The 44,202-nt window shown below is 63.7% G+C and carries 44 protein-coding genes and 1 riboswitch; of the genes, 12 read left to right on the forward strand and 32 right to left on the reverse strand.

Translation table 11 applies throughout. From position 1 onward, the window contains the following. Positions 1-112: 112 nt before the first annotated feature. The 3 genes from L981_RS14665 (at position 113) to L981_RS14675 (ending at position 2,072) form a co-directional block, all read left to right on the forward strand. A complete protein-coding gene (locus tag L981_RS14665; RefSeq protein ID WP_043617314.1) occupies positions 113-523 on the forward strand; it encodes an SRPBCC family protein in 411 nt (136 codons plus the stop codon). Between the two features lies 1 nt (position 524). After that, entirely contained in the window at positions 525-878 is a 354-nt protein-coding gene (locus L981_RS14670; RefSeq protein ID WP_043617317.1) for a VOC family protein, read from the forward strand. A 297-nt stretch (positions 879-1,175) separates the two neighbouring features. Continuing rightward, a complete protein-coding gene (locus tag L981_RS14675) occupies positions 1,176-2,072 on the forward strand; it encodes a hypothetical protein (protein WP_043617320.1) in 897 nt (298 codons plus the stop codon). 27 nt (positions 2,073-2,099) lie between these two features. Here L981_RS14675 and L981_RS14680 read toward each other — a convergent pair whose 3' ends face one another. Then, positions 2,100-2,912: a helix-turn-helix transcriptional regulator gene (locus L981_RS14680; RefSeq protein ID WP_043617322.1), complete on the reverse strand. Its 813-nt coding sequence runs from the start codon at positions 2,910-2,912 to the stop codon at positions 2,100-2,102. Between the two features lie 110 nt (positions 2,913-3,022). Between L981_RS14680 and L981_RS14685 the strand changes: the two genes are divergently transcribed. Beyond that, positions 3,023-4,585 carry an MFS transporter gene (locus L981_RS14685; RefSeq protein WP_043617323.1) on the forward strand — a complete coding sequence of 521 codons (1,563 nt, stop codon included), beginning with the start codon at positions 3,023-3,025 and terminating at the stop codon, positions 4,583-4,585. A gap of 373 nt (positions 4,586-4,958) precedes the next feature. Here L981_RS14685 and ccoP read toward each other — a convergent pair whose 3' ends face one another. From ccoP to ccoN, 4 genes are read right to left on the reverse strand one after another with little or no spacing between them, the layout of a single operon-like run. Next, complete coding sequence (gene ccoP / locus L981_RS14690) at positions 4,959-5,822, reverse strand: cytochrome-c oxidase, cbb3-type subunit III (RefSeq protein WP_043617325.1); 864 nt, start codon at positions 5,820-5,822, stop codon at positions 4,959-4,961. Between the two features lie 4 nt (positions 5,823-5,826). Further along, entirely contained in the window at positions 5,827-5,979 is a 153-nt protein-coding gene (locus L981_RS14695) for a CcoQ/FixQ family Cbb3-type cytochrome c oxidase assembly chaperone (protein WP_034788377.1), read from the reverse strand. Positions 5,980-5,991: 12 nt separating this feature from the next. Beyond that, on the reverse strand, positions 5,992-6,723 hold the full coding sequence (gene ccoO, locus L981_RS14700) for a cytochrome-c oxidase, cbb3-type subunit II (RefSeq protein WP_034788367.1): 732 nt from the start codon (positions 6,721-6,723) through the stop codon (positions 5,992-5,994). A 13-nt stretch (positions 6,724-6,736) separates the two neighbouring features. Next, positions 6,737-8,365, reverse strand: a complete 1,629-nt coding sequence (gene ccoN / locus L981_RS14705) for a cytochrome-c oxidase, cbb3-type subunit I (RefSeq protein ID WP_043617330.1) — start codon at positions 8,363-8,365, stop codon at positions 6,737-6,739. Positions 8,366-8,618: 253 nt separating this feature from the next. On the opposite strand from ccoN, the gene L981_RS14710 reads away from it, so the two are divergent. Continuing rightward, entirely contained in the window at positions 8,619-9,053 is a 435-nt protein-coding gene (locus L981_RS14710) for a hemerythrin domain-containing protein (RefSeq protein ID WP_371258871.1), read from the forward strand. Between the two features lie 105 nt (positions 9,054-9,158). Here the strand turns inward: L981_RS14710 and L981_RS14715 are convergent, their stop codons facing one another. From L981_RS14715 to hemN, 8 genes are all read right to left on the reverse strand, one after another. Beyond that, positions 9,159-9,869 (reverse strand): PAS domain-containing protein, encoded by a 711-nt coding sequence (locus L981_RS14715; RefSeq protein ID WP_043617333.1) that lies wholly within the window; start codon positions 9,867-9,869, stop codon positions 9,159-9,161. A gap of 371 nt (positions 9,870-10,240) precedes the next feature. Further along, positions 10,241-11,170, reverse strand: coding sequence for a lipid A biosynthesis lauroyl acyltransferase (locus L981_RS14720; protein WP_043617336.1), 930 nt, complete (start codon positions 11,168-11,170; stop codon positions 10,241-10,243). A gap of 12 nt (positions 11,171-11,182) precedes the next feature. Further along, the gene (locus L981_RS14725; RefSeq protein WP_043617339.1) at positions 11,183-12,211 is read right to left on the reverse strand and encodes a zinc-binding dehydrogenase; all 1,029 of its coding nucleotides are present in this window, start codon (positions 12,209-12,211) and stop codon (positions 11,183-11,185) included. Between the two features lie 278 nt (positions 12,212-12,489). Then, entirely contained in the window at positions 12,490-13,773 is a 1,284-nt protein-coding gene (locus tag L981_RS14730) for a beta-ketoacyl-ACP synthase (RefSeq protein ID WP_043617343.1), read from the reverse strand. A 12-nt stretch (positions 13,774-13,785) separates the two neighbouring features. Beyond that, positions 13,786-14,988, reverse strand: coding sequence for a beta-ketoacyl-ACP synthase (locus L981_RS14735; protein WP_043617345.1), 1,203 nt, complete (start codon positions 14,986-14,988; stop codon positions 13,786-13,788). Between the two features lies 1 nt (position 14,989). Then, positions 14,990-15,475: a 3-hydroxyacyl-ACP dehydratase FabZ family protein gene (locus L981_RS14740; protein WP_034788315.1), complete on the reverse strand. Its 486-nt coding sequence runs from the start codon at positions 15,473-15,475 to the stop codon at positions 14,990-14,992. A 115-nt stretch (positions 15,476-15,590) separates the two neighbouring features. Next, positions 15,591-15,875, reverse strand: a complete 285-nt coding sequence (locus L981_RS14745) for an acyl carrier protein (RefSeq protein WP_089044188.1) — start codon at positions 15,873-15,875, stop codon at positions 15,591-15,593. Positions 15,876-15,993: 118 nt separating this feature from the next. Next, positions 15,994-17,343 carry an oxygen-independent coproporphyrinogen III oxidase gene (gene hemN, locus L981_RS14750; RefSeq protein ID WP_043617348.1) on the reverse strand — a complete coding sequence of 450 codons (1,350 nt, stop codon included), beginning with the start codon at positions 17,341-17,343 and terminating at the stop codon, positions 15,994-15,996. A gap of 216 nt (positions 17,344-17,559) precedes the next feature. Between hemN and L981_RS14755 the strand changes: the two genes are divergently transcribed. Further along, complete coding sequence (locus L981_RS14755) at positions 17,560-18,297, forward strand: Crp/Fnr family transcriptional regulator (RefSeq protein WP_052201805.1); 738 nt, start codon at positions 17,560-17,562, stop codon at positions 18,295-18,297. A 278-nt stretch (positions 18,298-18,575) separates the two neighbouring features. Here L981_RS14755 and L981_RS14760 read toward each other — a convergent pair whose 3' ends face one another. The 7 genes from L981_RS14760 to L981_RS14785 all read right to left on the reverse strand — a co-directional run bounded on the left by L981_RS14760 (position 18,576) and on the right by L981_RS14785 (position 23,840). Continuing rightward, positions 18,576-19,004, reverse strand: a complete 429-nt coding sequence (locus tag L981_RS14760) for a L,D-transpeptidase (protein WP_043617351.1) — start codon at positions 19,002-19,004, stop codon at positions 18,576-18,578. A gap of 129 nt (positions 19,005-19,133) precedes the next feature. Beyond that, positions 19,134-20,105: an adenosylcobinamide-phosphate synthase CbiB gene (gene cbiB, locus L981_RS14765; RefSeq protein ID WP_043617355.1), complete on the reverse strand. Its 972-nt coding sequence runs from the start codon at positions 20,103-20,105 to the stop codon at positions 19,134-19,136. 1 nt (position 20,106) lies between these two features. Continuing rightward, a complete protein-coding gene (gene cobD, locus L981_RS14770; protein ID WP_043617358.1) occupies positions 20,107-21,108 on the reverse strand; it encodes a threonine-phosphate decarboxylase CobD in 1,002 nt (333 codons plus the stop codon). Continuing rightward, entirely contained in the window at positions 21,105-22,409 is a 1,305-nt protein-coding gene (locus L981_RS14775; RefSeq protein WP_043617361.1) for a cobyrinate a,c-diamide synthase, read from the reverse strand. Before L981_RS14775 ends, cobD begins: the two co-directional genes overlap by 4 nt. Next, positions 22,406-23,245: a uroporphyrinogen-III C-methyltransferase gene (gene cobA, locus L981_RS14780; protein ID WP_371258872.1), complete on the reverse strand. Its 840-nt coding sequence runs from the start codon at positions 23,243-23,245 to the stop codon at positions 22,406-22,408. The genes L981_RS14775 and cobA overlap by 4 nt, the downstream gene beginning before the upstream one ends. Next, entirely contained in the window at positions 23,245-23,376 is a 132-nt protein-coding gene (locus L981_RS35805; RefSeq protein ID WP_256364283.1) for a hypothetical protein, read from the reverse strand. The genes cobA and L981_RS35805 overlap by 1 nt, the downstream gene beginning before the upstream one ends. Further along, complete coding sequence (locus tag L981_RS14785; protein WP_043617367.1) at positions 23,376-23,840, reverse strand: cobalamin biosynthesis protein; 465 nt, start codon at positions 23,838-23,840, stop codon at positions 23,376-23,378. The genes L981_RS35805 and L981_RS14785 overlap by 1 nt, the downstream gene beginning before the upstream one ends. Before the next feature lie 85 nt (positions 23,841-23,925). Between L981_RS14785 and L981_RS34515 the strand changes: the two genes are divergently transcribed. Continuing rightward, the gene (locus L981_RS34515; RefSeq protein WP_156134091.1) at positions 23,926-24,252 is read left to right on the forward strand and encodes a hypothetical protein; all 327 of its coding nucleotides are present in this window, start codon (positions 23,926-23,928) and stop codon (positions 24,250-24,252) included. A 48-nt stretch (positions 24,253-24,300) separates the two neighbouring features. Next, on the forward strand, positions 24,301-25,086 hold the full coding sequence (locus L981_RS14790; RefSeq protein ID WP_043617370.1) for a TSUP family transporter: 786 nt from the start codon (positions 24,301-24,303) through the stop codon (positions 25,084-25,086). A gap of 179 nt (positions 25,087-25,265) precedes the next feature. On the opposite strand, the gene L981_RS14795 is transcribed toward L981_RS14790, so the two are convergent. Further along, positions 25,266-25,766, reverse strand: coding sequence for an HD domain-containing protein (locus L981_RS14795; RefSeq protein WP_156134092.1), 501 nt, complete (start codon positions 25,764-25,766; stop codon positions 25,266-25,268). A 138-nt stretch (positions 25,767-25,904) separates the two neighbouring features. After that, positions 25,905-26,237, reverse strand: a complete 333-nt coding sequence (locus tag L981_RS34520; protein WP_156134093.1) for a hypothetical protein — start codon at positions 26,235-26,237, stop codon at positions 25,905-25,907. Positions 26,238-26,549: 312 nt separating this feature from the next. On the opposite strand from L981_RS34520, the gene L981_RS14805 reads away from it, so the two are divergent. Next, positions 26,550-27,143: an isoprenylcysteine carboxylmethyltransferase family protein gene (locus L981_RS14805; protein WP_043617379.1), complete on the forward strand. Its 594-nt coding sequence runs from the start codon at positions 26,550-26,552 to the stop codon at positions 27,141-27,143. 18 nt (positions 27,144-27,161) lie between these two features. Here the strand turns inward: L981_RS14805 and L981_RS14810 are convergent, their stop codons facing one another. The 8 genes from L981_RS14810 to L981_RS14850 all read right to left on the reverse strand — a co-directional run bounded on the left by L981_RS14810 (position 27,162) and on the right by L981_RS14850 (position 39,090). Then, a complete protein-coding gene (locus L981_RS14810) occupies positions 27,162-28,637 on the reverse strand; it encodes a hypothetical protein (protein ID WP_043617382.1) in 1,476 nt (491 codons plus the stop codon). A 162-nt stretch (positions 28,638-28,799) separates the two neighbouring features. Next, on the reverse strand, positions 28,800-30,065 hold the full coding sequence (locus L981_RS14815) for a hypothetical protein (protein ID WP_043617385.1): 1,266 nt from the start codon (positions 30,063-30,065) through the stop codon (positions 28,800-28,802). A gap of 271 nt (positions 30,066-30,336) precedes the next feature. Further along, positions 30,337-30,762 (reverse strand): EamA family transporter, encoded by a 426-nt coding sequence (locus L981_RS14820; RefSeq protein WP_043617388.1) that lies wholly within the window; start codon positions 30,760-30,762, stop codon positions 30,337-30,339. Beyond that, positions 30,762-31,406, reverse strand: coding sequence for a cob(I)yrinic acid a,c-diamide adenosyltransferase (cobO, locus tag L981_RS14825; RefSeq protein ID WP_043617391.1), 645 nt, complete (start codon positions 31,404-31,406; stop codon positions 30,762-30,764). Before cobO ends, L981_RS14820 begins: the two co-directional genes overlap by 1 nt. Positions 31,407-31,552: 146 nt before the next feature. Beyond that, entirely contained in the window at positions 31,553-35,338 is a 3,786-nt protein-coding gene (gene cobN / locus L981_RS14830) for a cobaltochelatase subunit CobN (protein WP_043617394.1), read from the reverse strand. Positions 35,339-35,441: 103 nt separating this feature from the next. Further along, positions 35,442-36,506 carry a cobalamin biosynthesis protein CobW gene (cobW, locus tag L981_RS14835; protein WP_043617397.1) on the reverse strand — a complete coding sequence of 355 codons (1,065 nt, stop codon included), beginning with the start codon at positions 36,504-36,506 and terminating at the stop codon, positions 35,442-35,444. A 3-nt stretch (positions 36,507-36,509) separates the two neighbouring features. Next, positions 36,510-37,034 (reverse strand): bifunctional adenosylcobinamide kinase/adenosylcobinamide-phosphate guanylyltransferase, encoded by a 525-nt coding sequence (cobU, locus tag L981_RS14840; RefSeq protein WP_043617400.1) that lies wholly within the window; start codon positions 37,032-37,034, stop codon positions 36,510-36,512. A gap of 134 nt (positions 37,035-37,168) precedes the next feature. Beyond that, positions 37,169-37,625, reverse strand: a riboswitch (cobalamin riboswitch). A 292-nt stretch (positions 37,626-37,917) separates the two neighbouring features. Continuing rightward, on the reverse strand, positions 37,918-39,090 hold the full coding sequence (locus L981_RS14850; RefSeq protein ID WP_043617407.1) for an MFS transporter: 1,173 nt from the start codon (positions 39,088-39,090) through the stop codon (positions 37,918-37,920). Positions 39,091-39,206: 116 nt separating this feature from the next. On the opposite strand from L981_RS14850, the gene L981_RS14855 reads away from it, so the two are divergent. Beyond that, positions 39,207-39,722 carry a CGNR zinc finger domain-containing protein gene (locus L981_RS14855; protein ID WP_197067138.1) on the forward strand — a complete coding sequence of 172 codons (516 nt, stop codon included), beginning with the start codon at positions 39,207-39,209 and terminating at the stop codon, positions 39,720-39,722. Positions 39,723-39,747: 25 nt separating this feature from the next. Here L981_RS14855 and L981_RS14860 read toward each other — a convergent pair whose 3' ends face one another. Together L981_RS14860 and L981_RS14865 are read right to left on the reverse strand one after the other, a co-directional pair. Then, positions 39,748-40,368: a trans-aconitate 2-methyltransferase gene (locus tag L981_RS14860; protein ID WP_043617412.1), complete on the reverse strand. Its 621-nt coding sequence runs from the start codon at positions 40,366-40,368 to the stop codon at positions 39,748-39,750. Between the two features lie 157 nt (positions 40,369-40,525). Continuing rightward, on the reverse strand, positions 40,526-41,983 hold the full coding sequence (locus tag L981_RS14865; protein WP_043617426.1) for a cobyric acid synthase: 1,458 nt from the start codon (positions 41,981-41,983) through the stop codon (positions 40,526-40,528). Positions 41,984-42,233: 250 nt separating this feature from the next. Between L981_RS14865 and L981_RS34525 the strand changes: the two genes are divergently transcribed. Together L981_RS34525 and L981_RS14870 are read left to right on the forward strand one after the other, a co-directional pair. After that, positions 42,234-42,377, forward strand: coding sequence for a hypothetical protein (locus L981_RS34525; protein ID WP_156134095.1), 144 nt, complete (start codon positions 42,234-42,236; stop codon positions 42,375-42,377). Between the two features lie 786 nt (positions 42,378-43,163). Beyond that, complete coding sequence (locus L981_RS14870) at positions 43,164-44,162, forward strand: ABC transporter substrate-binding protein (protein WP_043617415.1); 999 nt, start codon at positions 43,164-43,166, stop codon at positions 44,160-44,162. Positions 44,163-44,202 lie beyond the last annotated feature (40 nt).

Consider the following 44,202-nt stretch of genomic DNA (forward strand, 5'->3'; position numbering starts at 1 on the left):
CCCGCCGAAATCCGCCGCCAGCTCGCAGCTGACCGGCAGGCGGCCTGACTGGCCGTTTCGTTCAAGACCGGTCGGGCGACCCGTGCTACTCCGTCATGCAGGAGAACAAAGCATGGCAACACTGGAAGCAAAGATCGTTCACACCACCATCGACCGCGACTGGCGCGCGGTCTATGCCTTCATGGCTAAGCCCGAAAGCATGCCGCGCTGGGCGTCCGGCCTCTCGTCAGGCCTAATCCGCGACGGCGACCATTGGCTTGCGCCGGGCCCTCTCGGCAATGCCCGCGTGCGCTTTGCGCCGGACAACGCCTTCGGCATCACTGATCATCTCGTCACGCTGGAAGACGGCACGGAGGTCCACAATGCGCTGCGCGTCGTCCCGAACGGCGACGGCGCGGAGGTGATGTTCACGCTGCTGCGCCAGCCGGGCATGAGCGCGGAACAATTTGCCGGCGACGCCGGCTGGGTGGCGAAGGATCTCGCCACCTTGAAATCAATCATGGAATCCGGAGAAGACAGATAAAATGGGTAACAAGGGCAACGACAGCCGCATCGACTATGTCGAGTTCAACGTCTCCGACATCGCCGCCGCCAAGGCCTTCTACGGCAGCGCCTTCGGCTGGACCTTCACCGATTACGGTCCGGAATATTGCGAATTCCAGGACGGCCGACTGACCGGCGGCTTCACCACCACCGGCCCTGTCGGCAGCGGCGGGCCGCTGATCATCCTCTATGCCGACACGCTCGAGGACATGCTCGCCCGCGTCGAAAAGGCCGGCGGCAGGATCGTCAAGCCGATCTTTTCCTTCCCCGGCGGAAGACGCTTCCATTTCGCCGACCCGGATGGTTACGAACTGGCGGTCTGGTCGGCGCAGTAAGGCTGAGATACTCAGGGAGGTAGAGCGGGGACGATGGCAGCAGCGTCGCCACACGGGCGCAGTGGCCGCCTCCTCTCCACCCTCATCTCTGTGCTTGTCACAGAAATGATGGAGGTTGAAGAGACGGCAGCGCGTGCCATTCGCGCTGCGTGCCTCGCTGCGTGACCGGCAGTCGACCGATACGTCCGGGACTGCGTCGCCGCCCACCGCAACCTGTGGACAGGCCATCCCGCTTTACGCCGGTTTAATCTCTACACGTCAGAATTGCGCGCGACGAACACGAGGGCGCGCACGAGCATGGCCGACACGCATGATTTTCTGAAGAACTCCGTCATCATCGGCGCCCATCCCGATGACGAGTTGCTGTGGTTCACCTCGATCCTCAACAAGGTCGATGAGGTGATCATCCTTTATCGCGACATCTGGTCTGAGCCGCAGATGGGCGACGCGCGCACCGCTGCGATCAAGGCCTATCCGCGCGGCAACGTGCGCTTCCTCGAAATGGAGGAAACCGGCTCGTTTGACTGCGCCGATTGGACGAACCCGAAGCCCGGCCCTTTCGGCATGGAGTTCGGCACCGAAGGCACGCGCCGCGAAGCCAAGCGCATCGTCAAGAAATCGCTGTCGCAGATCATGCCCGGCAGCTTCCGCCACTCGACCCGGCCGATCGCCCAGGCTTACCGGGACAATTACGAAACGCTCTATCGCACGCTGCTGCCGCTGCTGAAGCCCGACATGAATGTCTTCACCCACAATCCCTGGGGCGAGTATGGCCACGAGGATCACGTGCAGGTCTTCCGGGTACTCGACCGCCTGCGCGACGAGATCGGCTTCAAGCTTTGGATGTCCAACTATTGCACCGAGCGCTCCATGCCGCTCGCCATGCAGTATTTCAGCCGCCGGCCGCAAAACTACATCCGCCTGCCGGCTGACAAGGGTTTTGCCGAGCAGGTGGCCAACATCTATCGCCAGCACGGGTGCTGGACCTGGCGCGACGATTGGGTCTGGTTCGACGACGAGTGTTTCATGGAAGCGCCGTCAAGCAAGCCGGAGAGCGGCGGTTTTCACCTCCTGCCGATGAACCTCTTCAACTTCGGCACGGTCGTGAAGAGGCCGGTCAACACGTCGCTGCTTCTCGGCACGGCGCTGTCGAGCGTCGTCGTCGGCGCCACCATCGCCGCGGCTCTCGAATAGGACGAGCCAAAGTGCCGGCAGCTTCGGTTATCGCTCTCGGGCGAGCGCCGGTTCGGCGAAATAGACCACCATGCGCAGATGCCGGTGTTCGTCCGCCACCAGCGTCTCGTGGCGGAAACGCAGGCTCACGGCTGCAGCATCGATCAGGGATCCGATCCCGCGCCGGGCCTCGTCGCCGCCGGGGGCTGCCCACCAGCGCCTGAAATCGGCCGAAAGGTCCTTGAGGCTTTCGACCAGGGCCAGCATCGACGGATCATCCGGGGCCACGGCGAAATCGTATCGGAACTGGGCGAGCAGCTTCGGCGCGTCTTCGCGCCAGGCGGGCATACGCCGCCGCATCTCGGGATCGGCAAACACCATCTGCAAAATATTGCCAAGCTCCGGCCGCCGGGCACTGAAGCCGAACAGCGCGTCCGCCGCCGCGTTCCAGGCAACGACATCCCAGCGCAGGTTGACCACATAGGCCGGCCGCGCAGTCAACTCATCCAGCAACTGCTGGACCAAAGGCGAAACGGTGACGCGATGATGCGCCTCCGGCGGCGGCGGCCGCTTGTGGGCCAGCAGGAACAGATGGCTGCATTCGGCGTCATCGAGCTTCAGCGCCCGCGCCACATTCAACAGGAACGCCTCCGACACCTTGATGTCGCGCCCCTGCTCGAACCAGGTGTACCAGGTGAGCCCGACGCCGGCGAGCGCTGCCACCTCCTCGCGCCTGAGGCCGGGGGTGCGCCGCCGCCCGTTGAACGCGAGCCCAGCATCGGCCGGCGTCAGCTTCGCCCGGTGCCGCGTCAGAAACTCCGACAGCTCGTTCTTGCTTCGCTCAAGGCTTCGTTCGTTCACGCTATTGCTCTTAGTAATAGGATAAATACTTAAATTGTAACAGGACCAGTGTGCCTTGAAGATGTGGTTTCCGCAACCAGCCCAAGCGAAGACGGAGATCACTTTTGACAATGCTCAGCGACCGACCATCCCACCTCACCGAGGGACACCCCATCCATGCGGACCCCGCAGAACCGCGCGCAGGCCTGCGGGAATGGGCCGGCCTTGCCCTCCTCGCACTCCCCACCATCCTGCTCGGGCTCGATCTGACGCTGCTTCATCTGGCCTTGCCGGCGCTGGCGGCAGACCTGAAGCCCACAAGCACGCAGGCGCTCTGGATCGTCGATGCCTACGGCTTCATGATCGCCGGCTTTCTGATCACCATGGGAACGCTCGGCGATCGCATCGGTCGGCGCAAGCTGCTGATGCTGGGCGCGGCCGCCTTCGGCGCGGCCTCGATCCTTTCGGCCTATTCCACCAGCGCCACCATGCTGATCGCCGCACGCGCGGCCCTCGGCGTTGCCGGCGCAACGCTGATGCCGCCGACGCTGGCACTGATCAGCAACATGTTTTTAAACCCGCACCAGAGGGCACTTGCGATCGGCGTCTGGGCAACCATGTTCGCGCTCGGCATGGCGGCGGGGCCTATCGTCGGCGGCATCCTGCTCGAACGCTACTGGTGGGGTGCGGCCTTCCTCGTGGCGCTGCCGATCGTTGGGCTGCTCCTCATCGTCGCGCCGATCCTGCTGCCGGAATACCGTGCCCCGCAAGCGGAGCGGCTGGACATGACGAGCGTGGCGCTGTCGCTGGCGGGGCTGCTTCCCATCGTCTACGGTATCAAGCAGATCGCCAAGGATGGCTTCGGACTCGCTGCCGTGCTCGGTCTGACCTTCGGCCTCATCGCCACACTCCTCTTTATCCGGCGGCAGCGCCGGTTGAAAAGCCCGCTGATCGACCTAGAGCTCTTCTCCGATCGCGCTTTCCGCACCGCGCTGTTGATCCTCCTGGTCGGCCTGACGGCCGTCGGCGGCACGATGCTGCTCGTCACCCAGTATCTGCAGCTCGTCGTCGGGCTTTCTCCCCTGTCGGCAGGCCTGAGAATGGGACCCTCGGCGCTCGCCATGCTTTTGGCCGGCATCACCGCACCGCTCATCGCCCGGCGCTTCGGCCCCGGCCCCGTGATCGCAACGGCGCTGGCGCTCTCCGTGGTCGGCTACCTCCTGCTCGCCCTACTCGATTCCTCCCCAGGCGGTGTCGGGCTGGTGACGGCCGCATTCGCGCTCGTCTATCTCGGTCTCGGCACCATTGCCGCCCTTGGCACCGATCTCGTCGTCAGTGCAGCGCCTGCCGAAAAGGCCGGATCGGCCTCAGCCCTCTCCGAAGTGGTGCAGGAACTCGGCCTTGCGGTCGGTATCGCCACGCTCGGCAGCCTGACCACCGCCGTCTACCGCGCCGAAATGGCCGGCCAGACGCTTGTCGCCGGCGACATCGGCCACCGGCTGTCGGACAGCCTCGCCGGCGCAGCATCCGTCGCAGCCCAGCTGCCGGCGGGCACGCTGGAGCAAGCCGAGGCCGCCTTCATGACCGGCTTCAACGCAGCCGCCGCCGCCTGCGCGATCGCGATTGCTCTTATGGCGACGCTTGCGGTCGTGGCGTTGCGAAAGCCCGGCGCCAGCAAGGCTGCGAAATCGTGATGGAGCGCCGGCGGTCCCTCGACGGAACTCCCCACTTTAGGGTCGCTGGCAAGCGGTACGCGTTCCGCCAACGACAAAGGCCGCATCCTGCGACGCGGCCTTCTTGATTGTCTGGATCAGTTGCCCCTCACTGTCCTGCCGGACATCTCTCCCCGCCAGGCGGGGAGAGAGACGCTGGGCGCACCCTCTGGTCCCAAACCAGAGGTTCCAACCTGCCGCCATGTCAAAGCATGGTGAAACGTCGAGATACGCAAGGCCGGTGCGGCTTGTCCCTTCTCCCCGTCATGACGGGGAGAAGGTGGCGGCAGCCGGATGAGGGGCAAACCCCTCACCGCGCGGATGAGGGGCGAGCAGCCGTTTGACTGCTAGTCGCTTACTCGCCGCCACCCAGCGAATGCACGAAGATGGCAAGCTGCTTGACGGTGGTGTCGCCGAGGCGCGGCAGCCAGGCGGGCATGACGCCGTGCTTGGGCGCCTTCATCTGGGCGACGATCGCCTGCTCGCTCGAGCCGTTCAGCCACAGCGCATCGGCAAGGTTGGGCGCGCCGAACTCGCGGTTGCCCTTGGCGTCGGCACCGTGGCACGAGGCGCAGTTGGTCTCGAACAACGCCTTGCCCGGCTCCACCATGGATGCATCCGACGGCGTGCCGGTGAGGCTGACGACATAGGCTGCCGTCTGCTTGATCTCCTCGGGCTTGAGGATTTCCGCGAAGGACGGCATCTCCGAGACGCGGGTCTCGTCGTCGCCGTTGTAGCGGATGCCGTGGGCGATCGTCTGGTAGATCTCTTCGGGCTTGCCGCCCCAGAGCCAGTCGTCGTCGTTGAGGTTCGGGAAGCCGGCAGAACCGGCCGCACCCGAGCCGTGGCACTGGGCACAGTTGACCTTGAAGGCCGAGGCGCCGCCGGACACGGCAAAGTGCTGCAGCTGCGGATCGGCCATGATGTCGGCAAGCGAGCTCGAGGCGATCTTCTCGAGGTTGCCGGCCTGCGCCGCCTTGGCGCTCGCAAGCTCCGCACTCACTTCGGCGCGGCTCGAATAGCCGAGCACACCCTTGGTGGCGTCGGTCAGGAGCGGCACGGCCGGATAGACGATCATGTAGCCGACAGCCCAGACGATGGTCGCGTAGAAGGTATAGACCCACCAGCGCGGCATCGGGTTGTTGAGCTCGCGGATACCGTCCCATTCGTGGCCGGTGGTCTCGACGCCGCTGATTTCGTCGACGTGTTTGTCCGCCATTCTATTAATCCTCCTTCAGGGGGATGGCTGCGGCATCATCGGCGGCCTTCTTGGCGCCGGGCCGGAAGATGAAGGCAACGACGCCGAGGAAGAAGAGCGTCATCGCAAGGAGCGCCCAGCTATCGGCGAACTGGCGCATGGCCGTGTAGGTTTCCATGTGCTGATCTCCTTAGCGATAACCGGTGGTGTCGTCGTAGGTGGAGAAGTCGACCAGCGTGCCGAGCATCTGCAGATAGGCGATGAGCGCGTCCATCTCCGTCAGCTTCTGCGGATCGCCGTCGAAGTCGCCGAGCTTGGCCTTCGGATAGCGCCCCTCGACGCCCGACGTGTCGGCGTTCGGATCGGCCTGCGCCTTGATGTCGGCAAGCGCGTTGTCGATCATCTCGTCCGTGTAGGGAACGCCGACCGCCTTGTTCGCCTTGAGGTTGGCGGCGATGTTGTTCACGTCGAGCGGCGTCGCCTTGAGGAAGGCGTAGCTCGGCATGACAGATTCCGGCACCACCGAGCGCGGCTCGATCATGTGCTGCACGTGCCACTCGTTGGAGTAGCGGTCGCCGACGCGCGCCAGGTCCGGCCCGGTGCGCTTGGAGCCCCACTGGAACGGATGGTCGTACATGGATTCCGCCGCCAGCGAGTAGTGACCGTAGCGCTCCACTTCGTCGCGGAACGGGCGGATCATCTGGCTGTGACAGACATAGCAGCCTTCACGCACATAGATGTCGCGGCCGGCGAGCTCCAGCGGCGAATAGGGACGCATGCCCTCCACCTTCTCGATGGTGTTTTCGAGATAGAACAGTGGCGCGATTTCCACGATGCCGCCGACGGAGACGACGAGCAGCGAGCCGACGAGCAGCAGGGTCGCGTTGCGTTCGAGCGTCGCGTGTTTGTCGAGAATGGACATTCTCTATGCCCTCCTATTCCGCAGCCTTGAGCGCGGGCGTCGCACCGAAGATCGGAGCTTCATCGCGCACGCGGCCAAGGATGGTCATGGTTACGTTGAAGGCCATGAGCAGAGCTCCGGCGAGGAAGAGTGCGCCGCCAAGGGCACGCAGCACGTAGTAGGGAACCATGGCCGCGACCGATTCCGCGAAGGAATAGACGAGGAAGCCCTGGTCGTCGTATTCGCGCCACATCAGGCCCTGCTGGATGCCGGCAACCCACATGACCGCCGCATAGACGACGATGCCGAGGGTGGCGAGCCAGAAGTGCCAGTTGACCATGCGCACGCTGTAGAGGCGCTCGCGGTTCCACAGCTTCGGAACGAGGTAGTAGATCGCGCCGAAGGTGATCAGGCCGTTCCAGCCGAGCGCGCCCGAATGCACGTGGCCGATGGTCCAGTCGGTGTAGTGGCTGAGCGAGTTGACCGTCTTGATCGACATCATCGGACCTTCGAAGGTCGCCATGCCGTAGAAGGCAACGGCCATGACCATCATGCGGATGATCGGATCGGTCCGGATCTTGTCCCAGGCGCCCGAAAGCGTCATCAGGCCGTTGATCATGCCGCCCCAGGAGGGCATCCAGAGCATGACCGAGAACACCATGCCGAGCGTCTGCGCCCAGTCGGGCAGCGCGGTGTAGTGCAGGTGGTGCGGGCCCGCCCAGATGTACATGAAGATCAGCGACCAGAAGTGGATGATCGACAGGCGGTAGGAATAGACCGGGCGGTTCGCCTGCTTCGGGATGAAGTAATACATCATGCCAAGGAAGCCGGCCGTCAGGAAGAAGCCGACGGCATTATGCCCGTACCACCATTGCGTCAGCGCATCCTGCACCCCAGCAAAGGCCGAGTAGCTCTTGGAGCCGAGGAAGGAGACCGGAACCGCCAGGTTGTTGACGATGTGCAGCATCGCGATCGTGACGATGAAGGCGAGGTAGAACCAGTTGGCCACATAGATATGCGGCTCCTTGCGGGTCAGAAGCGTGCCGAGGAAGACGGCGAGATAGGCGACCCAGACGATCGTCAGCCACAGGTCCACATACCATTCCGGCTCGGCATATTCCTTCGACTGGGTGATCCCCAGCAGGTAGCCGGTGGCGGCCATGATGATGAAGAGCTGGTAGCCCCAGAACACGAACCAGCCGAGATTGCCGCCGAAGAGGCGCGCGCGGCTGGTGCGCTGGACGATGTAGAACGAGGTCGCGATCAGCGCGTTGCCGCCGAAGGCGAAGATGACCGCCGAGGTGTGCAGCGGCCGCATGCGGCCGAAGTTGAACCAGGGCTCGATGTTGAGGTCCGGGAAGGCAAGCTGGAGCGCAACCACGACGCCGACGAGAAATCCGACGACGCCCCAAAAGACGGTGGCGATCACGCCGTATTTGACCACCTCGTCAAAATACTCCGACTGGGGTGGCGGCGGTGACGCCCTGCCCGCGGAAGCCGGGCTGAACTCGATGCGGCGCATCAAAAGGATGGTGCCGGCAAGAAGCGTGAAGAACAGCACCCACATATGGGCTTCGAAGTGCCGGTCCTGGGCAAGCCCGGCGCCGACAAGCGCCAGGAATGCACCGACCCCGAGCAGGATCATCTCGAATGTGTATTTCATGGTTGGGTCCCCAACTTGGTCCGAACGCACGCAACGACACCCCGAAACGAGGGGTGTCACCGCAGCTTGCCGGAAAGTGTCAGAATCGGGGCAAGCCGGCCTTGATTCAGATCAAGGCTTTGCCACCTCGTTTGGATCATCCTCGGCAAACAATAGGGAGCGCCGTGGGAGTTGGCGTCTGGAGCCGATGAAAAAGACTTTTGAAGACGGACGAATCCGCAGCCGACTGGACCCAGCCCCCCGGCGGGAACCCGTGGCCGAGCCGTTTGCCTGGCTTGCCCGCGCCCACGAGGAGCAGCTGGCGCTCTGCAATTGCCTGGAGGAAATCGCCGACAGCCTGCCGGCCGACATCGACCGGCAGAAATGCGTCTATGCCGCCAAGGTGCTGGAGCCGCTGATCCGCGAGATGCATTCGGGCGAAGAAAACCTGGTCTTCCCCTGGATCGAGCGCACCTACCGCTCGGACCCGACGCTCGGCGCGACGCTGGAGCGGCTGAAATACGAGCATTGCGAGGACGAGTGCTTCGCCGAGGAACTGACCGAAATGCTGGAGCGCCTCGGCGCCGCCGACGAGACGGTCAATGCCGAGACCGCCGGCTACATGCTGCGCGGCTTCTTCACGAGCCTCAGGCGGCATGTCGGCTTCGAGCAGGAATGTCTGCGCAGCATTACCGCGCCGGTCGGATAGACCCGCCGTTCGACCAGCGCGCCGCAATGCGGACACGTCTCGCGGCCGTTATCCGGCCGCGCTTTCCCTTCTGCATTTTCGATTGATGCCGCCGGAACCGGCGCTTCAGGCTGCGATCGCGCGGCGGCGGTCGGCATGTTCCTGGATCACCAGGATGGCGCCGATCAGCTTGCCGGTGCTCGACATGCACGGCGTCAGCCGGCAGCGCACGACGACCGTGCGCGCATCGACCGTCTTGGCGAAGGTGTAGTCCACCACCTCGCCGGCGAAACACCGATCGAGATAGGATTTCACCCGCATCTCGAACCGCTGGATGCCGATGAACTCGACGATATGCCGGCCGATCAGGTCCATCGGGCGGCTTTCCAGATGCTCGGCATTGCGCGGATTGGTGTAGAGATAGCGGTAGTCGGGCGTGATCACCGCCAACCGGTCCGGGAAGCTGTCGAGGATCGCCTCGTTGAGCAATCCTTCGTCCGCCCTGCCCTTGTTCGGTTGCGCCGGCAGGCGCTCCAGCTGCAGGTCGTCAAGGTTCTCCGCGCCGGTCGCTGCGAAATAGCGGTTGATCAGCGATTGCAGCAACTGCGAATGGCGCAGCACGCAGGAAATGTCGTCGGCTTCGACGCGCAGTATGTCGATCAGGAACTGGAACTGAAGCCGGGCGTCTTCGACGCTCACCGCCTTCTCGTCGTAGACGGACCTCAGAATAGGATCCAATTCGCGATCCAGAATCCCGATCAAATGCTCGTCTGCCGTACGTACGGCATACTGCAGCTGCGAATACTTGAACCAGAACAGCTCAATCAGTGCGTTCAATTCGAAACCCCAATTCCCCCACGGCAAAGCCGCTTCGATGCACTTACAAAACAGGCGTAGATGCTCAGGACACTGATCTGGTTCTTGACGTTTCCCCCACCCCTTTCGCGTAAAACCGCACCGCTCGGGTCATCCAAAGCGCTTGCAGGCATTTTCTCACGCGACAGGCATAAGTTTACACTCATTGCGATAGCGTTCAACAGCAGAAAGAAAAACTTAACGCTTACGCACGTTTTCGAGGGAGAATCGGCGCCGATGTCCCCGCGTAGCTGGCAAAACGCAAAGCCCGACACAAGGGGTGCCGGGCTTGCAGGAACGTCAAGCCTGCTTGCGCTAGGCGCAATCAGGCGCTGTTCAGATGCGAAAGAGAATCAGTCTTTCAGATAACGCTTGATGTGCCAGCGGTCGTGATACCAGAGCCATTGGCCCGGATATTCCCGCACCCAGCTCTCCACCTTGTCGTTCAGCACCTGCGCCGTCGCAGTGACGTCGACGCTGCCGTCGGCCTTGCGGGGAATGGCGATCGCCGGTTCGATTTCCAGGCGGAAACGGCCACCCGGCAAGCGGATGCAGCGGGCCGGATAGACCTCGCAGTTGAACTGGCGCACGAGCTTGGCGAGCAGCGGGTTGGTCTGCACGTCCTGGCCGAAGAACTTGGTCTTCAGCCCCTTGCGGAACTTCTGGTCGACGAGGACGCCGACGCCCTGGCCGCGCTCCAGCTGGCGGGCGAGCGCAAAGGACGAGCCCGCATGCGACGGCACGAGCTTACCCATGCGTTCGGCGCGGAAGTTGAAGACCTTCTCGGCCACGTAAGGATTGTTCGGCGGACGGAAGAGCACCGTCACGTCGAGCCCGAAGGCGGATCCGGCGACCGGCAGCATCTCGAAATTGCCGCTGTGCGCGGTAAAAACGATGAAAGGGCGCGGATTGTCGCGAAGCTCGAGGAACAAGGGAATGCCCGAGACCTCGACCCGGCCCGGCGTCGTGCGTTCCGGATCGAAATCGAAGAGCCGGTCGAGAAACACGTACTCGGCCGCCATGCGACCCATGTTGCCCCAGCTTTCGAGCGCGATCTCGTTGATCTCCGCTTCGCTCTTTTCCGGAAACGCGTTGCGCAGGTTGGTCAGCGTCAGCTTCTGGCGGCTGGTCTTCGGGCCGATGAACCGCAGGGCGCGATCCATGAAGCTGATCGCGCCGTCGGCGGGAAACATCTTCAGGATCGTCAGAAGCAGAAACACGAACTGCGCAATCAGCCATTGGCGGAAACGATCCGCCGCCAGCACCAGCCGTGTGATCACCATGCGCACAGTCGATCAATCCATCTTCAGGATGATCTTGCCGAAGATCTGGCGCGACTCCATGCGCTCCAGTGCCCGGTCGATCTGGTCGAGGGTGATTTCAGTGTCGATGACCGGATGCACGAGACCGCGCGCCATCTTCTGCATGGCGTTCGCCATGTTCTCCATGCGGCAGCCGAACGAGCCGAGCAGCTTGAGCTGTTGCTGGAAGAGCATCATCAGGTTCATGTCGGTGGAGACGCCCGAGGTGGAGCCGCAGGTAACGAGACGTCCGCCGCGCTTCATGCAGAGCATGGAGCCGGCCCAGGTGTCCTTGCCGACGTGTTCGAACACGACGTCGACGCCCTTCTTCTTGGTGAGCTTGCGCACGACGCCTTCGAAACGGTCGGTGCGGTAGTTGATGACGTGATCGGCGCCGAGCGCCTTGGCCTTCTCGATCTTGTCGTCCGAGCCGACGGTGGTGATCACGGTGCAACCGATCTTCTTGGCAAGCTGGATCGCCGCCGAGCCGATGCCGGAGCCGCCGGCGTGCACGAGGATGGTTTCACCGGGCTCGAGCTTGGCGTTGTCGAACAGCATGTGCTCGACGGTACCGAAGGTCACCGGAGCAAGGGCGGCGGCAACCGCATCGACGCCCGGAGGGGCCGGTACCAGCAGGCGCGCCGGCAGGTTGATCTTTTCCTGCGCAAAGCCGTCGAGGTGGAAGCCGTGAACGCCGCCCACATGTTCGCAGAGGTTGTCACGACCTTCCTTGCACGGACGGCAGAGGCCGCAGGTACGCGCACCGTAGACCGAGACGAGCTGGCCCGGAAGCACGCTCGAAACGCCCGGGCCGATCTGATCGACGACGCCGGAGGCTTCCGCACCGATGACGAGCGGCATCTTGCGCTTGGCGAACGCCATGCCGCGCCAGCCCCAGACGTCGATGTGGTTGAGCGCAACCGCCTTGACGCGCAGCGTCACCTCGCCCGGGCCGGGTGCTTCCGGTTCCGGAATGTCGGTGATTTCAAGCTTGCGGTCATCGAGCAGTTGCAGGGCGCGCATGGTTCTTCCTTTAGATCTCTTTACATAGTCGAGCGGCTGGGCCGTGCTGACTGGCATATATACACTTTGGGAGAGTGGCGCAGCACCCCTCTCTGGCCTGCCGGCCATCTCCCCCAAAAGGGGGAGATCGACCCACGGCAAGCTTATCGCTTCAACGGTGGGCTCAGCTTCGGCCCCCCTTGATGAGCAGGACAGCGCTACACCCGATCTCCCCTCGTGCGGGAGATGCCCGGCAGGGTACAGGCGGCAGCGCCAAATCGTATTGCCCTCGACTTGGCTCAGGCCGGCTCGGCCGTCATCACCAGGCTGGCGTTCTGGCCGCCGAAGCCGAAGGAGTTTGACAGCACCGCAGAAACCTGCTGGCTGCGCTTCACGTTCGGCACGACGTCGAGCACGATCGCCGGATCGGGGTTCTGGTAGTTGATCGTCGGCGGCAGCGTGCCGGTCAGCATCGTCTGGATCGAGAACACCGCCTCGACCGCACCGGCGGCCGTCAGGGTGTGACCGATCATCGACTTGTTGGACGAGACCGGGATCGACGGCAGGCGATCGCCGAAGACGGCCGACATCGACAGATATTCCATCTTGTCGTTCTCGGGCGTCGAGGTGCCGTGCGCGTTGATGTAGCCAATGCCGGTTTCATCGATGCCGGCGTCGGCAAGCGCCGCCCGGATCGTCGCGATGGCCGGGCCACCGTCCGGAGAGGAGCGCGTGCGGTGGAACAGGTCGGCCTTCTCGCCGCAGCCCTTCAGGATGCCGTAGACGCGGGCGCCGCGGGCAACGGCGGCTTCCAGCGATTCCAGCACCAGCGTCGCTGCACCTTCGGCGATGACGAAGCCGTCACGGTCCTTGGTGAAGGGCTTGGAGGCCTTTTCCGGCGGATCGTTCTGGGTGGAGAGCGCGGAAAGCAGCGCAAAGCGGATCAACGCTTCGGCGCTGACCGAACCATCGGTCGCAACCGTCAGCGCGCGATCGGTGCGGCCCTGGCGGATCGCCTCGACGCCGAGCTGGATCGCGGTCGCGCCGGAAGCGCAGGCGGTCGACAGCGTCACCGGCAAGCCGCGCGTGCCGAAGCGATCGGCAAGGCGCTCGGAGATCGAGCCGAAGAGCACGGCCTCATGGAACACCGGATCGGCCTTCTGGCGCATCGCAGCGAGGAAACGGTTATAGGCATCGCCTGGCTGTTCGGAAGGCGGCGAACGATCGGCAAGCTCGAAGCGTGCGCTCCATTCCGGCTCGATCGGCGGGGCGGCCAGAAACAGCGGGCCGTTGAAGTCGCCGGAAAGCCCGGCCTGCGCCAGCGCTTCCAGCGTCGTCTCGCGCGCCATGGCATAGGAACGCTCGACGGAGTTGGCCGCCGGCACCTCGATGAAATCGACCATGCCGGAGATGCGGGTGTTGAGGCCTTCCGTCGGGAAACGGGTGATCTTGCGGATGCCGGAGACACCGCCGGTCAGCGCCGACCAGTTGTCTTCCAGGCCCTGACCGAGCGAGGTAATGACGCCCATGCCGGTAACGGCGACGATCGGGCGGCCGAGGTGATCCTTGTAAGCGTTGCTCATCAATCGTTCCTCTTATTCGGCCGAAAGGACCGCGACGCCTTCGCCGCGTGAATGACCGACGGTGGTCACGACCGCCGACCGGGCAGCAGCCGTCATCGGCTGTTCGAAGCTGGCGTCGAAGGCCGGAACCTTGGCGCCGTGGCCGAGCGTAAGCGCTGCCAGTGCTAGGCCCGCAGGAAACTGCGCCTCGATGCTGTGCCCGACGATGCCGCCATAGGCACGCACCGGCGCGCCGGCCAGATTGGCCTGCAGGAACGCCTTTTCGCTGGCGACGAGGTTATGAAAACCGGACGTGCCGGAAAAGACCACCGTGCCTGCCGGATCGAGCTTTTCGGCCGGTTTCGCAAGGTCCGCAAGGCGTGCCTCGAGCTTGCCGTCCGTGCGACTGCCGCGGTCGCTGCCGATCGCGTCGATCGTCGCATAGATGCGGGCGCCACGGGCTTCGGCGTACTCGCGTGATTCCAGCACCAGGAAGGCGCCGACCGACCCGGGGATCATGCCGCCACCGTTGTCACGACTGCGCGACCAAATCGGGTGCCAGTCACCGGTTGCCTGGCCCTGGATCGCCTCGATCATCAACATGATGTCCAGGCGCTCGGCCGAAAACGCGCCGCCGACGAGCGTATGCGTCGACTGGCCGGCCTTGATCCGGGCAAAGGCGGTTTCGATCGCCGAGATACCGGCCGCTTCTTCGCCCATGAAGGTGCGCGACGACCCGGTGACCTTGTGCACGATCGAGATGTTGCCGGCGAGCAGGTTGGAAAGCTGGGCGAGAAACAGCGTCGGGCGCAGTTCGGTCGTCAGCTTTTCGTTGAGCAGCTGTTCGCGGTCGTTGCGCTTCAGCGCCTCGTCCACGATCAGCGAATCGACGTTGATGTCACGCTCGCCGCCGCCGGCAGCGACGATCATGTCCATGCTGCCGCAGGCTTCAAGATTGTCCTTCAAGCCGGCGTCATCCAGCGCCAGGCCCGCGGAAAAGACGCCGAGGCGCTGCCAGTTTTCCATCTGGCGCTGGTCGCCACGCTTGGCGATCTGCTGCGACCAGTCGATTTCCGGCAGCGGATGCACCGGATAGGGGCTGAACTTCTCGGTCTCGACGCGCGCGGCCGGCGACGTGCCGGCGGTGAGCATCGCCAGATGCGGCTCGACGCCGACGCCCTGGCTGGTGACGATACCGATGCCGGTAATCACAACGTCGTTTGCAGATTTGCTCATCTTACTTCTCCGAACCGGCCGCCGCTGAAAGCGCCGCCATCAGACCCACTTCTCCAGCCCGCTTGCGCACGATATCGCCGAGCGGAACCTGATCGAACGGCATGGTCCGCAGCTTCAGCTGGGCATCGCAGACCTTCTTGCCGCCAGAGGTGATCTTCGCCTTGGTGACGGCAAAGCCTGAACCTTCATGCTCGAGGAACGCTTCGATCTCGAGTTCGGCCGAGGGCTCGACGAAGGTCCGCATCTTGGCGCCGTCGACCGACATCAGGAAGGGCATGGCAGCGAAATTGGTAGCGGCGAGCACCAGGAAACCGGAGGCCTGCGCCATGGTCTCGATCAGAAGCACGCCGGGCACCAGCGGGTAGCCCGGGAAATGGCCTTCGAACACCGGGCTCTTCTCCGGCACGACGGACCGCGCCGTCAGCCGGCCAGCCGAAAGATCGACCGTTTCGACACGATCGATCATCTGGAAGTATTCAAGGAGCATTGAGGCTCACCCCGTTGGTTTCGGGCTCAAGTAAAAACGCCAATGCCGCCTGTCAAGCGCGGGGCGCGACGGGCGGCATTGGAAATCGAGTGGCAAGGCTCGGGCGAAAGCCCGATCAGCCCTTGGCAGCCCGCAGTTCGTCGATCTTGGCGCAGAGGTTCTTCAGAACGAAGTATTCTTCGGTCGAAACCTTGCCTTCGTTGACTTCCTGCGTCCACTGCTCGAGCGGAATCTTGATGCCGAATTCCTTGTCGATCGCAAACACGATGTCGAGGAAGTCCAGGCTGTCGATGCCGAGATCGTCGATCGTGTGGCTTTCCGGCGTGATCGTCTCGCGATCGATCTCGCTCGTTTCCGCGATGATGTCGGCAACCTTGTCGAATGTAGCTGTCACGCGCATACCTCTAATATTTTAAAGTCGAGTCTCGGCGATCCTATAGGTAAATGCGCCGCAAAAGCCAATGGCCTTGATGCCAAAGGCTTTCGAATTGGAAAACGGTGTTGCGACGGAGCATGGCTCAGACCGCCACCGAATGCCGGCCGCGGCCATTGCCGAGATAGGCGTCGAAGGTGGCCGCAACCGAGCGGGCAAAGGGCCTGCCGCGTTCGGTCAGGCGGAAAATCCCGCTTTCGATCGTCGTCAGCCCGTCCACATCGCGTGCCCGGAAGAGCCGCGCCTCCTCGATCACCGCGCCGGCAAGCCCCGGGAAGTCCCGCTCGATCTCGTCGAAAGAGAAGGCAAAGCGGCACATGACGTCGGCAATCACTTTTGCTCTCAAGATGTCGTCCGGTGTGAAGCGGTAACCACGCACGGCTGCCAGCCCGGTGTTTTCCACATGGCGCAGATATTCGCCGGTGGCCGGCATGTTCTGGACATAACCTTGACGAAACTGACCGATCGCCGAGGCGCCGAGACCAATGAGCGTTTCGGCCGCGTCGTCGGTATAGCCCTGGAAATTGCGACGGAGACGCCCTTCCCTGTTGGCCCGCGCCAGGCTGTCGTCCGGCTTTGCGAAATGGTCGATACCGATTGCCTCGTAGCCGGCAGCAACCAGCATCTCGGCCGCGCGGCTCATCTGCGCGAAACGCTCGACGATGCCGGGCAGGCTTTCGTCCGGAATCATCTTCTGGTGCGTCTTCATCCATGGCACATGGGCGTAGCCGAAGAGTGCGACGCGATCAGGCGCGAGCGAAAGCACGGCCTCCATCGTCCGCTCCAGCGACTGGAGGCTCTGATAGGGCAAACCATAGAGCACGTCGCAATTGACCGAGTGCACGCCCCGTGCCCGGGATGCCTCGATCGCGTCGCGCGTCTGCTCGAAGGTCTGGATGCGGTTGATCGCCTTCTGTACGACCGGATCGAAATCCTGGATGCCGAAGCTCGCCCGCGTCATGCCGATCTTGGCCAACGCGTCATGGCGCGCTTCGTCGAGATCGTTCGGGTCCATCTCGACGCTGATCTCGCAATCGGGCGCAAAGGTGAAGTGTGAGGCAAAAGCACGCTTCAGCGCGATCATGTCGTCGGGCCTGACGAGCGTCGGCGAGCCGCCGCCGAAATGCAGCGCCGTCACCCTGGCCTCGCGGTTCACCCGGTTGCCGATTTCTGCAACCTCGCGATGCAGGCCGGCTAGATAGGTTGCCACCGGATCATAGCGCAGCGTCTGCTTCGTATGGCAGGCACAGAACCAACAGAGCCTGTCGCAATAGGGCACGTGCGCATAGAGCGAGATCGCCTCGCCCGCACGGATCGCACCGAGCCAGCCTTGATAGTCAACCGGCCCCACCGCCTCGGAAAAATGCGGTGCGGTCGGGTAGCTGGTGTAGCGCGGCACAGGGCTCGCATGCTTGAGGATGAGCGCGTCGTCCATAAGTCTCTCCGCTGTCATGAAGACGGCTTAGGACGGATCGGCAAAGAGGCCTTTGATTTTGATCAAGTCGCCGAATTAACACGTTAAAATTGACAATGCTCAAGCTGGCATGAGACATTGTTTCGCGCTTTCGGAATTAGCACCTGTCAACTCTTGATTTAACGACCCGCATCCTCTTTGGTCATCCAGAGACCAACGGCGTGCAGGTAGAAAGAATTGCAGATCGTGAACGAACATCGTCGCAAGGATATCCATAATTCGGAGGTTCCAGCCGTCTGCGCCGCCTGCGAGGCGCGCCATGGCGGCGTTTGCGGCACGCTCACCCCGGATCAGCTGCTCGACCTCAGCCGCCATTCGACTCGCCGCAGCATCGAGCCCGGCCGCGAGGTCATCGGCCAAGGCGAAGCGACCGAGAGCTATGCCAACATCATCAACGGTGTCGTCAAGCTCAGCAAGGTTCTGGCCGACGGCCGGCAGCAGATCGTCGGCCTGCAGTTTGCCCCTGATTTCATGGGCCGGCCCTTTACCCGCGAGAGCGCCCTGACGGCGGAAGCGGCCGTCGATACCGACATCTGTTGTTTCCCTCGCACCGTCATCGATCGCCTGGTCTCCGAAGCGCCCAACCTCGAGCACCGGCTGCACGAGCAGGCGCTGAAGGAGCTCGACGAGGCGCGCGACTGGATGCTGACGCTCGGCCGCAAGACCGCGCAGGAAAAGGTCGCGAGTTTCCTCTACATCATCGCCACCCATATCGACCCGGAAAACGGCACCTCGAACGAGTTCGACCTGCCGCTGTCGCGCGCCGACATCGCCGACTATCTCGGCCTCACCATCGAGACCGTCAGCCGCCAGATCACCAAGCTGCGCAAGGAGAACGTCATCCGCATCGAAAACAGCCGCCACGTCACCGTGCCGAGCCTCGACCGGTTGATGCATGTGGCCGGGATCGACTGAGCGGCGCTCGGCGGCGCTCAGTCGCCCTGGCTCGACGCCGCACAAAACATCTGCACAAGATTGCCCCCTTACCCTAACCCTCTCCCTGCAGGCGGGGAGAGGTTACGAGCGCGGCCGCAGCGCCGCCTTCCGCGGCGCCGCCATAGCTGAAAATCAAACGGGCCTGTGGAGAACGAGCGGGTGCTGCAACATCCCTTCTCCCCGTAGAAAACGGGGAGAAGGTGCCGGCAGGCGGATGAGGGGCGCAAGTCTTGACGAGAGCCGGCAGCCCTATGCCGTCACCGCGTAATCACGATCCGCGTGTTCGCCAACCCGTGTTCCTTGGTGAGGGCGAAAAACTCCGCCGCATTGTTGGGATGCAGCCGCACGCAGCCGTGCGAGGCCGGGCGGCCGAGCCGCTTGATGTCGTAGGTCGCGTGGATGGCGTAGCCGCCGTTGAAGAACACGGCGTAAGGCATTGGCGCATCGTCGTACTTGCGCGAACGGTGGTTACGCGAGAGCCACTTCGCACTCCAGCTGCCGCGTGGCGTCACATAGCCCTTGCGCGCCGTCGAGACCTTCCAGCGATACATCACGATGCCGTTCTGGCTGACGGTCATCGTCTGCGACGACAGGCTGATATCGGCAATCAGATTGGCGGCGTTCGCGGGTTGAACGGTAAACTGCAGCAGGGCGGCAATCAGCGCAGTCAGAAGGCTTTTGCGCATGCTTCTCTCTCCGGGAAGACGAACACGTACCGGTGGAACCAAACGTTCCAGGAGAATAACTGATCGAATATGATACGATCTTAATACATATGGAAAGCAGAGTCTTAATGCGAAGGTCAACTTCCGCGATCAAATCATTGCGATTGCAAGAACAAGCCCGGTCATGACCGTGCAGGCGCCATAAAAGACAGCAATACCGGCGTCGATGTCTTCGCTTTTCGCAACCGCCCGGCCCGGCCCGTTGATCATCGGCTCGCTGACCTTGACGCCGCCATAGATGCGCGGGCCCGCAAGCTGCAGGTCAAGCGCGCCCGCCATGGCCGCTTCCGGCCAGCCGGAATTCGGCGAGCGGTGCAGGCCGTGGTCGCGAAGGCTCACGGTCAGAGCATCCTTGGCGGCATGTGCGCCGCGATGGATCAGCGCACCGGCCGAGATCAACAGGATCGAGAGCCTGGCAGCCGGCAGGTTGGCGACGTCGTCGAGCCGGGCCGAAGCCCAGCCGAAGTGCAGATATTTCGGCGACTTGTGGCCGATCATCGAATCGGCGGTGTTCAGCATCTTGTAGGCAAGAAGCCCCGGCAGGCCGGCAACGGCATACCAGAAGGCCGGTGCCACGACGCCATCGGAGAAGTTCTCGGCAAGGCTCTCGATCGCCGCGCGGCAGACCGCCGGCTCGTCGAGCGTTTTCGGATCGCGGCCGACGATCATCGACACGGCGGCACGTCCGCCTTCAAGCCCACCCTGTCGCAAACCGTCGGCCACGCGACGCACGTGATCGGCAAGGCTCTTCTGCGCCAGGAAGACCGCGACCAGAACCGCCTCCAGCAGGAAGCCGAGCGGCCCGAAGACGGCGAACAGGCGATGCAGCAGATGGCCGAACCAGGCGCTGAGGCCAAGCAACAGCAGGATCGCGACGACGCCCCGAAATCGGCGGGCGCCATCCTCCAGGTCCTCGCGGTTCAGCCGGGCGTCGAAAAAGCCGATGGCCTTGCCGAAGAACACGACCGGATGCGGCACGCGCGCCCAGAGCCAGTCCGGATCGCCGACGACGCGATCGATCACCAGCGCCAGCGCGAGGATGAAAAGGATGGTCTCCGACACCTCAGAGCTCCATGCCGGCAAGCGCGTCCGCAAGCCGCCGGTCGCCCGCCGCGTCAGGTGCCAACCCGATCCTGAGCCAGCTCGGCGCATAGTCGAACTTGCGCGTGAGGATATGGGCCTTGCAGAGCCGCTCCTGCAGCAGCGCCGCCCGCGGATGCTCGACCAACACGAAAAGCCCTGTGCCGCCGATGCGGGCGAGCCCTGCCCCATCGAGAGCCGCGTCGAGGCCGGCGCGACGCTCGATGATCCCCGCTGCGATCGCCTTCGTGTCGCCCTGCATCAGCGCTTTCGAGATCGTCAGCGCCGGACCGGAGACGGCCCAGGGGCCGAGCCAGTCGGCAAAGGACGCAAGCACCGGCTCGGTCGCAACGACGAAACCCAGGCGCAGGCCCGCAAGGCCGAAGAACTTGCCGAAGGAGCGGAAGACGATGAGATTGCCCTGCCCCGGCACATGGCCGGCGACGCTCAGCTCCGGCTCGAGATCGCCGAATGCTTCGTCGACGAGCAGCAGCCCGCCGCTCGCTTTTTGCCTTGCGGCGATCGCCAAAAGCTCCGTCGGCGTCAAGGCGCGGCCGGTCGGGTTGTTGGGGTTGACGACGATGACAAGGCCATGTTCGGCCGTCAGCGCGTCGGCATCCGCGACGCGATCGACGGCAAAGCCGGCCGCCTCGAGCACGCGGGCATATTCGCCATAGGTCGGCCCGAAGATCGCGACGCGCCTGCCTGCCGGAGCAAGACGCGGCAGCAGCTGGATCACCGATTGCGTGCCCGGCACAGGCAACGGGAGCACGCCGTTGGTGCGGTAGTAGTCGGCGGCCGCGCGCCGCGCGTCATCCACCGTCTGCCGGTCCGGCAGCCGGTGCCAGGCGCGCTCGGGCACTTCAGGCAAGGCGACGGGGCATGGGTTGATGCCGGTCGAGAGATCCAGCCAGTCTTCGAGCCGGCCGCCATAGCGCGCTGCGGCTTCGGTGATGCCACCGCCGTGAACGATCGGTGCGCTCATGCAGCACCCGCGACGTCGATCAGATGCATGAAGGAACCGGCGACAGGGCCACGCCGGAGGCCTGCCTGGCCGAGATCCTCGCCGGCGGCGTCGCTGACGGCAAACAGCCGATCGGCCGCCCCTTCGGCGACGATGGTCGCATAGTGGAATTCGTGCGCCGTCATGGGTCCATCGAAGAAGGCGTTGTCGACAGGCACGACGCGGCGATAGCCGAGGTGCCGCCTGCGCTCGGCAAAACTGGTGACGAGTGGCAGCAGGCCGAGCATGTCGTAGCGTGCGCCATCGGCAGCGACAAGCCCTTCGCCAAGCACCATGTAGCCGCCGCATTCGCCAAAAATCCGGGCGCCACGTTCGGCCGCCGAATGCATGCCCGAGCGGAAGCGGGCGGCGGCGCTTAAGCGCCCCGCATGCAGCTCCGGATAGCCGCCGGGCAGATAGACGGCATCGGCTTCTGCATCCGGCGCCTCGTCGGCGAGCGGCGAGAAGAAGGAAATCTCCGCGCCGCCTTGCCGCCAACCGTAAAGCAGGTGCTCGTAACAGAACGCAAAGGCGATATCGCGCGCGACCGCGATGCGCTGGCCGAACGGCTGCAACCGCCTGGTATCGGCGGCTGCGGGCACCTGCGGAAAAATCGTCGCGATCAGGCGGATGGCATCGAGATCGCAGGCAGCCTCGACGCGCGCCGCCGCGGCCTCGATGAAACCTTCGAGCGCCGAATGTTCGCCCGCCTGCACCAGGCCGAGATGGCGCTCCGGCAGTTGCAGCGCGCTGTCCTGCCGGAGCACGCCGAACACAGGCATGCGCACCTTGGCGAGCGCATCGCGCAGCATCATTTCATGCCGGTCGCTGCCGACCTTGTTGAGGATGACGCCGACCACCCGGATATCGTCGCGGTGATCCGCGTAGCCACGGACGAGTGCGGCAACCGACTGGGACATGCGGGCGCAATCGACCACCAGAATGACCGCGAGGTTCAGCGTCGCGGTGAGATCAGCCGGCGTTCCCGAACCGTCGGCAGCTCCGTCGTGCAGCCCCATCATCGCCTCGACGATCAAGGTGCGCCCGCCGGCAGCCGCATGCGACGCATTGGCAAGCAGCAGTTCCGGGCGCATGGCCCAGGGATCGTAGTTGAAGCAGGGCTCACCGGTCGCCGCCGCATGGAAGGCGGGATCGATATAGTCCGGCCCCGCCTTGCCGGGCGCGATCGCCACGCCGCGCTTCTTCAGCGCGCGCATCAGCCCGAGCGTCACCGTCGTCTTGCCGGAGCCGGACGATGGGGCGGCAATCAGCAATCCGCTCATGCCGGGTTCCTGAGAATGCGATTGGCGAAGGGGTCGGCGGCGAGCTTGCGCCCGTCGAGCGCGCCGATCCAGTCGAGCGCTGCGCGCAGTCGCACCACCTCGCCGACGACGACGATCGCCGGCGGCTCCAGGCCTGCCGCCGCGACATCGGCCTCGGCACGCGACAGCGTCGTTTCCAGCACCGCCTGCTCCGGCGTTGCCGCGTTGCAGACGAAGGCGACCGGCTCGTCCGGCGAGCGACCGCCGGCGATGAGATTGGCGGTGATGGCGCCGATATGTTTCATCGCCATATACATGACGATGACGGGCGAGCCGCTGGCGATGCCCTGCCAGTTGATGCGGTCCGGCACCAGGCCGGAGGAATCATGGCCAGTCAGGAAAGTGACGGCGTGGTTCACCTCGCGGTGGGTCACCGGAATGCCGGCATAGGCAAGGCCACCGATGCCTGCGGTGATGCCGGGCACGATGCGAAACGGCACCTGATGCTCGACCAGCGTCAGCGCCTCCTCGCCGCCACGGCCGAAGACGAAGGGATCGCCGCCTTTGAGGCGCAGCACCCGGTTGCCGGCGCGCGCGAGCTCGACGAGGCGAAGCGAGATGTCGCGCTGCTTCGGCGATGGCTTGCCGCCGCGCTTGCCCGCAAACTCCAGCACGGCACCCGGCCGCGCGAGCTTCAGGCAATCCTCGTTGACCAGCGCATCGTGCACGATCACATCCGCCTGGCGCAGCGCATTGGCCGCATGCAGCGTCAACAGGCCGGGATCGCCCGGGCCGGCGCCGACCAGCCAGACCGAACCTTTTTCGAGCGCCGGCAATCCGGCAAAGAGGTTGTCGATCATGCGTGCTGTCCCACCTGTATTTCGGCGCCGCCCAACGGCGCGCCTGACGCGATCTCTAAAGAACCGGATTCCATTCCTGAGCAAACCCGGACAAAAGATTGATTCAATTCAACAACATAGGCGCGCATCAGACAGCCTCCGCCGCCGGAATGCGCTTTTCAGCGCGCAAGGTCGCCGGCCCTGCGAGGGCCGCCGTCGCATGGGCGGAGACGATCTTCGGCACGATCAGAACGGCTTCGCTGCCGGCGCCGACGAGCGCTGCCCCTTCGGCGACACCGTGGCAGCCGGTGTAGGCAAAGACGATTTCCGAGGGATTGGCGAGCCGCGAAGCTTCGGCTTCGAGCGTGGCGGCATCGTAGAACGCGGCCGGAACCGCGAAATGTTTTGCGACTGCCAGGATCGCCGGCTCCTCGGCGCGGGCATCGAGCGAGGCGACCAGCCGCAGATCACTGGACGCGGCACCGGCATCGGCAAGCGCGCGCTCGGCAAGGGCGATCACCTCATCGGCCGGCGTGCGACGCTCGCAGCCGAGCCCGAGCACCAGCCCGGTTCCTGCCTTTGTCGTCTGTGCAGCGTGTTGGCCCGATGGCATCGGCGGCCGGCTCCCTTCGTCGGTTCTCCTTAACGAAGCGCCGGCTGGGACGAATGGTCCCGGCCGATCTGGACAGCACCGGCTGATGGCCCCCTGGCTGGGTCGGCCGCACCGGACGCTCTTTCAGTCCGCCGAAGCGGACGCCGTCGCATATCCTTCATTTTTACCGGAGCGCGAAAGGCCGGTCAAACCGGATTGCGCCATCGCCATGTCGCGTTTGAGGAACATCGTCATCCGCTCGCCCTATCGCAATGACAGCCCATCTTGGGCGCCCGTGCGCGCAAGAGCGCCTCCATCCAGAAAACCAGCGACTCAGGACAAGGCTTTGAATCTCTGCCGGTTTCGCAGTTCCGAAGCCTGCGTGAACAGCGACACCGCGACAGAAGGCTTTGCAAATCGCGCCGGGCTCTGACACAAGGCGGAAAATCCCGCCTGACATCTCCCCCTTTGAGTCCCCGCCGTGCAAGATCTCGCCTTCCACCTGCTCGCCTTCCTGTTCGTCGCCGCCTTCATTGCCGGCTTCATCGATTCGATCGCTGGCGGCGGCGGCATGATCACCATTCCGGCCATGCTGATCGCGGGCATCCCGCCCTTGCAGACGCTCGGCACCAACAAGCTGCAGGGATTGTTCGGCTCAGGCTCGGCGACGCTGTCCTATGCCCGGCGCGGCCATGTGAACCTGAAAGAGCAACTGCCGATGGCGCTGATGTCGGCGGCCGGCGCCGTGCTCGGCGCCCTGCTTGCGACCATCGTTCCCGGCGATGTGCTGAAGGCGATCCTGCCCTTCCTGTTGATCGCCATTGCGCTTTATTTCGGCCTGAAGCCGAACATGGGCGACGTCGACCAGCACAGCCGCGTCACGCCCTTCGTCTTCACGCTGACCCTGGTGCCGTTGATCGGCTTTTACGACGGCGTCTTCGGCCCTGGCACCGGCTCCTTCTTCATGCTCGGCTTCGTCACGCTTGCCGGCTTCGGCGTGTTGAAGGCGACGGCGCACACGAAGTTCCTCAACTTCGGCTCCAACGTCGGCGCCTTCGGCGTCTTCCTCTTCTTCGGCGCCGTCCTCTGGAAGGTCGGCCTGCTGATGGGCCTCGGCCAGTTCCTCGGCGCCCAGGTCGGCTCGCGCTATGCCATGGCCAAGGGCGCCAAGATCATCAAGCCGCTGCTCGTCATCGTCTCGATCGCACTCGCGATCCGGCTGCTCGCCGATCCGATGCATCCCTTGAGGATCTGGCTGGGGCTTTGAGGCGCCGGCCCGGTCGGCAAGTTCTGCGTCGTCCTAATGGGCGCGCGGGTCGAGCCTACGAGGCGCCTGGGCCACACCGGCGGCAGAGACCGCAAGCGCACGTCGGTTCTGCAATCCTCGATGACCGGCGAGCCGGATCGACAGGGCGCGGAGAGGCTTGCCGATAAACGGCAGAACTCTCATTCCGGCGCCAAGGCACGGGCCTTTGCGAGAAGGGTTTCGTCGCCGTCGCCCAAGACTTCCAGTAGGCGCTTCATCTCGGCGCCGAACACTTTCCAGAAATTCGGATCGCCGGTTCTGATCGCTGTCGCGTTGTCGATCAGGTCGGCGAGCTTGATGGTTTTCGCTGCCGCTGGCGCCAGTGCAAGGTGCTGGCGATCCAGTTCCTTGCGCACCTGTCGGTTGCCGTGGAACGGGGTGGATATGTCGGTGAGCCACGCAACCAGCGTTGCGACCTTGGCGCCGAACGCCTCCTTGATCTCCAACAGGGTCGCGTCGGTATCCTCGACCGTATCGTGAAGCAGCGCTGCGGCGATCATTTCGGGCGTATGGGGAACGCTTCGAACGATCTCCGCCACCGCAACCGGATGAACGATATAGGGCCGACCGTCATATTTGCGCTTCTGCTCCCCATGTGCTCGGGTCGCGAACTGAAGCGCACTGTTTTCGAGGTCGGTCATTTTTCTGCGTTCAACGCCGGCTTCCATCACTCAAACCCAATTCCAAGCCTTTAGAACGAACCAGGCGCCCTGCGCGTTCTAACGCGTCAGGTAGCTTCGAACGGCGCGCTTGCCGGCCCGCGCGAATGTCGCGGGCGATCAACGTCTGACAGTTATGCCAAGATCCGGCGCACCGGATTTCGACCAGCACGAGCACTGTTCTCCGACCGGACCTGCGCCATAGCCGCATTCGTTGTCCCGGGTTTTGCAGAGCCGTGGGCGGCGCGCTTCGGCGAGCGCCTTGGCCTTGGCTTCATCCGCGGCCCTTTGCTTGCGCGTCGTTTTGGTTTTCGGTTTCGCCTTCTGGCTGGCCGACGTTTCCTGGGCCCGTGACGCACCGCTCTTCACGGTTTGCGCCTGCCCCGCCACGCCTGATGACAAGAACAGCAAGATCGATGCGACACCAAGTGCAGCTTTGAGAGTATTCTTCAAGGTTCACCCGTATTTAGCCTGTCGACGCTCTAACATGGGTGCGGCCTCCTGCCTATACAATCGCCCGGCGGAAGGAGCAGCCGTCAAGGCTCGAATTTTGCCACCCTTCCGACACGGCGGACGACGAGGACAGCCTCCAGACTCCGCAAAAGATCCGGTAACCATGACGAAAGTCGGACAAGCCCGGCACTTGCACCTCTAGTCACTAGAGATTTCAAGATGATCCAGAATGCTTCGCCAGGCAGACGCTCACAGGGAGAGCCTACCCGGCGAACGCGCCTGTCTTGTCACTCCGCTCGCTCCAGAGGTTTCATGTCCACCACCCTTCCCGCCATGCTGATGCTCGTCGTCGGACTGTCCACTCTGGCGCTGGCGATCCTCCGCCGCGTACAATCCGGCCGGTCGCCGGTCGTGCTGACCTATGGCGACGATGCCGAGGGGTTTGCGGGCAAGCTTTTCCGCCTGATCGTCGCGGCGCTGGTGATCCACCTTTTGGCGGTCGCCATGCTCCCGGCATCCGTCGATGCCGCCCTCGGACGGATTCCGGCGCTCAACACGCCCCTCCTTCACGCCGCCGGGCTGGCGCTGATGGTGCTTGGCGGCGGGCTGACGATGCTGTCGCAATGGGCGATGCGCCACTCCTGGAAGATCGGCATCCCTGAAAAGCAGGATACGCCGCTTGTGACCTCCGGCCTCTATGCCTTCTCGCGCAACCCGATCTATGTCGGGATGGTGACCGCGCTCATCGGCACGGTGCTGGCGGTGCCTAACGTCGTCTCGGTGGCGCTGGCGCTCTCGGCCTGGATCTCGATCTCCTACCAGATCCGCATGGAGGAAACCCACCTCGCCCGCGCCTTCGGCGACGCCTACGATGCCTATTGCAGGCGTGTCCGCCGGTGGGTGTGACCTCGGAATGCCGCCGCCTCAGGCGGCAGCATTGCCCGCCTCGACTGCGCGGCGTGGTCGCTCAAGGTCGATAAAATAGAGGGCCGCAAGCGCAGCCACGAGACCGGGCAACGCAAATTCCAGGAAGGAAGAGAACGAGACCACTGTAGACCCCGACATGACGTAGTCGTCGAGGCTGTGGCCCACGCCACCGGAAAACAGGAAAGCAAGGACGACCGTGATCCCCATGGCGAGCGACGTTGGGACATGCGCCATCGGCAACAAATGGCGCAGCACCAGCGCTTGCAGCGCCACGACGGCCCAGACCCTGTAGGCAATGGCCCAAGTCCACGGATCGAAGCTGCGCAACCGACCGATGAACGTGCTGTCCGGCGACGTGCCCGCTGACGGAACGAGGCCGACGAAGAGACCATAGGCAAGCGCGGCGGCAAGCGGGGCAATGAAACCGGCGACGATCAATGGCCGCACCAACGCCCATCCGTTCATTCCCGCCTCGGCTGTGACATCCGAAGGCACCAGCCCGCGGCGATCGGGAAACCAGAATGCCGTACATATCGCAGCGGACAAGGCGCCGACGAGGCCACCCAAAAGCATCGGAAAAACAATGGCGCCGGCTTCGCCATCGGTACTCGCCGGAACAAACAGAACCAGAAGCATGGCGCCGGCGTGCAAGCCGACACAAAGTGCTGCGAGCCAGGCCGAGCGGCGCCCGCGATCATAGACGAGCGTAAGCATCAAGGCCGCAGCCACGGCCGCCGCAAACGAACCGCCGTAATAGACGTTAAGCGCGAGCCACAGCACTTGCTCAGGCGCGACAGGCATCGACGGACCAGAAAGGGAGTTGAGGAATAACCCCAACATCAGCGCAACGATCATGGGGCCACAGGCGGTCGTACACCAGAAGAAGCGCATGTCTGAAGCGGCCCGCCTGCCACGGTGCATACGGCCGTCGCCAATTCCAGCGTCGGTGGCTGGCAACGCGTTGCCCGTCGCCACTTTGGCCGCGCCACGGCCCTGGCGCAGGCGCCATTCCCGATACAACCACAGGCCTGCACTGGTGCTGGACGCCAGTCCACCGGCGGCAGCCGAGATAAGAAAGAAAAGAGATCCCTGGAAGACTCTGGAAACAATGCCCGCCTTGGCTGACTGCGCAACATCGGTGGGAGCCGTTTCGGCGGGGTTCCAGCTCCCGACAACGATACACAGGAGATAGGCGGCTGCGAAACCGATCACGGTTACGAAACCACACCCCGCCGACAGGACAAGAAGCTGCCAGCTCGTGCGAACAAAGCGACTGAGCGCGATTGTCAACCGCGCGCTGATCATCGCTGGCGAGGCGCACAGAAACGCGATCAAGACCATATATGCGCCAGTCTGCCCGGTCAGGGGGAAGAGGGCGCCAGTAACAATCGCCACCAATGCCACGGTAATCCATGTCGCGAAAGGAAGGTACGACCGTGCCAGACGTTCGCGCCAATCATCCGTTATCTGCATGCTGTTACCCCCACCAGACACAACTTTTTCGTGCAGCACGATTGCTATTTGACTGAGACGAACATTTCAAGAACATTGCGCCTGTATACACGCCATATCTGTCCGCTCTACTCTCCCCGCTAGTTAACAGTTGTAGCCCTTCCGGCGGCCACTGTTCCACCCTCAGGCGACGGCATTCTCAACTTGGAGCGAACGGCGCAAAGGGCCGCGGCGGATCAGAACGACGGCCGAAAGGCCGGCAACGACGCTGGTAAGACCAAGCCCGAGGAAGGTGGCCGCCGATATCGGCACGATCTTCCGAAGGATGTCCTCGCTCAGGCTATGTGCCATTGCGCCGCCGACGAGAAAGGCTGCAAGCGAGAGGATGACGATGGCGACGCCCGGCCGGGCGGCCCTGTCTTTGAGAAACTGGTCGAGCATCATCGTCATCAAGGCCACAACCGCCCAGACCCGATAGTTCAAGACCCACGTCTCCGCCGCGCCAACCTGCCTGCCACCGTTGAACAGGTCCTGCGGCGCGATGCCAAACATTTGCGCGGCGACGGCCAAAAGGCAGCAAACAAGCGCAGCCACAGTGGGTGCCGCAAAGCCGGCGATCACCAGCGCGCGCATCAAACCCAGCGCTGAGGCTGTCTGTTTCGCAGTCTGCGCACCAAGGCCACGCCGATCGGGAAACCACATCGCGGCGCAGATGGCAGCCGCAAGAGCACCGAGAAGGCCGCCGAAAAGCAACAGAAACGCCTGATTGCTGGCGGTATTGTCTGCATAATCAAACAGAAGCGTGAAGACCGCTCCGCCGTGCAAGCCGATAAACAGGGCCGCAAGCCAGGCCGAGCGGCGTGAGCGATTGGATACGAACGCAAGAACCAGCACCGCGCTGATTGCGGCGGCGTAAGTACTACCGAAATAGTATCTCAGCGCCGCCCACGGCAATTTGTCTGCGCTGATCGCGTTTTGCGGCCAGAAAATCATCTCCAGAATTATCAGCGGCAAGATAACGACCAAGGGGCCGATGAGAATCGATAGCCAGAAGTAGCGTTCGTCTGCCCGCGATTGGCGGCTGCGAATGTACGGCTCGTGCGCGACAACCACCGAAAGCATCGAAGCGGCCGTGCCGCCCGGTTCGCCATCAGCGCGAATGCGTTGCACCCGCCTGTCTCGCAGCAGCCACAGCCCCAAGGTCGCCCCGGCCATGAGCGCACCGCCGACCGAGAACATCAGCAGATCGGACGCCGGTCCGTAACGCGCCAGCACCGCATAAGGCACCGCATATCCACCGGGGTCCCAACTCGCAAAATACGTGGTCAAAGTGTAGACGCCGACAAACCCGGCAACCGTGCCGAAACCACAGATGCAGGAAAGCGCCAGCAACTGCCAGCTATTGCGAACCGGTCGGCTGAACGCGACCGTCAACCGCGCCGCGACCATTGCCGGAAAGATACTGAGGAGGGGAACAATAAGCTTAAAGGGGGCAGAGCGAAGCCGATGTGACGAGGTGGACGGCAGCCCAGATGACCGCCAGCGCTGCCGTCGCTGACACGGCAAAGGAAAGATAGTCCCTTTCAAGGCGCTTGCGCCTATCCTCACCATCCCACCTGCAGCTCTCCCACCATCCACAACCATTTCGTGTATCAGAATTGCGGCTTGATTGAGGCGAACATTAAGGGAACAAATTCGCGCGAGGCAGGCGCGTAGAAATTCAGAAAACTGCGATCAACAATGCCCCTGTCGCAATGAAGGCAACGCCAAGCCAGTTCATCAGGTTGAGCTTTTCGCCGAGGAACAGCACGCCGAAGATCGCGACCATGACGATCGACAGCTTGTCGATCGGGGCGACACGGGCGGCGTCGCCGAGCTTCAGCGCGCGGAAATAGGCAAGCCAGGAGGCGCCGGTCGCAAGGCCCGACAGCGCCAGGAACAGCCAGGTGCGGCCGGGGATTTCCGACGGCTTCTGCCATTGCCCGGTCGCCGCAACGATGGCGGCTATCACGCCGAGGATGACGACGGTGCGGATCAGCGTTGCGAAGTCGGAGTTGATCTGCGCAACCCCGACCTTGGCAAACACGGCCGTGAGCGCAGCAAAGGCCGCCGAAAGCAGTGCCCAGAACTGCCAGCTCTGGCTCATCAGAATTCCACGCCCTGCTGCGCCTTGATGCCGGAGCGGAACGGATGCTTGATCAGCTCCATCTCGGTGACGAGGTCGGCGATCTCGATCAGGTCTTCCTTGGCGTTGCGGCCGGTGAGCACCACGTGGGTCATATGCGGCTTTTCCTCTTTCAGGAAACGCACGACCTCGGCGACGTCGATATAGTCGTAGCGCAGCGCGATGTTGATCTCGTCGAGCAGCACCATCGAGTTGCGCTCGTCGCGGATCAGTTCCTTCGCCTTCTCCCAGGCCTTTTCCGCCATCGCCACGTCGCGGGCGCGATCCTGCGTTTCCCAGGTAAAGCCCTCGCCGAGCGTGTAGAACTGGCAGACATCGCCAAAGTGTTTCTCGATCAGCTCGCGCTCGCCGGTCGCCATCGCGCCCTTGATGAACTGCACGACGGCGCAGGGCATGCCATGGGCGATATGGCGGAAGATCATGCCGAAGCCGGCGGTCGACTTGCCCTTGCCCTTGCCGGTGTTGACGATGATTAGCCCCTTCTCGTCGGTCTTCGTCGCCATGATCTTTTCGCGTGCCGCCTTCTTCTTCGCCATCTTCATGGCGTGGCGTGCATCGTCCTTCTCGGCCGGGGCTTCGCCGCCTACTGTCGTCTCGTCGCTCATGTTCACTCCCTCGGTTCTCAAGTTCGGGATGGGCAGCCGCCCTCGTCCCGCTTCGGTTCCTTCTAGCGCTTCACTGAACAGCGAAACGGAACCAGGTCTTTGTTTCCAAGCAATTCCGGACGGAAAACCGCCAGCCCGGAACCGCTCTATTCGTTGCCGTCGCGACGCCGGGTTGCTGCCGTGCCGATGCCGGCGAGTTCAAACCGCGCCGAGTTCGAGCGCGGGGTCCAGAGATTGCGGTCGATCGCCTCAAGGAAACGTTCGGCCAGTTCGGCAAAGGCCGCCGGGTTCTTCTCGCGCAGGAAATCCGCCACCCGCTCGTCGACGACGAATGCCTGATAGGCCGCCTCGAAATGATGGTCGCGCACGGCCCCCGTGGTCGCCGCAAACGCGAACATGTAATCGACCGTGGCGGCGATCTCGAAGGCGCCCTTGTAGCCGTGGCGCATGACGCCATCGATCCATTTCGGATTGACGACACGCGCCCTGACGACGCGGCCGATCTCTTCTTCGAGCGAGCGGATCACCGGCTTTTCCAGCCGGGAATGGTCGTTGTGGTAGATCGCCGGGCGGTGTCCGCCGAGCTGTTCGGCAGCAGCACTCATGCCGCCTTCGAACTGGTAGTAGTCGTCGCTATCGAGCAGGTCGTGCTCGCGGTTGTCCTGGTTCTGCACCACCGCCTCGATCGTGCGCAGGCGTTCTTCGAAGAGGTCGCGCTCGGCCTTGCCTTCTTCGCCGGCGCCATAGGCATAGGCGCCCCAGGTCAGATAGGCCTCGGCGAGATCGGCTTTGGTTTCCCAGCCCTTCTCGTCGATCAGCGCCTGCAGGCCGGCGCCATAGGCCCCGGGCTTGGCGCCGAAGACGCGGTAGGAGGCGCGACGTGCTGCCTCGGCCGCCTCGACGCCTTCGGCCTCCAGCCGCCGGCTTTCCGCCCGCATGCGCGCCGCGATCATGTTGTCGGCATCGTCCTCATCCAGCGCGCCGACGGCGCGGATCGCCTTGTCGAAAAGCGCGATCTGATCCGGAAAGGCATCGCGGAAGAATCCGGAAATGCGCAAGGTCACGTCGACGCGCGGGCGGCCGAGTACGGCAAGCGGCACGATCTCGTAGCCCATCACCCGGCGCGAGACCATGTCCCAGGTGGGTTTAGTGCCGATCAGCGCGAGCGCCTGGGCGATGTCGTCGCCGCCGGTGCGCATGTTCGCCGTGCCCCAGGCCGTCAGCCCGAAGGAGGACGGCCACTCGCCGTGATCCTGCAGATAGCGGCGGATCAAGAGTTCGGCCGATTTCTTGCCAAGCTCGTAGGCCGCCGGCGTCGGCACCGCACGGCTGTCGACGGAGTAGAAGTTGCGGCCCGTCGGCAGCACATCCGGCCGCCCGCGCGTCGGCGCGCCGGAGGGACCGGGGGCGACGAAGCGGCCGCTGAGGCCGGTGAGGAAGCCCGCCATTTCCGCAGCGCCCGAGCCCGAAATCGAGGGCTTGAGGCGGGTCTCGATTTCGTCGAGCACGGCACGGGTGTTCGACCAGCTTTCCGGGCAGACCTCTTCGCCGGCAACGAGATGTGCGGCCAGCAACTCGATGCGCTCCACCGTATCGCCGGCGGTGCGCCAGGGGGCGTCGGAGACGTCGCCGAGGATTGGTGGCTTCGGGGCTGCCCAACTGTCGGACATGACGCAATCGAGCGGGTCGAAGGCGAGCCCCGCATCCGCTGCGATCGCCCGCTGCAGGCTCTGGTCGCCGCCCTCGCCGAGGCCGCGCGGCACACGTGCGAGCGCCACGGTCAGATCCGTCAGCAAACGCCCCTCCGGTGCGACGCCGAAGATGTGCAGTCCGTCGCGGATCTGCATTTCCTTGAGGTCGCAGAGATAGGCGTCGAGCTTTTCCAGCGCCTTGTCGTCGCTGTCGCCCTTGTCGATGCCGGCATCACTGTCGAGGCCGATGTCGCGCACGAGGTCGAGGATCTGGCGGCTCAGGAGCCTGAGGCGTCGCGGGTCGCCGCCGGCGGCGTCATAGTATTCGTCGACAAGCGCTTCGAGATCCTTGAGCGGCCCGTAGGACTCGGCGCGCGTCAAGGGCGGCGTCAGGTGATCGATGATGACGGCGCTGGTGCGGCGCTTGGCCTGCGTGCCTTCGCCCGGATCGTTGACGATGAAGGGATAGATGTGCGGCAGCGGCCCGAAAATCGCTTCGGGATAACAGGTCTCCGACAGCGCCAGGGCCTTGCCCGGCAGCCATTCAAGATTGCCGTGTTTGCCCATGTGGACGATCGCCTGCGCGCCGAACTGTTGGCGGAGGAAGGCGTAGAAGGCGAGATAGCCATGCGGCGGCACGAGGTCCGGCGAATGGTAGCTTTCCTTCGGATCGATGTTGTAGCCGCGCGCCGGCTGGATGCCGACGATCACCTCGCCGAAGCGGGCGAGCGGCAGCGCGAAGGCACCGTCGAGGAAAAAGGGATCGGCCTCCGGCGCACCCCAGCGCCCCGCGACTTGATCCTGAATCTGTTTCGGAAGCGAATCGAAGAACGATTTGTAATCGTTCAACGAAATACGCTCGCGGATTTCGCGATCATGGCTTGCCGAATTGGTCGGGCCGGCCATCAGGTAACGCATCAGCGCGTCGCCGTCGGCGGGAACCTCGGCGACCGCATAGCCTTCCCGCGCCATGGCGCCAAGCACCTCGACGGTACCGGCCGGCGTGTCGAGCCCGACGCCGTTGCCGAGGCGACCGTCGCGGTTCGGATAGTTGGCCATGACGATTGCGATGCGGCGCTCAGGCGGCTCTGCCCGACGCAGCTTCGCCCAGTTGACCGCAAGGTCAGCGGCAAAGCGCACCCGGTCTTCGAGCGGCTCGTGCCCGACGATATTGGCCTCGACCTTGGCGTCGTAGATCGACGCCGCCTTGAACGAAACCGCGCGGGCAAGAATACGGCCGTCGACTTCCGGCAGCGCGACGTTCATGGCGAGATCGCGCGCCATCAACCCCTGCGGCGACGTCTCCCATTGCGCCCGCGACGAGCCGGAGAAGATCACCTGCAGGACAGGCGCACCGGTCGATTCCAGCACGGTCGGCTGGCGATCGGCCCCTGGCGACGAGACGGCAAAACCGGTGGCGTTCATCACCACGTCGGGTGCAGCTTCAGCAAAGATCGCTTGCAGCGTGCCGACGGAAACCGCATCCTTGAGGCTGGAGACGAAGACCGGCAGCGCGCGGACACCTTGTTTCGCTAACGCGTCGATCAGCGCCTCGACCGGCCGTGTCTCGCCGCTCTGGACGAGGGCGCGGTAAAAGCAAATTGCGACTGTCGGGGGTTCGAATCCCTCCCCCGCTACCATTTGCCCGCAACCTTGCTGAATATACGCCAACCACTCCGAAACCCCGATCACGCCCTTACCCGGCCACCAGATTCCGGCCTTCAGCAGCGGCTTGGCTGGCTGCGGCTTCTCGGCACCGGTGACCAGCGCCGCGGCATAGTCGAGGAAGAGGCCGGCATTGTCGGCGCCGCCTTCGGTAAAATAGGCCCAGAGGCGCTGGCGGTCGTCGGCTGCGACGGTGGAGAAAGGCTCAAGCCCCGGATCCGGCTTGTCGTCGCCCGGCAGCACCGCGATCTGGAAACGGTGAGTGACGGCAGCCGCATGCAGAGCTTCCAGCAGATAGCGGAAATAGCTGGCGCCACCGAGCGGACGGACGACGATCAGCTTCGCATGGCGCGCCGTGCGCTCGACATAGGTATCGACCGACATCGGGTGCATCAGGCTCATGAGGCTGGCGATGCGCAGGCTCAGGCCCCCGTCGCGGCGGCCGTGGGCTGCGGCGATCGAGGAGAGCTCGGTGTCGGCGGCCGAGAGGAAAAGGATATCGGCCGGCGTTTGCCCAAGGTCGATCGCTTCGTTACCGTCGGCGATCGTTCCTTTCTGGGCGAGAAGCAGATGCATTCGTCTTGTCCGTTCGGGCAATTCCGAACGAAAACGCTAAGAGCGTTTTCCATCCGGAACTGCATCATTTCAATGCGTTAGATCATTTCATTCAAGGAACGATCTAGACCAGCGCGGTGATCGCAGCGCGCACCGCTGCCTCGTCCATGTCGTGCAGGCCGATGACGACGAGGCGCGTGCCGCGCTTTTCGCCAGCAGCCCAGGCACGATCATAATACTGGTCGACGCGGGCGCCGACCGCCTGGATCAGGAGGCGCATCGGCTTGCCGGGGACGTCGGCAAAGCCCTTGAGGCGCAGCACGTCATGCTCGGCAATCACGCCCTTCAGCCGGTCGATGAAGGCCGAGGGATCGGCGATCGAACCGAGCTCGACGACAAAGCTGTCGAACTCGTCGTGGTCGTGCTCTTCGCCTGCTTCGTGCTCCATCTCGTGGTGCGACTTGCGGTTGGCGATATCGCTTTCCGTGCCGACGCCGAGGCCGAGCAGGATGGCGGCGGCAACTTCGCCGTTCTTCGCCTCGATCATCGCAGGCTTGCGGCTGGTGCGCGAAGACACCTCGTCGCGCACGGCCTTGAGGCCGGAAGCGTCGATAAGGTCGGTCTTGTTCAGCACGATGAGATCGGCAGCGGTCAGCTGGTCCTCGAACAGTTCCTCGATCGGGCTTTCGTGATCGAGATTGTCGTCCTCGACGCGCAGCGCATCGACCTTGTCGTGGTCGTCGGCAAAGCGGCCGGCGGCAACGGCCGCACTGTCGACCACGGTGACGACGCCATCGACGGTCACTTCGCTGCGGATATCCGGCCAGTTGAAGGCGGCGATCAGCGGCTGCGGCAAAGCGAGACCCGAGGTTTCGATGATGATGTGATCGGGACGGTTCTCGCGCTCGAGCAGCTTGGTCATGGTCGGGATAAAATCATCGGCAACCGTGCAGCAGATGCAGCCATTGGTGAGCTCGATGATGTCGTCCTCGGTGCAGGCCTCCGCACCGCAGCCCTTGAGCACGTCGCCATCGACGCCGAGATCGCCGAACTCGTTGATGATCAGCGCGATGCGCTTGCCGTCGGCGTTCTGCAAAAGGTTGCGGATCATCGTGGTCTTGCCGGCGCCAAGGAAGCCGGTGATGACGGTCGCCGGGATCTTGCCCTGGTTGGCTCTCGCAGTGGTCATTTTTCAACCCTTCATTTTCAGCGGCAAACCGGCCGCGACAAAGTAAACTTCAGCGGATTTCTCCGCAACGATCTGGTGAAGCCGGCCGGCATGGTCGCGAAACTCGCGGGCCATGCGGTTCTCGGGCACGATGCCGAGGCCGACCTCGTTGGAAACGAATACGAGACGCGCCTGCGCCTCGGGCAGATACGCGGCAAGGGCGGCGAACTCCGTCGCGATGTCGCGCTCTTCGAGCATGAGATTGGTGAGCCACAGCGTCAGGCAGTCGATCAGGACCACGTTGGCAGGATTGTCGACGCGGCTGAGCACGCCGACGAGATCGACCGGCTCCTCATGCGTCGTCCAGCCTTCGCCGCGGCTTATCCGGTGGTGGTCGATGCGCGCGCGCATTTCGTCGTCCCAGGCGCGTCCCGTGGCGACATAATGTCTGGTGAGGCCGGACGCTTCGGCGAGCCTCTCGGAGAAGCTCGATTTGCCGGAACGGGCGCCGCCGAGGACCAGCACGGGTCCGGCGCTGAGACTGCTCATCGTCGCCGCCTCAACACGCCGAGATCAGCGGAAGGCGGCAACGGCCGTCGGGCGCGCCGCGGGCGCGTTCTTGAAAACATCTGCGAGCCAAAACAACCTCCGTGATGGCGTTGGAGACAAACGTCCCCTCGGGCGGAATGCCCATGTCGGATGGCAGGTCTCCTGGCTCACGGCGTCACGGGGCCAAACATCGCCTCGCCCTTAACGGGCAAGGTTCCGATGTCAGGACCCGAGCGGCCCGCCTCACCTTCCCGGCGTTTTTTTCCGACAGCGAACCTTTTGCACGTCATCTCCGACGCGCAGGCGCTGCGGGCGGCTTCGTGAAAGGCGGACGATTCGTAGAAGAAGAGGCGTCCAACCCGGCTGATCACGATGCCACGCCAGTGGCTTTTCCGGCTTGATCCCCGACCTGCCCCGGCTGCCCATGCAACCGGCCGACAGCCCGGCACCAAACCCGATGGCGAACCCTGACCGTTCTACAGTCGCGGGGTCGGCTGCGATAAGGATGCCCGATTTGGGTCCATCCGTCACATTCCCAATTATTCCCCCGTGTCGCCACGACAAGGAGGAACCATCCAACAGCCGATGATTAGGAACCGGACCGCGCAAAGTCAATCGACGCATGCGACGCCTCCCCGGCCGAGTTGCGCCACGCGACGATTTGTCGAGCCGTGAACGGACGGCCGCGGCCCGCCAAGAACGGCAATGCATCCGCCTGCCTTCCACCCGTGGCTCACTCTCATTTTGTGCCAAATCGCTATCAGAATGCGCCAATGCGCCCTCAAGCTCTGGCGCACCTCTGTTCCGAGGCAAATTCGCCGGGATGATGATCAATTCACCGCATGGTTCTGTGGACCGTGCGGTAATCGACCCCACAGGAGCGCTACTCTTTCGGTTGAGGATTGACGATTTTCAGCCGGCACGTCGCGATCACCGCCGTGGTCGAGACTGCGGCTGCGGCCAGATAAATGGCGCTCGCCCCCCAGCCTTCACCGAGGCTCCCGGACAGAAGCGTGCCGAGCCCGTAGCCGGCCCACATAAAGCTGGTAAGCCAGCCAAACGCCTCGGTTCGATCCTCCGGTCGGGCACTCAGCCCGACAGCGAGCTGGCCGAGCGCATCCCGGGCTCCGCTGAAAACCCCGGCACCGAGATAGAGCAGCAACAGAAGCCAATGGTTTGAGGTCATGCTCATCAAGATGAAAAAGCAGGCCGTCACCAGGTGAAAGGCAATCATGCCGCGCTTCACCGAAGGTTGCGCGCGCAGCGCGCCATAGAAAATGCCGCCGAAAACCTCGCCGGCAGCAAATCCACCGAGAAGAACACCTGCCAGGGTGGCCGTGACGCTCGCCACCGCGCCAATCTGCATGGCACCAATCGTAAAGGTGTCGAGGGCGACGATCGCCAGAAGCAGCGCCAGCGGAGCGTTGGCGAGGACGGAAAACAGCCTTCGCGGACGACGCTCGGTGGCCTTCCTTGCCACGGGACTGTTGGCGATCAGCATGTCGCCAATGACCTTTGCGACAGCGCACGACCCCACGATCATGTTTGGCGGCATCACATAGAGCAAGGCACCGACCAGGATGGGCCCGAGTATGAAGGTGCTCGAGTTGATGACTGTATCGAGCGCGTAGGCACTTGATAGATTGCTCTCGGGCACGAGATGCGGCCAGCTGGCCCGGACGACGGACCCCGATGGCGGCGTCGTCGCACCCAGGGCCGCGGCAGCCAAGAGAAGATAGGCGGCCGGCAACTGATGAACGAGCGCGAAGACCACCGCCACATAGGACAGGGTGTGAAACCCGACGAACACACAAAGAGTTCGCCGCGACCCGAAACGATCGACGAGGCGGCCGGCAGCGGGGGCGACCAAAGCCAAGGCAACGGCGTGCGCGAACAGGACCGCGCCCGCATCCACGACTGAGCCCGTGCTTTTCGACACCGCGATCAGAAGGGATAGGCTCAGCATCGACGTGGTCATTCGACTTATCGATGTCGCGATCACGAGACGGACGACACCATCCCCGCGCAGCACCGCAGCATAGCTCTCACCGACCATTGTTGCGTTACCTTCGTAATCCGAATAGTTAGTAACGAGTACACAATCGGATCGTTACCTGTCAAATGCAGCTTACAAGTAACTCACAACGCCAGGCCGCCTTGGCCGCGACTTTGGTGAACCTCGCACTGGACGGTCAATCGGGCGGCCGCGCCTATGCTGGCTTGACAGCCGATGCGCTGAAGCAAGCGTTTGCCGAACAGCTCAACCCATCGATGAGCAAGCGCGTTCTGCCCGTCATCGATGGCGGCGCGCGATTGCGATCGGTCGCAACCGACCTCGGCCCGGTGTTTGAGGCCGCCACGGACGAAACCGCTGCGGCGACGCTGAACCACCTGATGAAGCGCTACGCCCCTCGTCCCTATCTCGTGGCCGACGTCGACCAACCTCATCACCTGCATTTCCATGGAGATGGCGAAACGATCATCGAGGCGCTGGCAGCCGAGTTCGTGGTTTCCCTGGCGCTGCTCATGGACAGGTTCGGCAGCCGGCGCTTCGGACGGTGCAATGCGAACGGATGTGACCGCGCCTACATCGACGTGACGCGAAATGGGTCGAAGCTGTACTGCTCCGACGCGTGCGCGGCACGTATGAAGATGGTCGAGTATCGCGCGCGCTTGCGCAAAGGCTGAACGGCGCGGGATCAACCCACGCGATCTAAACCCGCTCAAATACGCTGAACTCGAAGGACTGGATCGTATTTCCCGGCGTCCGGTGCTGATGCTCGATATGCTCGACCAGGCGGAAGGACGGCCCGACCACCTCGGCAAGGGCTGCCGGGTCGTAGCGCACGACCGGCAGGCCGCTGCAACGCTCGGGACCATCGGGGGCGAAGGTGGCGATGATGGCGTGTCCGCCGGGCACGACGGCACCGGTCAGCCGCTCGATATAGGCAGCCCGGTCGCTGGCGTCGGTAAGAAAATGAAAGGCGGCGCGGTCGTGCCAGAGGTCGTAACGGCGGTCCGGCCTCCACGTGGTGACATCGGCCGCGATCCAGTGCACGTCATCGGCGCGGGTGCCGAGCCTTGCCCTGGCGACATCCAGGGCGGCCGGCGACAAATCGAGCAAAGCGATATCGCTCATGCCCGCAGCGATGAGCGCATCGACCAGCCGCGAAGCGCCGGCGCCGATATCGATCAGCGATGTCGAAGCCATCGGCGCATGCCGGCGGATGAGATCGAGGGAGACGGCGGGCGTATCCTCAAACCAGCTGACGCCCGCCTCGCCTTTCGACTGATAGGCCTTGTCCCAATGGGCTCGTCTGGTTTCGTCCTGCATCGTGTTCCCTGCCTGCGAACGCACGATCGTGACGGGCGCTCCCACCTTCCCCCATCCATTTTACAGCGGATTGCCCGGTAACGTTGGGCGGTTTCCGTCGAGGCCTTTGCTGACACCGGCAAGCCCCCGCCGATCGCAATCGATACCGTTCTCTCGGCTAACGACCGAGCAGCCCGTCCAGCCAGCGCCGGTCAAGTACCGCCTCCAGTTCGCTCGCGACATCGTCGAGTGCGCTATCTACCGACTGGCGGTAGTTGCTGGCGCCGCCCTCGATGCCGAAACTTTTCAGCAGCGCGCCGCGATAGGCGTCGCTGGTGAAGAGCCCGTGCAGGTAGGTGCCCATCACCCGACCATCGGCTGAAAGCGCGCCATCGGCCCGATTGTCGATGCGCACGGACGGCCGATCGCAATCCGGCCCTTGCGTCCGGCCGAGGTGGATTTCGTAGCCCTCAAGCGCCACATCATGCTCCAGCGACCAGGCGCGGCTGTTGCGCACGGTCTTTTCCGGCGCCATCTCGGTTTCGACGTCGAGCAGCCCGAGGCCCTCCACCGCGCGCTCGCCACCTTCGATGCCGAGCGGATCAGTAACGCACCGACCGAGCATCTGGTAGCCGCCGCAGATGCCGATGACCCGGCCGCCGCGCCGCACGTGGCGTTGAAGGTCGCGGTCCCACCCTTGAGCGCGGAAATCGATGAGATCGCCGATGGTGGACTTCGACCCGGGAATGACGACGAGGCCGGCATCCGAGGGAATGGGACTGCCCGGCCGCACGAAGACGAGGTCGACCTCCGGCTCGGCCGCGAGCGGATCGAGGTCGTCGAAGTTGGCAATGCGCGACAGCACCGGGACGGCAACCTTGAGAGCCCGCCCCTCGCCGCGCGTCAGCTTCTCCAGCACGACGGAATCTTCCGCCGGAAGTCGTGCCGCCGCCTTCAGCCAGGGCACGACGCCAAAGCAGGGCCAGCCGGTGAAGCGGTTGACGGCGGCAATGCCGTCGTCGAACAGCGTCACGTCGCCGCGAAACTTGTTGATGAGATAGCCGGTCACCATGCGCCGGTCTTCCTCAGACAGGATCGCATGCGTGCCGACCAGCGAGGCGATCACCCCGCCACGGTCGATGTCGCCGACCAGCACGACCGGCACGTCGGCCCGTGTGGCAAAGCCCATGTTGGCGATGTCGCCGGCACGCAAGTTGATTTCGGCCGGCGAGCCCGCGCCCTCGACCACCACGAGATCGGCACCGGCCGCTATTTGTTCGAAACTGTCCATCACGGCGCCGAGCAGCTTGGGTTTCAGCGCCTGATACTCCCGACCCCTGGCCTGCCCGGCCACCTTGCCCTGGACGACGATCTGGCTGCCGACATCGGACTGCGGCTTCAGCAGAACCGGGTTCATGTGCACGGACGAAGGCACGCGTGCCGCCAGCGCCTGCAGCCATTGCGCCCGGCCGATCTCGCCGCCGTCGTCGGAAACGGCGGCGTTGTTCGACATGTTCTGCGGCTTGAACGGACGGACCTTCAGGCCGTGGTTGGCGGCAAGCCGGCAGAGCCCCGCCACCAATACCGATTTTCCGACATCCGAGCCGGTTCCCTGCAACATGATCCTGCGTGTCATGCGGCCATCGGTAACACTGAAACGATGAGCGGCAAAGGTCTGTTTCGACACGATTTCGCCGCAATTGACAAAGCCCTTTCACGCATTGTTTCGCGCTTTCGCAAGGCTTGTCGAAAATGTCGCGCCCGGTAGCCAGAATGCGACATGGCGTGGCGAGTTTGGCATTCATTTTTTTGCAGCGCACACCTATATCAACGGCATAGCAACACGCCCCGGAGGATAGGCCTCCGGCCTCTCAAGGTTCACGTCCATGCTGTATATTTTCAGCAAGCCCAATTTCGTTCAGATCGCCTGGAACTCCAAGGTTCCGTCCAGCCAGTCGCGCGTGCGCAACCTCGTCGTCGATGCGCCCCTCGGCCCGCTCGGCGTCATCCGCACGTCGAACGTCGGCTAAGGCCAGCGATCGGGGCGAATGCCCCTTCGAGCTCTCCTCCCGGAGCCTCCTCCACCGCCCCTCCGGGGCGGTTTTTTTTATGCCTAGCATTGGCCCTGAAATGCGAAGGCCGCATCAACCTCGCCAAGAGGGATGCGGCCGCCAAAATACGCCTGGTCACTTCGGAAAAACACACCGAAGGTTCGCTCAAAGTCCGGGACGCACAAACCTGATCCGGACCGGCGGCAGTCCCCCGCCGCGAGAAGAACAATTAGCTGGACATCGTTACCGGATGGTTATTGAGGATTTAACCAAAGATGAATTCCGGACTTTTTTGTAAATTTTTCGCGACATGCGCGCCATTTGGCATGACGCAATCACGACAGGAAACGTCAGGATCTCGACAGGGTTTTGAGGTCGGTGGCGCCCAGCGCCATTTTTTGCGGCAAGAATTGTCGCTATTGCTTAAATTCGGGGTCCCTCACGCACAAAATGCGCGCTCCCACGATGTCGCAGACAGAACGCGCGAGACCCGGCGCCTCCCGGTCAACCGATTGAAGAGGTTGATTTCTCAGCGAGAAACCTTAGGCTTGGCTTGCGGTATAAGAGGAGATTGGCTGGCGACAGGGTTCCGCGGCCAGGGCTGAAAACGAACTCCCGCACCGTCCGCAGCAAGGGTGAACCTTGGCTTGATTGATGCCGAACCCCCGGCTGCATCGTTGTTTCGGGTGACGGAGGATGTGTCGCGTCCGCCGTGGATTCCCGTTTGGATCTTGGCTGCAAAATAAGACTGGGAGGTCTTGCAACATGAAGAAACTCCTCGCTTCCACCATTCTCGCCGCTGGCCTTTACGCCATGGCGGGTTCCGCGCAGGCCGCGGAATGCGGTGAAGTCAGCATTGCCGAAATGAACTGGGCTTCCGCCGGCGTTGCCGCCCAGGTGGACAAGTTCATCCTGGAAAACGGCTACGGCTGCACGGTGACGCTGGTCACCGGCGATACCATGCCGACCTTTGCCTCGATGAACGAGAAGTCTCAGCCCGACATGGCGCCCGAACTCTGGGTCAACGCCGTGCGCACGCCGCTCGACGCCGCGGTCAAGGAAGGCCGCCTCATCGAAGCCGCCAAGATCCTCAGCGAAGGCGGCGTCGAGGGCTGGTGGATCCCCAAATTCCTCGCCGATGCACACCCGGATATCAAGACGGTGCAGGACGCGCTGAAGCATCCGGAACTCTTCCCCGCGCCCGAGGACTCGTCGAAGGCCGCCGTTCACAATTGCCCGTCGGGCTGGAACTGCCAGGTCTCGACCGCCAATCTCTATCGCGCGCTGAACGCCGAGAAGGACGGCTTCCTGCTGGTTGACACCGGCTCGGCCGCCGGTCTCGACGGCTCGATCGCCAATGCGTTCGAAAAGAAGACCGGCTGGCTCGGCTACTATTGGGCACCGACCGCCATCCTCGGCAAATACGAAATGACCCGCCTCTCCTTCGGCGTCGATCACGACAAGGCCGATTGGGACGCCTGCACCGCCGTGCCGGATTGCCCGAACCCGAAGGTCAATTCCTACCCGGTTTCCGACGTTTACACCGTCGTGACCAAGTCCTTCTCCGAAAAGGCCGGCGTCGCCATGGATTACGTCAAGGCGCGCAAGTGGGACAACGGCACGGTCAACAAGGTTCTCGCCTGGATGGACCAGAACCAGGGCACCAACGAGGACGGCGCCAAGCACTTCCTCGCAGAGTTCCCTGACATGTGGACCCAATGGGTGAGCCCGGAAGTGGCCGAAAAGGTCAAGGCAGCGCTCTGATCGAAAGTGACGGCAGGCGGACCGTCGAATCGGCCGCCTG

It is taken from the genome of Ensifer sp. ZNC0028, from assembly GCF_000799055.1.
Taxonomy (GTDB): Bacteria; Pseudomonadota; Alphaproteobacteria; order Rhizobiales; family Rhizobiaceae; genus Ensifer.

Bases quoted from the DNA above. Each gene is read 5' to 3' on its own strand.
- L981_RS14665 (WP_043617314.1), top strand. From the start codon at position 113: ATGGCAACACTGGAAGCAAAGATCGTTCACACCACCATCGACCGCGAC.
- L981_RS14670 (WP_043617317.1), top strand. From the start codon at position 525: ATGGGTAACAAGGGCAACGACAGCCGCATCGACTATGTCGAGTTCAAC.
- L981_RS14675 (WP_043617320.1), top strand. From the start codon at position 1,176: ATGGCCGACACGCATGATTTTCTGAAGAACTCCGTCATCATCGGCGCC.
- L981_RS14685 (WP_043617323.1), top strand. From the start codon at position 3,023: ATGCTCAGCGACCGACCATCCCACCTCACCGAGGGACACCCCATCCAT.
- ccoP (WP_043617325.1), bottom strand. From the start codon at position 5,822: ATGGCGGACAAACACGTCGACGAAATCAGCGGCGTCGAGACCACCGGC.
- L981_RS14695 (WP_034788377.1), bottom strand. From the start codon at position 5,979: ATGGAAACCTACACGGCCATGCGCCAGTTCGCCGATAGCTGGGCGCTC.
- ccoO (WP_034788367.1), bottom strand. From the start codon at position 6,723: ATGTCCATTCTCGACAAACACGCGACGCTCGAACGCAACGCGACCCTG.
- ccoN (WP_043617330.1), bottom strand. From the start codon at position 8,365: ATGAAATACACATTCGAGATGATCCTGCTCGGGGTCGGTGCATTCCTG.
- L981_RS14720 (WP_043617336.1), bottom strand. From the start codon at position 11,170: ATGGTGATCACACGGCTGGTGCTGGCGGCGGATCGTTTCCGCCAATGG.
- L981_RS14725 (WP_043617339.1), bottom strand. From the start codon at position 12,211: ATGCGCGCCCTGCAACTGCTCGATGACCGCAAGCTTGAAATCACCGAC.
- L981_RS14730 (WP_043617343.1), bottom strand. From the start codon at position 13,773: ATGAGCAACGCTTACAAGGATCACCTCGGCCGCCCGATCGTCGCCGTT.
- L981_RS14735 (WP_043617345.1), bottom strand. From the start codon at position 14,988: ATGAGCAAATCTGCAAACGACGTTGTGATTACCGGCATCGGTATCGTC.
- L981_RS14740 (WP_034788315.1), bottom strand. From the start codon at position 15,475: ATGCTCCTTGAATACTTCCAGATGATCGATCGTGTCGAAACGGTCGAT.
- L981_RS14745 (WP_089044188.1), bottom strand. From the start codon at position 15,875: ATGCGCGTGACAGCTACATTCGACAAGGTTGCCGACATCATCGCGGAA.
- hemN (WP_043617348.1), bottom strand. From the start codon at position 17,343: ATGGACGACGCGCTCATCCTCAAGCATGCGAGCCCTGTGCCGCGCTAC.
- L981_RS14760 (WP_043617351.1), bottom strand. From the start codon at position 19,004: ATGCGCAAAAGCCTTCTGACTGCGCTGATTGCCGCCCTGCTGCAGTTT.
- cobD (WP_043617358.1), bottom strand. From the start codon at position 21,108: ATGAGCGCACCGATCGTTCACGGCGGTGGCATCACCGAAGCCGCAGCG.
- L981_RS14775 (WP_043617361.1), bottom strand. From the start codon at position 22,409: ATGAGCGGATTGCTGATTGCCGCCCCATCGTCCGGCTCCGGCAAGACG.
- L981_RS35805 (WP_256364283.1), bottom strand. From the start codon at position 23,376: ATGCGCGCCTATGTTGTTGAATTGAATCAATCTTTTGTCCGGGTTTGC.
- L981_RS14785 (WP_043617367.1), bottom strand. From the start codon at position 23,840: ATGCCATCGGGCCAACACGCTGCACAGACGACAAAGGCAGGAACCGGG.
- L981_RS34515 (WP_156134091.1), top strand. From the start codon at position 23,926: ATGGCCCCCTGGCTGGGTCGGCCGCACCGGACGCTCTTTCAGTCCGCC.
- L981_RS14795 (WP_156134092.1), bottom strand. From the start codon at position 25,766: ATGACCGACCTCGAAAACAGTGCGCTTCAGTTCGCGACCCGAGCACAT.
- L981_RS14805 (WP_043617379.1), top strand. From the start codon at position 26,550: ATGTCCACCACCCTTCCCGCCATGCTGATGCTCGTCGTCGGACTGTCC.
- L981_RS14810 (WP_043617382.1), bottom strand. From the start codon at position 28,637: ATGCAGATAACGGATGATTGGCGCGAACGTCTGGCACGGTCGTACCTT.
- L981_RS14815 (WP_043617385.1), bottom strand. From the start codon at position 30,065: ATGGTCGCGGCGCGGTTGACGGTCGCGTTCAGCCGACCGGTTCGCAAT.
- L981_RS14820 (WP_043617388.1), bottom strand. From the start codon at position 30,762: ATGAGCCAGAGCTGGCAGTTCTGGGCACTGCTTTCGGCGGCCTTTGCT.
- cobO (WP_043617391.1), bottom strand. From the start codon at position 31,406: ATGAGCGACGAGACGACAGTAGGCGGCGAAGCCCCGGCCGAGAAGGAC.
- cobN (WP_043617394.1), bottom strand. From the start codon at position 35,338: ATGCATCTGCTTCTCGCCCAGAAAGGAACGATCGCCGACGGTAACGAA.
- cobW (WP_043617397.1), bottom strand. From the start codon at position 36,506: ATGACCACTGCGAGAGCCAACCAGGGCAAGATCCCGGCGACCGTCATC.
- cobU (WP_043617400.1), bottom strand. From the start codon at position 37,034: ATGAGCAGTCTCAGCGCCGGACCCGTGCTGGTCCTCGGCGGCGCCCGT.
- L981_RS14850 (WP_043617407.1), bottom strand. From the start codon at position 39,090: ATGGTCGGTGAGAGCTATGCTGCGGTGCTGCGCGGGGATGGTGTCGTC.
- L981_RS14860 (WP_043617412.1), bottom strand. From the start codon at position 40,368: ATGCAGGACGAAACCAGACGAGCCCATTGGGACAAGGCCTATCAGTCG.
- L981_RS14865 (WP_043617426.1), bottom strand. From the start codon at position 41,983: ATGACACGCAGGATCATGTTGCAGGGAACCGGCTCGGATGTCGGAAAA.
- L981_RS34525 (WP_156134095.1), top strand. From the start codon at position 42,234: ATGCTGTATATTTTCAGCAAGCCCAATTTCGTTCAGATCGCCTGGAAC.
- L981_RS14870 (WP_043617415.1), top strand. From the start codon at position 43,164: ATGAAGAAACTCCTCGCTTCCACCATTCTCGCCGCTGGCCTTTACGCC.